Origin of the sequence: Corynebacterium aurimucosum (assembly GCF_046895345.1) — a bacterium.
Taxonomy (GTDB): Bacteria; Actinomycetota; Actinomycetes; order Mycobacteriales; family Mycobacteriaceae; genus Corynebacterium; species Corynebacterium aurimucosum_G.
Genome location: NZ_CP160096.1, coordinates 1,540,734 through 1,596,655, shown reverse-complemented (window position 1 = coordinate 1,596,655; position 55,922 = coordinate 1,540,734). Strand labels below are relative to the sequence as shown.

The 55,922-nt window shown below is 59.7% G+C and carries 53 protein-coding genes and 1 pseudogene (2 of these 54 cut by a window edge); 16 read left to right on the top strand and 38 right to left on the bottom strand.

Annotated elements, in window-relative coordinates; translation table 11 throughout:
* On the bottom strand, window positions 1-804 hold the start of the coding sequence (locus tag ABZS45_RS07640; RefSeq protein WP_412099315.1) for a 3-hydroxyacyl-CoA dehydrogenase/enoyl-CoA hydratase family protein. 1,512 nt of this gene lie to the left of the window's left edge; the window shows 804 of its 2,316 coding nt (coding positions 1-804); it begins with the start codon at window positions 802-804; the stop codon falls past the left edge of the window.
* Window positions 805-1,965: a thiolase family protein gene (locus ABZS45_RS07635; protein WP_412099314.1), complete on the bottom strand. Its 1,161-nt coding sequence runs from the start codon at window positions 1,963-1,965 to the stop codon at window positions 805-807. It abuts the gene before it with no gap.
* A 308-nt stretch (window positions 1,966-2,273) separates the two neighbouring features.
* Here ABZS45_RS07635 and ABZS45_RS07630 point away from each other — a divergent pair, with 308 nt between their 5' ends.
* Window positions 2,274-3,437, top strand: a complete 1,164-nt coding sequence (locus ABZS45_RS07630; RefSeq protein ID WP_412101156.1) for an NRAMP family divalent metal transporter — start codon at window positions 2,274-2,276, stop codon at window positions 3,435-3,437.
* Window positions 3,428-4,207, top strand: coding sequence for a putative hydro-lyase (locus tag ABZS45_RS07625; protein ID WP_412099313.1), 780 nt, complete (start codon window positions 3,428-3,430; stop codon window positions 4,205-4,207). Before ABZS45_RS07630 ends, ABZS45_RS07625 begins: the two co-directional genes overlap by 10 nt.
* A 242-nt stretch (window positions 4,208-4,449) precedes the next feature.
* Here ABZS45_RS07625 and ABZS45_RS07620 read toward each other — a convergent pair whose 3' ends face one another.
* From ABZS45_RS07620 to ABZS45_RS07585, 8 genes are all read right to left on the bottom strand, one after another.
* On the bottom strand, window positions 4,450-5,049 hold the full coding sequence (locus ABZS45_RS07620; protein ID WP_412099312.1) for a GntR family transcriptional regulator: 600 nt from the start codon (window positions 5,047-5,049) through the stop codon (window positions 4,450-4,452).
* 22 nt (window positions 5,050-5,071) lie between these two features.
* Window positions 5,072-6,853 (bottom strand): acetyl/propionyl/methylcrotonyl-CoA carboxylase subunit alpha, encoded by a 1,782-nt coding sequence (locus ABZS45_RS07615; RefSeq protein WP_412099311.1) that lies wholly within the window; start codon window positions 6,851-6,853, stop codon window positions 5,072-5,074.
* A 24-nt stretch (window positions 6,854-6,877) separates the two neighbouring features.
* The gene (locus tag ABZS45_RS07610) at window positions 6,878-8,425 is read right to left on the bottom strand and encodes a 5-oxoprolinase/urea amidolyase family protein (protein WP_412099310.1); all 1,548 of its coding nucleotides are present in this window, start codon (window positions 8,423-8,425) and stop codon (window positions 6,878-6,880) included.
* Window positions 8,425-9,186: a 5-oxoprolinase subunit PxpA gene (locus ABZS45_RS07605; RefSeq protein ID WP_412099309.1), complete on the bottom strand. Its 762-nt coding sequence runs from the start codon at window positions 9,184-9,186 to the stop codon at window positions 8,425-8,427. Before ABZS45_RS07605 ends, ABZS45_RS07610 begins: the two co-directional genes overlap by 1 nt.
* 209 nt (window positions 9,187-9,395) lie before the next feature.
* Window positions 9,396-9,731: a hypothetical protein gene (locus tag ABZS45_RS07600; protein WP_216380986.1), complete on the bottom strand. Its 336-nt coding sequence runs from the start codon at window positions 9,729-9,731 to the stop codon at window positions 9,396-9,398.
* A 311-nt stretch (window positions 9,732-10,042) separates the two neighbouring features.
* The gene (locus ABZS45_RS07595) at window positions 10,043-10,819 is read right to left on the bottom strand and encodes a hypothetical protein (protein ID WP_412099308.1); all 777 of its coding nucleotides are present in this window, start codon (window positions 10,817-10,819) and stop codon (window positions 10,043-10,045) included.
* 296 nt (window positions 10,820-11,115) lie between these two features.
* Window positions 11,116-12,099 carry a hypothetical protein gene (locus ABZS45_RS07590; protein ID WP_412099307.1) on the bottom strand — a complete coding sequence of 328 codons (984 nt, stop codon included), beginning with the start codon at window positions 12,097-12,099 and terminating at the stop codon, window positions 11,116-11,118.
* An 88-nt stretch (window positions 12,100-12,187) separates the two neighbouring features.
* Window positions 12,188-13,303 (bottom strand): DUF2891 family protein, encoded by a 1,116-nt coding sequence (locus ABZS45_RS07585; RefSeq protein ID WP_412101155.1) that lies wholly within the window; start codon window positions 13,301-13,303, stop codon window positions 12,188-12,190.
* Window positions 13,304-13,577: 274 nt separating this feature from the next.
* Here ABZS45_RS07585 and ABZS45_RS07580 point away from each other — a divergent pair, with 274 nt between their 5' ends.
* Both ABZS45_RS07580 and ABZS45_RS07575 read left to right on the top strand, forming a co-directional pair.
* On the top strand, window positions 13,578-14,192 hold the full coding sequence (locus tag ABZS45_RS07580) for a hypothetical protein (RefSeq protein WP_412099306.1): 615 nt from the start codon (window positions 13,578-13,580) through the stop codon (window positions 14,190-14,192).
* Between the two features lie 12 nt (window positions 14,193-14,204).
* Complete coding sequence (locus tag ABZS45_RS07575; RefSeq protein WP_236659317.1) at window positions 14,205-14,486, top strand: hypothetical protein; 282 nt, start codon at window positions 14,205-14,207, stop codon at window positions 14,484-14,486.
* 34 nt (window positions 14,487-14,520) lie between these two features.
* Here ABZS45_RS07575 and ABZS45_RS07570 read toward each other — a convergent pair whose 3' ends face one another.
* From ABZS45_RS07570 to ABZS45_RS07545, 6 genes are all read right to left on the bottom strand, one after another.
* On the bottom strand, window positions 14,521-14,868 hold the full coding sequence (locus tag ABZS45_RS07570; protein ID WP_412099305.1) for a DUF2200 domain-containing protein: 348 nt from the start codon (window positions 14,866-14,868) through the stop codon (window positions 14,521-14,523).
* A 325-nt stretch (window positions 14,869-15,193) separates the two neighbouring features.
* On the bottom strand, window positions 15,194-15,775 hold the full coding sequence (locus tag ABZS45_RS07565; protein WP_284847365.1) for a hypothetical protein: 582 nt from the start codon (window positions 15,773-15,775) through the stop codon (window positions 15,194-15,196).
* 3 nt (window positions 15,776-15,778) lie between these two features.
* Entirely contained in the window at window positions 15,779-16,351 is a 573-nt protein-coding gene (locus ABZS45_RS07560; RefSeq protein ID WP_412099304.1) for a hypothetical protein, read from the bottom strand.
* Between the two features lie 31 nt (window positions 16,352-16,382).
* Complete coding sequence (locus ABZS45_RS07555) at window positions 16,383-17,657, bottom strand: hypothetical protein (RefSeq protein WP_412099303.1); 1,275 nt, start codon at window positions 17,655-17,657, stop codon at window positions 16,383-16,385.
* 218 nt (window positions 17,658-17,875) lie between these two features.
* On the bottom strand, window positions 17,876-19,192 hold the full coding sequence (locus ABZS45_RS07550) for an amino acid permease (protein ID WP_412099302.1): 1,317 nt from the start codon (window positions 19,190-19,192) through the stop codon (window positions 17,876-17,878).
* Window positions 19,193-19,202: 10 nt separating this feature from the next.
* Window positions 19,203-20,450: an arginine deiminase gene (locus ABZS45_RS07545; protein ID WP_412099301.1), complete on the bottom strand. Its 1,248-nt coding sequence runs from the start codon at window positions 20,448-20,450 to the stop codon at window positions 19,203-19,205.
* Window positions 20,451-21,005: 555 nt separating this feature from the next.
* Between ABZS45_RS07545 and ABZS45_RS07540 the strand changes: the two genes are divergently transcribed.
* Window positions 21,006-21,473: an ASCH domain-containing protein gene (locus tag ABZS45_RS07540; RefSeq protein ID WP_412099300.1), complete on the top strand. Its 468-nt coding sequence runs from the start codon at window positions 21,006-21,008 to the stop codon at window positions 21,471-21,473.
* Here the strand turns inward: ABZS45_RS07540 and ABZS45_RS07535 are convergent.
* Both ABZS45_RS07535 and ABZS45_RS07530 read right to left on the bottom strand, forming a co-directional pair.
* Window positions 21,470-21,976, bottom strand: a complete 507-nt coding sequence (locus ABZS45_RS07535; RefSeq protein WP_412099299.1) for a GNAT family N-acetyltransferase — start codon at window positions 21,974-21,976, stop codon at window positions 21,470-21,472. The genes ABZS45_RS07540 and ABZS45_RS07535 overlap by 4 nt on opposite strands.
* A 121-nt stretch (window positions 21,977-22,097) precedes the next feature.
* A complete protein-coding gene (locus tag ABZS45_RS07530; protein WP_412099298.1) occupies window positions 22,098-22,523 on the bottom strand; it encodes a hypothetical protein in 426 nt (141 codons plus the stop codon).
* Between ABZS45_RS07530 and ABZS45_RS07525 the strand changes: the two genes are divergently transcribed.
* The 4 genes from ABZS45_RS07525 (at window position 22,510) to ABZS45_RS07510 (ending at window position 25,636) form a co-directional block, all read left to right on the top strand.
* Window positions 22,510-22,992 carry a 3'-5' exonuclease gene (locus ABZS45_RS07525; RefSeq protein ID WP_412099297.1) on the top strand — a complete coding sequence of 161 codons (483 nt, stop codon included), beginning with the start codon at window positions 22,510-22,512 and terminating at the stop codon, window positions 22,990-22,992. The genes ABZS45_RS07530 and ABZS45_RS07525 overlap by 14 nt on opposite strands.
* The gene (locus ABZS45_RS07520; protein WP_412099296.1) at window positions 22,964-23,101 is read left to right on the top strand and encodes a hypothetical protein; all 138 of its coding nucleotides are present in this window, start codon (window positions 22,964-22,966) and stop codon (window positions 23,099-23,101) included. Before ABZS45_RS07525 ends, ABZS45_RS07520 begins: the two co-directional genes overlap by 29 nt.
* A gap of 308 nt (window positions 23,102-23,409) precedes the next feature.
* Window positions 23,410-24,990 carry an alanine/glycine:cation symporter family protein gene (locus tag ABZS45_RS07515; RefSeq protein WP_412099295.1) on the top strand — a complete coding sequence of 527 codons (1,581 nt, stop codon included), beginning with the start codon at window positions 23,410-23,412 and terminating at the stop codon, window positions 24,988-24,990.
* Between the two features lie 13 nt (window positions 24,991-25,003).
* The gene (locus ABZS45_RS07510; RefSeq protein WP_412099294.1) at window positions 25,004-25,636 is read left to right on the top strand and encodes a type 1 glutamine amidotransferase; all 633 of its coding nucleotides are present in this window, start codon (window positions 25,004-25,006) and stop codon (window positions 25,634-25,636) included.
* A 587-nt stretch (window positions 25,637-26,223) separates the two neighbouring features.
* On the opposite strand, the gene ABZS45_RS07505 is transcribed toward ABZS45_RS07510, so the two are convergent.
* A complete protein-coding gene (locus tag ABZS45_RS07505; protein WP_412099293.1) occupies window positions 26,224-26,367 on the bottom strand; it encodes a CAP domain-containing protein in 144 nt (47 codons plus the stop codon).
* 98 nt (window positions 26,368-26,465) lie between these two features.
* Between ABZS45_RS07505 and mmuM the strand changes: the two genes are divergently transcribed.
* The 3 genes from mmuM (at window position 26,466) to ABZS45_RS07490 (ending at window position 28,350) form a co-directional block, all read left to right on the top strand.
* Window positions 26,466-27,344 carry a homocysteine S-methyltransferase gene (gene mmuM / locus ABZS45_RS07500; RefSeq protein WP_412099292.1) on the top strand — a complete coding sequence of 293 codons (879 nt, stop codon included), beginning with the start codon at window positions 26,466-26,468 and terminating at the stop codon, window positions 27,342-27,344.
* Between the two features lie 53 nt (window positions 27,345-27,397).
* Window positions 27,398-27,784, top strand: a complete 387-nt coding sequence (locus ABZS45_RS07495; RefSeq protein ID WP_412099291.1) for a hypothetical protein — start codon at window positions 27,398-27,400, stop codon at window positions 27,782-27,784.
* 71 nt (window positions 27,785-27,855) lie between these two features.
* The gene (locus ABZS45_RS07490; protein WP_412099290.1) at window positions 27,856-28,350 is read left to right on the top strand and encodes a gluconokinase; all 495 of its coding nucleotides are present in this window, start codon (window positions 27,856-27,858) and stop codon (window positions 28,348-28,350) included.
* 169 nt (window positions 28,351-28,519) lie between these two features.
* Here the strand turns inward: ABZS45_RS07490 and ABZS45_RS07485 are convergent, their stop codons facing one another.
* From ABZS45_RS07485 to ABZS45_RS07460, 6 genes are all read right to left on the bottom strand, one after another.
* Complete coding sequence (locus tag ABZS45_RS07485) at window positions 28,520-29,914, bottom strand: GntP family permease (RefSeq protein WP_412101154.1); 1,395 nt, start codon at window positions 29,912-29,914, stop codon at window positions 28,520-28,522.
* A gap of 99 nt (window positions 29,915-30,013) precedes the next feature.
* A complete protein-coding gene (locus ABZS45_RS07480) occupies window positions 30,014-31,171 on the bottom strand; it encodes an alpha/beta hydrolase (RefSeq protein WP_412099289.1) in 1,158 nt (385 codons plus the stop codon).
* A 198-nt stretch (window positions 31,172-31,369) separates the two neighbouring features.
* A complete protein-coding gene (locus ABZS45_RS07475) occupies window positions 31,370-32,752 on the bottom strand; it encodes a hypothetical protein (RefSeq protein WP_412099288.1) in 1,383 nt (460 codons plus the stop codon).
* Window positions 32,753-33,159: 407 nt separating this feature from the next.
* Window positions 33,160-33,768: a cation transporter gene (locus tag ABZS45_RS07470; RefSeq protein ID WP_412099287.1), complete on the bottom strand. Its 609-nt coding sequence runs from the start codon at window positions 33,766-33,768 to the stop codon at window positions 33,160-33,162.
* A 64-nt stretch (window positions 33,769-33,832) separates the two neighbouring features.
* Complete coding sequence (locus ABZS45_RS07465) at window positions 33,833-35,185, bottom strand: MFS transporter (protein WP_412099285.1); 1,353 nt, start codon at window positions 35,183-35,185, stop codon at window positions 33,833-33,835.
* A gap of 138 nt (window positions 35,186-35,323) precedes the next feature.
* Window positions 35,324-36,448 (bottom strand): PucR family transcriptional regulator, encoded by a 1,125-nt coding sequence (locus ABZS45_RS07460; protein ID WP_412099284.1) that lies wholly within the window; start codon window positions 36,446-36,448, stop codon window positions 35,324-35,326.
* Window positions 36,449-36,630: 182 nt separating this feature from the next.
* On the opposite strand from ABZS45_RS07460, the gene ABZS45_RS07455 reads away from it, so the two are divergent.
* Together ABZS45_RS07455 and ABZS45_RS07450 are read left to right on the top strand one after the other, a co-directional pair.
* Window positions 36,631-38,223 carry an amidohydrolase gene (locus ABZS45_RS07455; RefSeq protein ID WP_412099283.1) on the top strand — a complete coding sequence of 531 codons (1,593 nt, stop codon included), beginning with the start codon at window positions 36,631-36,633 and terminating at the stop codon, window positions 38,221-38,223.
* Between the two features lie 9 nt (window positions 38,224-38,232).
* Window positions 38,233-39,468: a M20 family metallo-hydrolase gene (locus ABZS45_RS07450; RefSeq protein ID WP_412099282.1), complete on the top strand. Its 1,236-nt coding sequence runs from the start codon at window positions 38,233-38,235 to the stop codon at window positions 39,466-39,468.
* Between the two features lie 21 nt (window positions 39,469-39,489).
* Here ABZS45_RS07450 and ABZS45_RS07445 read toward each other — a convergent pair whose 3' ends face one another.
* From ABZS45_RS07445 to ABZS45_RS07425, 5 genes and pseudogenes are all read right to left on the bottom strand, one after another.
* The gene (locus ABZS45_RS07445; RefSeq protein ID WP_412099281.1) at window positions 39,490-39,936 is read right to left on the bottom strand and encodes a MarR family winged helix-turn-helix transcriptional regulator; all 447 of its coding nucleotides are present in this window, start codon (window positions 39,934-39,936) and stop codon (window positions 39,490-39,492) included.
* 55 nt (window positions 39,937-39,991) lie between these two features.
* Window positions 39,992-40,387 carry an MmcQ/YjbR family DNA-binding protein gene (locus ABZS45_RS07440; protein WP_412099280.1) on the bottom strand — a complete coding sequence of 132 codons (396 nt, stop codon included), beginning with the start codon at window positions 40,385-40,387 and terminating at the stop codon, window positions 39,992-39,994.
* 234 nt (window positions 40,388-40,621) lie between these two features.
* Window positions 40,622-41,422 (bottom strand): enoyl-CoA hydratase-related protein, encoded by an 801-nt coding sequence (locus ABZS45_RS07435; protein WP_412099279.1) that lies wholly within the window; start codon window positions 41,420-41,422, stop codon window positions 40,622-40,624.
* A gap of 3 nt (window positions 41,423-41,425) precedes the next feature.
* A pseudogene (locus ABZS45_RS07430) lies at window positions 41,426-42,400 on the bottom strand (NAD(P)H-dependent flavin oxidoreductase); the annotation flags it as partial.
* An 84-nt stretch (window positions 42,401-42,484) separates the two neighbouring features.
* Entirely contained in the window at window positions 42,485-42,895 is a 411-nt protein-coding gene (locus ABZS45_RS07425; protein WP_412099278.1) for an acyl-CoA thioesterase, read from the bottom strand.
* An 87-nt stretch (window positions 42,896-42,982) separates the two neighbouring features.
* Between ABZS45_RS07425 and ABZS45_RS07420 the strand changes: the two genes are divergently transcribed.
* Entirely contained in the window at window positions 42,983-44,164 is a 1,182-nt protein-coding gene (locus ABZS45_RS07420) for an acyl-CoA dehydrogenase family protein (protein ID WP_412099277.1), read from the top strand.
* Between the two features lie 48 nt (window positions 44,165-44,212).
* Here ABZS45_RS07420 and ABZS45_RS07415 read toward each other — a convergent pair whose 3' ends face one another.
* From ABZS45_RS07415 to ABZS45_RS07400, 4 genes are read right to left on the bottom strand one after another with little or no spacing between them, the layout of a single operon-like run.
* Window positions 44,213-45,586: an NAD-dependent succinate-semialdehyde dehydrogenase gene (locus ABZS45_RS07415; protein WP_412099276.1), complete on the bottom strand. Its 1,374-nt coding sequence runs from the start codon at window positions 45,584-45,586 to the stop codon at window positions 44,213-44,215.
* A gap of 8 nt (window positions 45,587-45,594) precedes the next feature.
* Entirely contained in the window at window positions 45,595-47,115 is a 1,521-nt protein-coding gene (locus ABZS45_RS07410) for an APC family permease (protein ID WP_412099274.1), read from the bottom strand.
* The gene (locus tag ABZS45_RS07405) at window positions 47,112-48,002 is read right to left on the bottom strand and encodes a universal stress protein (protein ID WP_412099273.1); all 891 of its coding nucleotides are present in this window, start codon (window positions 48,000-48,002) and stop codon (window positions 47,112-47,114) included. Before ABZS45_RS07405 ends, ABZS45_RS07410 begins: the two co-directional genes overlap by 4 nt.
* Before the next feature lie 13 nt (window positions 48,003-48,015).
* A complete protein-coding gene (locus tag ABZS45_RS07400; protein WP_412099272.1) occupies window positions 48,016-49,524 on the bottom strand; it encodes a flavin monoamine oxidase family protein in 1,509 nt (502 codons plus the stop codon).
* 144 nt (window positions 49,525-49,668) lie between these two features.
* On the opposite strand from ABZS45_RS07400, the gene ABZS45_RS07395 reads away from it, so the two are divergent.
* Entirely contained in the window at window positions 49,669-50,343 is a 675-nt protein-coding gene (locus tag ABZS45_RS07395) for a TetR/AcrR family transcriptional regulator (RefSeq protein ID WP_412099271.1), read from the top strand.
* Between the two features lie 112 nt (window positions 50,344-50,455).
* On the opposite strand, the gene ABZS45_RS07390 is transcribed toward ABZS45_RS07395, so the two are convergent.
* The 4 genes from ABZS45_RS07390 to ABZS45_RS07375 form a co-directional block, all read right to left on the bottom strand.
* The gene (locus tag ABZS45_RS07390) at window positions 50,456-51,982 is read right to left on the bottom strand and encodes a hypothetical protein (protein ID WP_412099270.1); all 1,527 of its coding nucleotides are present in this window, start codon (window positions 51,980-51,982) and stop codon (window positions 50,456-50,458) included.
* 104 nt (window positions 51,983-52,086) lie between these two features.
* Window positions 52,087-53,205, bottom strand: coding sequence for an alcohol dehydrogenase catalytic domain-containing protein (locus ABZS45_RS07385; RefSeq protein WP_412099269.1), 1,119 nt, complete (start codon window positions 53,203-53,205; stop codon window positions 52,087-52,089).
* Between the two features lie 118 nt (window positions 53,206-53,323).
* Window positions 53,324-55,042 (bottom strand): helix-turn-helix domain-containing protein, encoded by a 1,719-nt coding sequence (locus tag ABZS45_RS07380; RefSeq protein WP_412099268.1) that lies wholly within the window; start codon window positions 55,040-55,042, stop codon window positions 53,324-53,326.
* Window positions 55,043-55,054: 12 nt separating this feature from the next.
* Window positions 55,055-55,922: the 3' portion of a hypothetical protein gene (locus ABZS45_RS07375; RefSeq protein WP_412099267.1), read on the bottom strand. The gene runs 443 nt beyond the window's last position; the window shows 868 of its 1,311 coding nt (coding positions 444-1,311); the start codon falls outside the window, past its right edge — the gene reads right to left on this strand; the stop codon is at window positions 55,055-55,057.

Sequence of the window (55,922 nt, the reverse complement as noted above, 5' to 3'; positions counted from 1 at the left end):
GCCGGACAGCCCCCGAGAAACGAGGCCCTCGATGAACGCGTCATCGCCGAGGGGTACGTCCAAAAGCGGATCGCCTGCCGGCAGGGCCGTCTCCAGGGACTTCCAGATCGGCTTGACCAGCTGCAATCCGATGTAATCGAGCAGCCCGAAAATACCGGTGCGCGGGATGCCGAAGGCGCGGCCGAAGGCAGCGTCGGCAAGCTCGTAGTTTATGTCGAACTCGCGGGCGCGGGCGACGCCGGCGGCCATCCAGTAGCAACCCACGCGGTTCGCAATAAAACCGGGCGTATCGCGGCACTCGAGAGCAATCTTGCCCAGGGTTTGCTCGATGGTCGTGCGCAGCGTGTCCTCGGTCTCTCCAGAAGCGATGAGCTCCACCAGCCGCATGACCTTCGGTGGATTGAAGAAGTGCGTGATGGCGAACTTGTCGCGGCGGGATTCCGCAACACCTTCGAGAAGCGAAGCCAGCGGCAGGGTCGAGGTGTTGGAGCTCAACAGAGCATCCGCGGACAGGTGCGGTTCGATGGCCTTATAGAGGGAGTGCTTTGCGTCGAGGTCCTCGAAGATGGCTTCGATGACCCATTCGCGGTCCTCCAACAGCGCGTAATCATCGCTGGCGGTCACGCGCTGTGCAAACTCCGGCAGGTGGAAACCTTTGCGCTTGAGCTGGATATCGACGCCGCGCTGGGCGCCCTCCGCGTCCTGGTCCAGCAGCACGACGTCCATGCCCGCGGATGCACAGAGTGCTGCGATGCCGGAACCCATGGAACCGGCGCCGATAACGGCTACCTTGGTGATGCTCATTTATTTCGCTCCGTTCTCAATAATCATGGCGATTCCCTGACCGCCGCCGATGCACATGGTGACCAGGCCGTAGCGCTTGCCTTGGCGGCGCAGCGCATAAGCCAGCTTGGTCAGCAGGATGACGCCCGTGGCGCCGACCGGGTGGCCGTGCGCGACGGCACCGCCGTAGATATTCGTCTTCGCCGGGTCGAAGCCCAGCTGGTCTTGCACGGCGATGGCCTGGGCTGCGAAGGCCTCGTTGGACTCGATGAGGTCGATATCCTCTAGGCTCAAACCGGCCTTTTTCAGCGCCTTCGGGACTGCAGCGATGGGGCCGATACCCATGCGCGTCGGGTCCACACCCGCGATGGACCAGGACACAATCTTCGCCAGCGGGTCTAGGCCGCGCTTGGTTACTTCCTCCGCGGTGGCCAGCACGGCGGCTGCCGCACCATCGTTGATGCCGGAGGCGTTACCGGCGGTGACGGTTCCATCTTTAACGAAGACCGGCTTGAGCTTCGCCAGCTTCTCGACGCTCGTCTCCCGCACCCCCTCATCAAAGTCAAGCTCGCCGACGGGGACGATTTCTTCCGCGTGCACGCCCTCCGCGCGGGCCTTGGCGGCGCGCTCCTGGGACTCTGCGGCGAACTCGTCCTGGCGCTCGCGGGAGATGTTGTTATCCGCAGCGACGTTTTCTGCGGTGACACCCATGTGGCCGGTGCCGAAGGGGCACGATAGTGCGCCGGTGAGCCAGTCGTACAGCTTGCCGTCGCCCATGCGCTTGCCAAAGCGCGCTCCTTCGACGGAGTAGGGGGCGTTGCTCATTGATTCCACACCGACGGCAAGGGCTAAGGAGCCGTCGCCAGACTGCAGTAGCTGTGCCGCGCTGATGACTGCCTGCACACCGGAGCCGCAGAGGCGGTTGACACCCATGGCGGTGGAGGAGTCCGGCATACCGACGTTCTTGGCAATGGTCCGCGAAAGGTAGAGGTCCTTCGGCACGACGGGCATGACGTTGGAGGCGACGGCGGTGTCTAGATCTTCACCTTTTAGGCCCGAACGGTCAATCGCCGCGTCGGCCGCGAGAGAGCCAAGTTCGATCAGTGAAAATTTAGAAAGGCTTCCACCAAATTTGCCGATGGGCAAGCGTGCTGCACCCGCAATGTAGATGTCCTGCGTCATGGTTCCTCCGTGGAGAATACGAATGATAATTAGTTAAATTAGTATCCTAGGTCACTTTTTGGAGGGGCGCAATGGTGTCGTCTTGCGGGGGTGTGTGGGGGCATTCAGTTTTGATGGGGTGTAACGTGCGCCACCCCCGCGCTGTTTACAGATTGTTCAACAACCCCTATGCTTTCACCAACGTTTAATGCGACCTTCGTCACGAAAGATGCCCAACAATGAGTTCGGACCCCACCAAATCCTCCGCTTCCCAAGAAGCCGCCCAGAACGCGCCGCAAGAAGCCCAGGCCCCTAAGGGCATCGGCGCCATGGCCGGCGCCATGTTCCTCATGGCCACCTCCGCCATCGGCCCCGGCTTTTTGACCCAAACCTCCGTCTTCACCGTGCAGATGGGCGCGGCCTTCGCCTTCGCCATTGCGCTGTCGATCATCGTCGACATCGCCATCCAGCTCAACGTGTGGCGCGTGCTCGCTATCTCCGGCATGCGTGCCAACGAGCTGGGTAATACTGTTCTGCCTGGCCTCGGATGGTTCCTCGCCATTCTCGTCTTCATCGGCGGGATGGTCTTTAACATCGGCAACATCGCTGGCTCGGGCTTGGGTCTTAACGCCCTGCTGGGCATCGATGCCCGCATCGGCGGCCTCATTGCTTCCGCCATCGCCATCTTCATCTTCTTGTCGAAGCGAGCCGGCGTCGCGCTCGACCGCATCGTTGCGGCGCTGGGCGCCATCATGATTCTGCTCATGCTCTACGTGGCGATTGTCTCTCAGCCGCCGGTGGGTGAGGCGTTGAAGAACACCGTCATGCCAGAAAGCGTTGACTTCTTCGTCATCACCACCCTCATTGGTGGCACCGTGGGCGGCTACATCACCTTCGCCGGTGCGCACCGCCTCATTGACTCCGGACTGTCCGGCCCGGAAAACGTCAATGCGATTACCAAGACCTCTGTCCTCGGCATCATCGTCACCGGCATCATGCGTGTGCTGCTTTTCCTCGCGGTCCTGGGCGTCGTCGCCACGGGCGTTGCCCTCTCTGAGGACAACACGGCCGCCGATGCCTTCCGCCAAGCCGCCGGTGAGTTCGGTCTCCGCGCCTTCGGCGTCGTCCTTTTCGCGGCCGGCCTGTCCTCCGTCATCGGCGCGTCCTACACCTCCATCACCTTTGTGACCACCCAGAAGGTCAGCTCGCGGACCCGCAACTTCCTTACTGTCGGCTTCATTGTGGTCTGCGCAATTCTCTTTGGCATTCTTAATTCCGCACCGCAGAAACTCCTCATCTTCGCGGGCGCCTTCAATGGCATCATCCTGCCCATCGCTTTCGCCATGGTCATGTGGGTGGCGTTCAAGCGCCACGACCTCACTCACGGCGTCAAGCAACCGAAGTGGCTGCTCATCGCTGGTGTCCTGGCGCTGCTGTTGGAAATCTTCATCGGCGTTAAGTCCATCTCGGGAATCGTTAACCTATGGGCATGATGCAGACTCCCGCAGAAGTGCGCGCCTTCGCCCGCGCCCACGACATGACCACCACCGCCGGCCATGCCCGCGGCTTCATGCAGGCCAACCTCATCGCTTTGCCGCAGGAGTACGCCTTTGACTTCCTGCTCTTCGCGCAGCGCAACCCCAAGCCGTGCCCCATCGTTGGCGTGCTGGAGGCTGGGCAGTTCACCTCCGACCTCATTCGGGACGGCGATATCCGCACCGACATCCCCGCCTACAACATCTACGAGGACGGCCAGCTCACGCAGACGCTTGGCGACGCTTCCCCCTTCTACTCCGACGACATCGTCTCCTTCCTCATTGGTTGTTCCTTCACCTTTGAGAACGCGCTTGTGGAAAACGGCATTTCCATCGCCCACATCGATCAGGGCCGCAACGTGCCGATGTACCGCACTTCAACTCCCTGCGCGCCGGCTGGAGTCTTCTCTGGGCCGATGGTGGTCTCCATGCGTCCCATTCCCGCGAGCCAGGTGTCCGATGCCGTCCGCATCACCTCCCGCTATCCGGGAGTCCATGGCGCCCCAGTTCACGTGGGCGACCCGGCTGCCATCGGCATCGAAGACCTATCGCAGCCCGATTTCGGCGAAGCCGTCGACATTCCTGAGGGCGCAATCCCGGTCTTCTGGGCGTGCGGCGTGACCCCGCAGGCCATCGTGATGAACTCGCGGCCCAGCCTGGCCATCACGCACGCCCCAGGTAAGATGCTCGTCACCGACATCCCGGACCGCGATTTCCTCATTCCCTGAGCCCCGGTTCGGTGGCGTTTTCCTCAAGCTCTCATGACGCCGATACGTGGTTTCACTCATATGGTTCTGGTCAGAGGGTTTGTTTGGGGGCAAACAAACCCTCTGTGAATGCGTACATGGTTCACTTGGGGGTAAACGAACCTTTTGACCCGAACCGTCTCACTAGAACCATGTGGGCCGAGCAGTTTCGCGCGGGTGGAACCGGCTAACAGGAGCGCAGACGCAGCTAGAGGACTCGGAAACTAAAGGACCCGGAGGATCGATTCCATCGCGCGCATCAAGTCCGCGCGGCAGGCATCGGCGGCGGCATCACGCTCGCCTTGCTTGATGAGGTGGGCCAAGTCGATGTTGGCCTGCACGTGGTTATCGTGAATCTGCGGGTAGCGCTCCAGCGTCAACAAAAAGGTCAAGCGCATTCGCGCCAGCAGGTGCGACATGGAGCGGTCCAGCGTCGGCGAGCCCAAGCCGGCGACCAGCTGTTTGTGGAAGCGCTGGTTGATGAGGGGGCGGGGAGCGTCGTTAAGCACGGCGGATTCAGTCAGCCGCACCAGCTCGCCCGGGTCTTCGAAGGTGGCATAGCGCGCCGCGGCCGGTTCGATGGCGGCGCGCGCCAGATAAAGATCGCGCACGAAATCGGCATCCGGGGTGGCAATGAACACGCCCCTGTGCGGGATGCGCTCCACGATTCGCTCGGAAGCGAGCATAGCGAAAGACTCCCGCAACGTGTTGCGGGAGCACTCGAAGCGCTCGGCCGCGCGGACCTCACTGAGCTGCTGTCCGGGCATGTACTCGCCCTCGGAGATGGCGGCGCGGAGCGCGGAGGCGACGGAATCTGCAAGCATGCGACTTACAGTAGCCCGCCGCTTAAGAAATCGTGGCGATTACCGCGCCCGGTTCCAACCTCGAGCCTTCCTTTGCCACACGGCTTAGCTTGCCCGCGGCCGGAGCCTTGACCGCGGATTCCATCTTCATGGCCTCGATCGTGGCGATGGCCTGGCCTTCCTCGACGGCCTCGCCGTCTTCTACATTCCATGCCACGAGGTTGGCCTCGTAGGGGCAGGTCACTTCGTTGCCGCTGCCGCTGGCCCCAGACGCCGCGCTTGCCGACGCCCCCTTCACCGGCCCCTGCGACAACATCTCCGTGGGGAAGCCCACGCTGACCAGCTTGCCGTCGATTTCCAGCGCCACGCGGGTTCGCTGCGCGTAGATAGCCTCCACCGGAACGGTGGCGCTCGTGGCCTCCGCGGAGGGACGGTAGTTATGGTCGAGCCAGTCGGTGTAGATGCCGGCCGCGGCATCGGCGTCGCCATGGTCCACGAGGACCTGGGAGGAGACCATATCGCGGTGGAAGGGCAGCACGGTGCGAACACCGTCGATATCGAATTCCTGGAGGGCCTGCTGCGCGCGCTTCAGCGCGATCTCGCGGGTCGGCCCCCACACCAGGAGCTTGGCCACGAGCGAGTCATAGTAGGGCGGCACGATGGAACCGGAGCGCACGCCTGAATCAACGCGGATGCCAGGGCCCGTTGGCGGCTCAAAACGCACGACGGTGCCCGGGCAGGGAGCGAAGCCGTTGAGGATGTCCTCGGCGTTGATGCGGAACTCGAAGGCGTGGCCGTTCGACACAGGGTCCGATGCTGACGCATCGTACGAAGACGAGGACGAAGAAGCGGACACGAAGGAGAGGGGTTCGCCGGAGGCAATGCGGAACTGCTCGGCGATGATGTCCACGCCCGTAACCATTTCGGTCACCGGGTGCTCCACCTGCACGCGGGTGTTGACCTCGAGGAAGGAGATCGTGCCATCCTCGGAGACGATGTACTCGACGGTGCCAGCACCGGTGTAGCCGACCTTCGCGCAGATGGCGCGGGCACCTTCGTGGATGCCGGTGCGCTGTTCGTCGCTAAGCGCAGGCGCCGGGGCCTCCTCGATGAGTTTCTGGAAGCGGCGCTGCGTGGAGCAATCGCGGGTGCCCAGCACGGCGACGTTGCCGTGCGTATCGGCCAGAATCTGCGCCTCCACGTGGCGCGGGTGAGTCAGGAATTTCTCCACGTAGCACTCCGCGCGCCCGAAGGCCTCCTTGGCTTCGCGGCCGGCGGAGTTGAAGGCCGCCTCGATGTCCTCGAGGTTCTCCACCACCTTGAGGCCGCGTCCACCGCCGCCGTAGGCAGCCTTAATCGCGATAGGCAGGCCGTGTTCCTCAGCGAAGGCGCGGGCCTCCTGCCAATCATCAATGGGGTCTGAGGTACCCGGTGCCAGCGGGGCACCGACCTCTTCGGCCACGCGGCGCGCGGCAATTTTGTCACCGAGCAGCTCGATGGATTCCGGCGAGGGACCAATCCACGTCAGGCCGGCCTCCGCCACGGTGCGGGCGAAGTCCGCATTCTCCGAGAGGAAACCGTAGCCGGGGTGGATGGCGTCGGCGCCGGCGCGCACGGCGATATCGAGCAGCGCCGGGATGTTCATGTAGGTATCCGCTGCGGAGTTGCCGGGCAGGGCATAGGCTTCATCAGCCACCTGGGTGTGCAGGGCGCCGGCATCGGCTTCGGAGTAAATGGCGATGGAGCGGATGCCCAGGTCACGCGCGGTGCGGGCAATACGGACGGCGATCTCGCCGCGGTTAGCAATAAGGACTGCAGAGATCATGGGTGGGTGTTCCTTTACTAGTGTTTAAGCGAGTTCAAAGCGGACCGTCGCCCCCGGCGGGAGCTGTGCGGCGATATCAATATCTTCTTCAAGGACGGTGGCGATGACCGGGTAGCCGCCGGTCACGGCGTGATCGCGGAGGAAAATCACGGGCTCACCGCTCGGTGGGACCTGGACGGAGCCTGCGACCATGCCCTCCGAGGGCAGCTCGCCCTCGCGGGCGCGGCCCAAAGACACGGATCCCTCCGGGCCGACCAGACGCACGCCCACGCGGTTGGACTGTGCAGTAACGGTCCACTCCGTAGCCAAGAATGCCTCCAGGCTTTCGGGAGTAAACCAGTCATCGCGCGGTCCGAGCACGCAGCGCAGCACACCCTCGGTCTGTCCGTGCGCGCCTTCGCGAACGCGCATCGGGTTGCTCAGCTGCGCATCGGTCATCGCGGTGGAGCGGGGGAGGACACCAATGACATCGCCCAGTCGCACCGGTGCAGGTCCCAGCCCAGAAAGCACGTCAGTGGAGGCCGACCCCAGCTCCGCATCCGCCACGATGCCACCGCGGATAGCAATGTAGCTGCGCAGGCCCACCGTCGCGGGATCCACGGTCACCGTCGAACCAGCGGTGACGAGCACCGGGCGTGCGAGGTGTACCGGCATATCGTCGAGAAGCACGCGGGATTGGGCGCCGGTGACGCACACGACGGCGTCGGTCAGCGCGCGCAGGCGAATGCCACCGATATTCTCCAGCACGGTGGCACCGCGGGGGTTGCCCACCGCGACGTTGGCCGTCGCAGCCGCCGCCAAGTCTGCTGCGCCCGAAGGAGTGACGCCCAAGTTGCCGCGGCCGGGGCGGCCCTGATCCTGAAAGAGGGTGAGCAGGCCGGCATCGAGGACTTCCAAGCGCGGCAAGCGCGCGGGGGTACGGCGACCAAAAGGCGTGGTAGAGACCACGTCGGGCAGTGAACTCACCGCACGGTAGCGCACGCGGTCACCGGGCTGGACCAGTGCCGGCGGGTGGGCGTCAGATTCCCACATCGGGGTCGACGTGGTGCCCAGCAGCTGCCAGCCGCCGGGGGAGACCCTGGGGTAGACCGCGGAGAAACCGCCGGCGATTCCGACGGCACCGGCCGGCACCGCGGTGCGCGGGGTGGCGCGGCGCTCGATGTCGAAGTTCTGTGCCGGGTCAGCCGGGGTGCAGTACGTAAAGCCGGGGGCGAAACCGCCAAAAGCAGCGAGCCACTCGGTGGAGGTATGCCAGTCAATGAGGCCCTCGCGCGACATGCCCATCAATTCGGCGGCCTCCTCGAGGTCCTCGCCGTCATAGAGAACGTCGATCTCCACAAAGCGCGGATCCTCGCCCGCCTGCGCGGTGGGGTGGAAGTCCTGCAGCTTCTCAGCGGCTGCGGCGGCGGAATTCGGCGTGGCAAAGGTCAGCAGCAAGGTGGTGGCGGCGGCGATTGCATCGACTTGGTCCTTGAGCGGATTAGCGTCGAGCGCCGCGTGCCACGCCATGACCTGGGACAAGTCCTCCAGCTCGATGAGCAGCGCGCGTGTTCCTACGGGGTGAATCTGCATCAGATGGCGCTCCGAATCTCAATTCCGCGCGCCTGCAGTTCCTTCACGACGCCGCGCAGCAGTTCTACCGCACCGGGCGAATCACCGTGCGTGCACACCGACTGGGCATCCACGTTGAGCACGGAGCCATCGATGGCGGTAATGGATCCGGTTTCGGCGACTTCGAGGACGCGCTTGACGACGTCCCCCTCATCACCCATCACCGCATTCGCCTCTCGTCGAGAGACAAGCGTGCCATCGGGGTTGTAGTTGCGGTCAGCGAAGGCCTCGCGGATGACGGTGAGTCCCTTCTTCTCGGCGATGTCGACGGCGACGCCGCCGGGCAGCAGCATGACGGGCAGATCTCCGAAGGCCTTGATGCCGTCGATAACCGCGTGGGCCTGGGCCTCGTGGTGGACGATGGTGTTGTACATCGCGCCGTGCGGCTTCACGTAGGCCACCTGTGTCCCGTTGGCCTGGGACAAGGCTTGGAGGGCACCGATTTGGTAGGTGACTTCGTCGGCAAGCTCCGCAGGGGCGTAATCGATGAAGCGACGGCCGAATGCTGCTGGGTCGTTATAACCAACGTGCGCGCCGACGGTAACTCCTGCTTCTGCGGCCGCCTTCAGCGTTCCCGCGATGGAGTGCGGATCGCCGGCGTGGAAGCCGGTGGCGACGTTGGCGGAGGAGACGAGCTGGAGCATCGCGGCGTCATCGGCCACGGGGTTGCCGGCGGTAGTCTCGCCGAGGTCAGCGTTGAGGTCTATGTGCAGCGCGCTCATAGCAGGAGGACACCTCTTCTATAGTTCCCGAATTGTTGAACAATCTATGGGTGACTAGTGTAGCCCGCATCACGTCACTTTGTGAAGTGTGTCCCTCATCTTTGCCGTTGTGGGAAGTGAAAGCACCCCCATCGCGAACGTGATGGGGGTGCTGCTATCTGGCGCCGATAGTGTGGCGCCTTCAAAAGCTTAGGTGTAGAAGCCTTGAATTAGAACGGGAGCTTGATGCCCAGTGCCTGTGCGGCGGCCGGGCCGATTGCTGCCAATGCACCAACAACGCCGAGGACGATGGCGGCGATGCCGAGGTCGGTCGGCTTGCCATCCTCAGAGGACAGCTTGCCCTTGAGGTCAGCGGAGGATCCATCCTTGTCGCTGCTGCCCTGGTCACCCTCGTTGCTGCTGCCTTGGTCGCCCTTGCCTTCGTTGGAGGTGATGGAAGAGCCGGTCTGGGTGTTGGGCTCCTCTGCGTTGGCGGCGGTGAGGCCGGTGAGGGTCAGGGCGCCGGCCAGTGCTGCGGCGGTCAGGTTACGGGAGATGCGCTTCATGTTTCTTCTCCTGGGAATAGATATACGTGTTCTTGGATAGTCGATGTCAGCCGATGTTGCCACCGTTAGCTAGTTTCGACTCACTACATATTAACCATAGGCATGTGAGCTAGGTCAATGGTCTGGATGATTTTTTGACGTGCTCTATGCAAACTCCTACGAATATTCCAGGTTGCGTTGCGGTGGTGAGCAGTGTTGGCGGGGGAGTTATGTGGAGTAAAACGCGCGAAACCGCGCTCCTTCGCCCACTGGATGAGAGGGCTGGGGAACGCGGAGCGAGTTGTTAGTTGGCCTGCGGCCTAGAGGTCTCCTTAGAAGACGAGCTTGCGGCGAGCAACGGCAGCACCAGCAGCGATCATGGCTGCGAACGCCAGTGCAGCGAGGGCGCGGGCAACGGTGTTGGAGCCGGTCTCAGCGGAGATACCGCGGGACTGCGCCGGAGCCTGTGCCGGAGTCTGAGCAGCAGTGCTGTCAGCAAGCTGGCCGCCCTGGGCGATGACCTCGTCCTTGTTCTCCTGCAGCATCTGCTCGGAAGCGGCCTTCTCCTCAGCGGTCGGAGCGTCCTTCTGTGCAGCCTCCTGGGACTTCACGTAGGTCTTGCCATCCTTGGCCAGGTACCAGGTCACACCACCGATGACGAGGGCAGCCGGCAGAGCCAGCCAGGCCAGCTGCTTCTTGTCGAAGTCAGACTCGCTGGAAGAGGGATCCTCGTTGGTGGAGCCTTCACCCTCGTTGGTGGAACCTTCGCCGTCGTTGGCGGAGCCTTCGCCGTCGGTGGAGCCCTCTTCGTTACCTTCTGGGGCTTCACCCTCGGCTGGGTTTTCACCTTCGTTCGACGTTTCCTTTAGGAGCTCTTGGTACTCTGGCGAATTCTCCCAAGCGAACTGCGCCTGCTCGGCGGTCAGGGTGGTGGCACCGCCGAGATCGTTGGTGCTCTTGTAGCTGCCGTCGGCCTGCTTCTGGTAGGTGACGCCATCGACCGTGAGCTCAGCCGGAGCCGGGATCTGGGCAGAGGCGACTGCGGTGCCGCCCAGTGCGAGGGAACCAGCCAGAACGGCTGCGGTCAGGGTGCGGTTGATGCGCTTCATAAGCTTCTCCTTGCGGGGTTTGTGAGGTATGTGAGAGGGATTCAACCCGACGTGAACCACAATAGCCACAACTTTCACATTAGTCACAAGGGTTTCGAAATGTTGCCCCGTAACATGGCGGATGCTTTTCGTGCCAGACGGGTGACATGTTCGGTGGGTTGAGGCCTTCAACCGCGACGCTGCAAGGCGCGTTAACCTGCAAGAATAAGAACTGTGAAGTCTATTGAGCTGCGAAAATGTTCGATATCTGGGTGTTGTGGTGGAAATCCCCCTGAACGGGGGATGCTGCACCGGGCTTAGCGCTGTTCTGCGGCGGGGTCGGGAGATTCGGTTACGCCCTCAAACTGCCATCCCACCACGGCATTGCGCACCGCAGCAGCCAAAGGGTTGGCCGGCTGGATGCAGCTGATGGTGAGAAGGCGACCGGGCTGGGCATCGGTGCCCCAGATGCTTTCATCCTGCTCAAGGCCGTCCTTCGACGGATCGTGCAGATCTGTTGCTGTGTATACCAACCATTGCTCGCCGGAGTTCTGCGTGCGCAGGTACAACTTGTCGCCCACAGAGGCTTTGTGCTCGTTGGCGCTACCGTCATAGAGGTTATTGAACACCGCTGGTACTCCCGCTCCGGTATGTCCGGCGACCACTACGACGTCCTGCGCATCCGTACCGGGGAGTGAATACGGCTTATCCTCCGCGGTGTAGGTACAAGCTTTATTCATCGAGTCCGGATTGATCTTGTTGTCTTTGACTCGGCAGGAGCCTTCTTCAAACTCTGCGCGCACATCAATTGTCGGGATGTATATCTCCACCGCTGGGGAGGGTTCGATGACTGCGGCGGGTTCCGTGACTACGTCGGCGGGTTGCGGCGCGGGTGTTTCTGGCTCCTTATTGAACTTGAGCGCGGCGACAATACCGACGATAACCAACGCCAGAATCAGGAGGACCCCCATCCCGCGACGGCTGACAGGCTGGCGATGGCGCGCTGCGTGGCGCCGTGGTGAAGTTCCTTGCTTTCTCGTCGGCGCTGTTCGTGTTGGCGTTTGTTGGGCAGGTGCCGGTGGGGAAGCGGATCGTCGTGAAGGGGTAGCGGTCGAAGAGGAAGAAGCTAACCGTTCTTGGCTGGGGCGGCGTCGCGGGCGGTAGGAAGGGCGCTCGGGAGTAGTGCCCTTGTGATCCTGGGCGGAGCTGCGGCGGCGTGCGCGCTCAGCTCGTAGATCAATACGGATCCCTTCTTCTGGCAGGCGGTAGCTATCGCGCTGCGCCGAGTGGCGAGAATCCATAGTGAGCTCCTGAGAAGAATGATGATTAGAAAATTACAGTACTACTGGCTCAGTAACCATTCCGTAGGTACTCGTCGGGATTTACTTGCTACCGAAGCTCACTCACGGGCCTTCCCTCAACTGCGAGCTGAAAACGAAGTGCGTAGGTGATGAGCCAGTGGGTGGACATGAAGTGGCCGTCGACAAGCTGCGGGTGCGCACTGACCGCGAGTGTGTGAGCGCGTGACAGGACGGAAGCGTCGAAATGCTCGGCGAGCTCAACCAGCATCCATGCCCTGGTCAGTGCCAAGCCGTAGAGGTGGGATAGGCGGCCATCGGTTGGGTCGAGCACCTCAGGGATTTGTGTAAGAAAGTCCAAAGCTTTGGCGCGGTGGGGAAGAAAGCCGTCGAACCAGTGTGGGAAGTCTGGCAGCACGCGCGACATGAGCAGCGCTTCCGATAGCCCGTTGGACAGGAAATCGTGCCCAGACAGCTCCCATTCGAGCGAGTAGTTGTGGTCGTCGCCAAAAAGGCGGGCAGCAGCCTCGCGCACCGAGCTTGCCAGCGATTCCAGCCCGAGTTTCTCCGCGGCCTCGAGAATGAGGAAAAGATTGAAGGCTGTATTGGAATGCATACCGTGTCGCACCGGTTGGTTGAGTGAGTCGAGCCAGTCGCGGCAGTGCTGTGCGGTGAGCTCTACGAGCTTGTCCATCGCTTCGCTGGGCCGGATGACGGCTAGCTGCAGCAGCCAGGCGCGCCCATAGGGTATTTCATATCCGGGGTGGGCAAGGAGGTAGTTGTATTCCGTGGTGAGGGCTTCTGTGCTGAGGCGATCGTCGAGAAGCGCAGAAAGTTCTTTGGGAGACTCGGGACCGAGAATCTCGTTTAGTAGCGTGCCTGAGTACTGCATGTGGACGCTGGAGTGCCAGTTGAAACAACCGTAGAAACTGGGGTGCAGCTTGCGGGGCGCACGTCGCAGTCTTCTGTGGAAGCGCTTGTGTGGTGCATCGCGGCGGGGAATTCGCGCTCGAGTGCGGCCGCAATTGTTTCCGCCCAGTCGCTGGCACAAGTTTCTAGCGAAGTCATGCGTTAAGTATGGCAAAGCTGAAGGTGGGGTGTGTCTTCTCTTGACTTCTGGGGTGTGCGTTTGAAATTGACCATCGAACGCATGAGCGACATTGTGGTGTTGATGTCCGGTCGCCCTCGTATTCTTTAGAGCAGGCATCCAAGAGGTGGGGGAATGCACGTCCGCACGCACGCGGTCTAGCAAGGGTGTCTGGAGCTACAGGCAACACTTCGTCTTGGGGGTTGCCATTATCGAAGAAGGGGGAACCTTGAGGTTCTTGGAACACAAGCCGACGACGTTTAGTAAGAGACAAGTACATCGAATAGGAAGTGCGTTACGGAATGGAGAAGCGGTTGATGAGGAACGGTTTGGTCTGTTCTTGGACCAGCAATCAGCCCTGTGTGATGCGATAATTCAAAAAGCAGGTCAGACCATGGCACAACTTGATAATCGGTTGACGCTGAGTTCAGACTCGATTGTGGAGCCAGATTCAGATACATACTTCCTGGGTTCTCGTGTAAAAACACGAGACACGTTGAGGGAGAAGTTGAGTCGAATGCCGAGCTTTCCTTTGGAGAATATCCAAGACGTCTCTGGAGTACGGCTGGATCTCGACGTGACTCTAAAGGAACAATCGATACTGGCGGAGCTTCTTTCTCGAGATCTTATGAAGGCTGGGGCGAGGAAGGTAGAGCTCCGGGACATGCGCGAGGAACCGCACTCGGGCTATCGCGCGGTGCACCTACATGTGATGTCTGAGGCCGGGCGTGCAGAAATTCAGTTACGAACGGCGCTTCAGTCGCAGTGGGCAAACCTTTATGAAATGGCAGGAGACTTGTATGGGAGAGAAATCCGATACCTCGAATTCGGCGGAAAAATTCCGGCAGAATTTGAGATTGAGACCCGCGCTTTGCATGAACTGTCCGAAGTCGTAAACAGGGTGGAAAGCTCGTCGATATTCTTACTGAGCCTTTCGAAGGCAACCAACCTGCTGATACAACGCAAAGAGAAGCACGTCAATTGCGACGTAGCATGTATAAGATGCTAGATAAATTAATCCATGAATTCGAAGAACGCCGAGTTCAACGTGACGTGGAGGGAGAATAAATCGATGCCAGCCTATTTGATTAAATACCATCGACCGACAGGTGCACTGGAAGTAACTGAGTACGAATCCCTCATCGAGGGAACCCGCGCTCGTCATAGACTGGATCAAGTAAATAAGGATCCTGATGTCGAGATTGTGGCGATTGGCGCTAAGAATTTAGAATCCGTCCGCCATACGCACGCGCGCTACTTCTTCCGCGAGAAGACCGCGCCACCGTACCCCTTTGTGGCTTAAAGCTTGAAGCTTTGAATAGCGCAGTTGGCGAATACTAGCCGCGAAGGATTTTCTCCATGGCCTTTCCTTTGGCTAGCTCGTCAACGAGCTTGTCCAGGTACCGAATATTCTGCATCAGTGGGTCCTCGATGTCCTGGACACGGTGTCCGCAGATGCTGCCAGTGATGAGGTGGCGAGACGGGTTCAGTTGAGGGGCCTGCTCGAAGAACTCCTCGAGGGTGCTCTTTTGCTCCCGGACCCTCCCCAGTCCTTCAACCGAGTAGCCGGTAAGCCAGGTGATGACTTCGTGGAGCTCGCTGACAGTCCTGCCTTTGCGCTCCACTTTGTTGACGTAGTGCGGATAGATGTCGGCGAAGGGCACGGAAAAGATTCGATGAGGCATGTGGCGCAGTATATTCGTGGTCCTCGAAATGCGTGGAGGCCGTTCGGCGTCGCGGGTTAGCCGTGCCAGAGCGACGAGATTAGCATCGCCCAGTGGTTGTCACCTATTGGTAGGAATCGCCTGCGCTGTTGTGGTTCCGCAATGCTCCCGCTGCCGTTCTGCAAAGACTTTGTTGCCATTCTGCAAGGTTCCCATTGCCGTTCTGCAATGCTCCCGCTGCCGTTTGATCATGCTGTGAAACGCCAAAAAGAGGGCACCCTCGGCCGCTGCGAAGCGGTGTGAAGGTGCCCTCTTTTGTAAAGTCTGGGTGGGTGAGATAGCTGGGTTAGTTCCAGACGGGGGCATCGCCCAGCTGTAGCTCGGAGTAGCGCGCTTCCGGAACGGTGGCGGAGTAGGGCTTGCCCACGGCCTCCCATTCCTGGTCGGCGTTGCAGCGCACGTCCTGGCCGTCGGTGTCGAGCATGGTAAAGCCCCACACCAGCTTGCCCTGGGAGTTGGCCGGCAGCGTGTACGGCCCCACCTTCTGGTTGAGCTTCCAGTGCTGCTCGCTGACGTAGTGGAAACCGTAAGTCTGGGTGAGCACCTTGGCCAGCTCGCCCTCGCCCTTGATGGAGCCCGAGACCTCGATGGTCTGGGTGCGGGCCTGCGTCACAGTGTGGCTGACCGGCACCGGCTCAGCGTTGCGGTTGGCCACGCTGGTGGCGTCCGTCTGCTTGAACCAGCGGCGCTTGGCAGTGACGTAGGTGCCGTTCTCACCGGGCGTCGAGCAGTGCGTGCCCGGCTGGAAATCATCATTCCAGCGCTGAGGTAACTCGAAGTCCCCGCCGAAGTCGGCAGCGTGGGCTACAGGAGCAGCCACCAGCAGGCTGAGTGCGGCACAGGTGCTCGCGATGGACTTCTTTAGCACGCCTTAGCCCCAATCGTTGTTGTCGCGCGTGGAGACCTCAATGTGGCGCTCCTTCGGCAGGGTAGCGGTGAAGGTGCCGCCGTTGGCCTGCCAGGTGTGGTCGGAACCGCAGATGGTCTTCTGACCCTCAAAGTCGGAGACGACCCAGCCGGCGCGCAGCACAGCGGTCTTACCCGGAGCAATCTTGTACGGGCCAACCTGCTCGCCCACCTCGTAGGATTGGGAGTCGGTGTAGCTGGAGGAGAAGGTGAAGTTGATCAGATCCAGCAGCTTGAAGTCAACGCCGGCAGAGACGTTCCAGGTCTTGGTCTTGGTCTCCGTAATGGAGCGGGTTACCGGCAGCGGCTCGTCGTTGTAGTTGGAGATGGTCCAGGAACCGGCGGAGCCATCGAAGTAGGTGCGCTTGATGTTGACGGTCTGGCCGGTATCACCCGGGTTAGAGCACTGCTCGCCGATGGTAGTCGGGTTAGCCGGGCCCAGGTCACGTGCCGGGAGAGCGTTGGCGGCTGGGGCAGTGATCAGGCCGCAGGCGATGGCAACGGCAGCGGTGGTGGAAGCAATCTTGGTCTTGAACATGGTGATTTCTCCTTGGGAAGCAAATGGGGGATTAGTAGATGGTCTGGGTCGGAACAGGAAGGTTGCGGTACTCGTCCGGGGTCACGTCCTCGGTGCGGGTGGAACCGTCCTTGCCCGTGATGGTGGCCTCCGCCCAAAATCCACTCGGCGCGGTGGTCTGCTTGTAATTGGAGGTCAAGCTGTACTTTCCGTCCTTGCCACAGTGCAACTCGCGGTAGTCGATGCGAGTCATAGTGGTGCCGTACTCCACGCGCACGCGCTCACCGGGAGCCAAGTCGATGTGCTCGAGTTCGGTTCCCACCGGCATGTAGGCGCGCTTGACCGCACCGACAGACTCCAGCCAGCCCTTCGGGATATCGCCGCGGTTGCCGCGCCAGTTGGTGTACGGCGCGTGCTCCGCGCCAACGACGAAGTCGGTCACCGGCGCGTACTCATAGTCACCCTTGGACCAGTTAAGGAAGTCCGTGGAGTAACCCGGTTTGCGGAAGGTTGGTTTCACAGCGGTGATGTCCAGCGGGTACCAGGACTTATCGCCGCTCTTGCAGGTTTCACCTTCCTTGGGCCAGGACGGATCGCGCTGCAGCTCTTCAGAGGGCTGCATGATTTCGTCCTTCTTCGGGTCCGCAATCTTTTCCAAGCTCGGGCCGGACACGGAGGTGTAGTTGCCCTCAACGGGCTTGGAGTTCGCGCCCGGGGAGCGGGAAGGAATCTCCATGGCCAAGTCCGAAATCGAACCATCGGCCTTGATGATGTAGGCAAAGGCATAGCGCTCAGCCGGGCCCTTGCCGCGGATGACGTTGGCGCCGGGGAGGTTTTCCAGGCGGTCGTCGTTGCAGCCGACGAACATGGAGATGAAGTCCTTCTCCACCACGCCGTACTCCACGCGGAAGGACTCGCCCGGCTTCAAGGTGATGGGGCCGAAGGTTTCCTTGTCATGCCAGCCGTTGGACAGCTTCAGCCCGATATCGGACTTAGCGGTGGTATCCCAGCCAGAAGGCATTGCGGCCTTGGAGTTGGCCTCGATCTTGTGGTTGGTGCCGGTCTCAATGGAGGCGGTATAGGGCACGTCCTGATCGGTGGTGTTCTTGAACTGCAGGGTGCCATCGCTTAAGTAGCGGCGGCCAGTCTCTGCGAAGTGCCACTCCGGGGTGGTGATGCTTTCGCCGGACGCACTGCAGCTTTTGTAGAGGTTGGTAATGGGATAGGCCTGTGGCATGGGCGGGATGTCGGCCGCCTGTGCAGCAGGGGTAATGAAGGCCGCGGCTGCCGCCAGCGGTGCAAGCGCACGCAGTCCCTTAATGAGCACCTGTGTACCGTCCTTATATTTTGTTAAAGAGTAAAGAAAGATTCATAAAATCTGGGTACATCTTAGGAGGCGCTGGGTAGTCCGGCAATGGGGTTGCGCAGGCCTTCAAGGAAAAGTTAGGGGTGTAAAGTAACTTTCTTCCAGCCTTTTGACCTTTCGTTCACAACCTTTTGATTACCTCAATGCAGGGGTGGGACATGTGGGGGCGTCTTTTCTCCTTAGAACAGGTCCCAGATGGTAATGGCCAAAATGATTGAGCCCAGCGCAAAGACGAAGTAATTCCATGGGTCATGTCGGAACTTTTTGTATTCCTTGACCTTGTGGAACATGTACACCGGCAGCAAGAAGATGAGAATTGCATCAAATACGCCGCCCACCAGGTAGATGAGGTTGAGAATCGGTGGATTAAACACGGAGACCGCAGTGCCGGTGATGAAAATGAAGACGTAGACGATGGTTAGTAATGTACGTCGGTTGACCCGGTTTGCTGTACGCGGAGCCAGCAGGCCAACCATGTAGGCGGTACCTTCTTCTGCGCCGAGCATTGTTCCAAAATAGGAGGTCACGATGGCGAAGATGACAATTAACGGGGCCAACACGGCCAGCGCGTGAACTCCGGTGACATTGGCAAAGTAGGACAACACCGGAATGTTTTGCTCGGAAGCCTCCCGCATACCGTCAGCCCCCAGCGCCAAGACGCATGACCAGACAAAGAACATGGTGAAGATGACCAGCAGCGCGGCCGTGTAGAGCTCAATGCGCGAGACTCGTTTTTCGGTGTTCTTGCCGTAAGTGGATTGCATGTCCACTGACATTTGCGATAGCGCCGCCATGTGGGAGAAGGAGAAAGCCAGCACGGGGAGAATAAGAACGGCGCCGAGCAAGATATTTGGCCAGCTTCCGTCTTTGTAGTCCACGTCCAGGAAGGAATGAAAATCCCACTGGGGGATGAGGTAGATCGACGTTGCTGCAAGCGAAATGATGAGCGGATAAACCAGAATTTGTGCCAACCAGAGCATGGGTTTGCGCCCGATGGCGAAAATGCCGGTGAGGGTGCCCACGCACAGCACCGAAAGCGCCCAGCGGTTGATGGAAGGTCCATGGAGCTGGTTAACAATGAAGCTGTCGATGGCATTTGTTACGGAGATGGCATAGATGAACACCGTGGGGACGTTGGCCAGGGAGTACATCAATGCCACGAACAAACCTGTGTTGCGTCCAAGGTACTTGCGCACCAGTTCCAAGATGTCCAGCCCGTAGTCCTGGGTGGGTGCACCGGCGACAATGCGGGCATAAGTGCGGTGGGAGAAATACACCAAAGGGAAAATGATCACCGTGGCGAAGGCGAGCGGCCAGAAGCCAAAGGCTCCTGCCTGTAGCGGCAGGAAGAGGATTCCGGCACCCATCGCGGTGCCAAAAAGCGCAAGAACCCAACTCAGCGCCGTGCCTTCGGACTTCGGTGGTGTGCTCGCAGACTGTGTGGAATCCCCCGAGTCGGTGGTCTGTGCAGTGGTGTCGGCTTTGGACGAAGTCATAAAATTCTTTCTAGTAATCGACGGCCTCGCGGACAATTGGGCAGGTCATACAGTGCCCGCCTCCTCGGCCGCGCCCCAGCTCTGCCGATCCGATCTCCACTACCTCAATGCCGGCGGCACGCAACTTGGCGTTGGTGTGTTTGTTGCGGTCATAGGCCACCACCACGCCGGGTTCGATAGCCACGACGTTGTTGGCATCGTCCCACTGCTCACGGGCGGCAGCATAGGTATCGCCGCCTGTTTCGATGACCTCGAAGGCGTCAATGCCCAGCGCCTTGGCGACGACCTCGAGGAAGGACTCGGTGGGCAGTTCGACGTCGAAAGGCGCCGTGCTTGTCGAAGGATGCAGGACTATCGGCCGGATGGTGTCTACCACCTTGGGGTAGGCGGTGACCTTGTCGGCGTCAAGGAACGTAAGCACGGTGTCGAGGTGCATGGAGGCGCGCTCCTTGGCCATGGCCGCAATGATGACCTTGGTGGCGGCACCCTCCTCAAATAGGCGCATGGCCAGCTGACTCACGCCCTGCCAGGTGGTGCGCTCACCCATGCCTACCAGTACGATGCCCTTGCCAATCGGCATGATGTCACCGCCTTCCAGTGCCGCAAGCCCCGGTTCCTCATCGGTGTTGCCGTACCAGAACTTGAAGTCTGCCTGCGCAAACCGCGGGTGATAGTTATAAATAGCGCGGGTGAGCAGCGTTTCCTGGTGGCGCGCTGGCATACGCATGGGATTGAGGGACACGCCGCCATAGATCCACGCCGAATTGTCCCGCGCATACTGCGTATTGGGCAGCGGGCGCAGCGCGAAAGCGGACGGGCCGTAGACCTCACGCATGGCATCGATGGTGCCGTGACCCAGGCCCTTCGGGATTTCGGCGAAGGGTAGTCCGCCAATGAGGAGTTCGGCCAGGCGTGCAGTGGGCATCTCATTGAACCAGTGGCGCAGCTCGCCGCCAATGCCCGCACCCACATTCTTATCGAGGAGCTTGTAGTCGAGGATGAAATCCCGCCCACCCGGGGTGTCCAGAGTTTCCTCTAAAAGCGTGTGCATATCTAACACTTCGACGCCGTAGTCGCGCAGCTCGGCGACGAACTCCGCATGGTGTTTCTTGGCTTCGTCGACCCAGAGGACGTCGTCGAAAAGCAGCTCAGCGCAGTTACTGGGGGTGAGCCGCTCGTGCGCGAGCCCGGGTGCGCACACCATGACTTGGTGGAGTTTGCCGACCTCGGACCAGACTCCTAACGGGGAAGCTGCCATGTTTCTGAAACCTTTCTTGACGCCTGCACGGCGCCATCCTGCAACGTGGTGAACTGGTTCACCGGAACTATTGGTCTGTGAACTACACGACAAGTTTATGAAGGAGGCGTATTTTTTCAAGCCTGAGTGGGTGATGGAAAGTCCACGTAGATGCAGGTTTTACGGCGCGATGCATAATATCATTCACTTTTATTCATGTATCACCGGTGAATAAGTGGTCGCATTCCTGTCGCGCTTGCCGACGCCCCCGTCCCTCCATCACTGCGACGACCCTAGCGGTGGCGGACACCGCAGACCGACAGTAAGCCGGATGTATAACTTTGGGTGGGGTGGAAACTCTGCGCGAATATTAGGGATCGGGGTGCGGGGGTAGGCGTGGCGTGCAGCGCACGGGGGAGTGGGGGGTTGTTGCGGGGCTTCAAAGTCTTCGACATTAGGGCTGGGGTGGGCATCGCTGAAAATAACTCGAACGCGCGGGTTGAACAGCCGGCGGACGAAATAGCAAGCGAGCACGTGCTTGCTCAACAACATTGATGAGCCACGTAGTGTGAACATATGGCACAGGACTCCGTAGAACCCATATCAACATTGCCCCGCGGCGAGTTCGCCTTTCCGGGGCCGCTCCGTGACGCTCTCGTTACCGCCATTCTGACCGGCACGAAAACCACTACGACATCCTTACTGGTTGAACACCCGCGCGGCCACGACCCGCGCGAGGATGTGGGCACTCTTGAGGCCGTACTCGATTCGCGCGATAACGTGGTCTGCGTCATCCGCACCACCGAGGTCCAGGTCTGCCGGCTTGTGGATGTCATCGACGAGCACGCCATCGCCGAGGGCGAGGGTTACGCCGACGCCAGTGAATGGCGCGCCGGGCATGAGCAGTTCTGGCGCTCACCCGAATTCGTTGAGTACATCGGAGAGATAGACATCAATGACGACACCCAGGTGGTGTGTCAGCGTTTCACCGTTGACGGGCGGTACCCGGTTAAGGGGCTGGAGGCGTGGGACGCCGAAACCTAGGAGAGTCGGTAGACCTCGTAGTCATCCGGCACGCCTGCGTCGGGGACGCGGTGAAGCCCGAGTTTCAAGGCTAGGGCAATCGATGCCTCGTTGGTGGGATCGATGATGGCGACGACCGGAAGCTGCGGGAATCGCTCGCGCGCACTGGCAATCGCAGCGGCCGCAGCCTCCTTGGCAAAGCCCTGTCCCTGCGATTCGGGTGCGAAGCGGTAGTAGAGGTTGAGCACTTCTTCACCTGCTTCCTCGCTATGGCGCACACCGGTAAAGCCTATGGTCGTGCCATCAAGCGTGGATACCACGTAGTAGCCCAGCTTCTTTTCCCGCCAGTTCTCTTGCCATGCGCGTGTTAGCTCCACGGCTTCTTCTCTAGTTTTCATCGCCAGTTCAGGGCGGTGCTCGTACGTACGGGCATCCGAGTGGATAGCAAAAACGGCGTCAATATCGGCATCTGTAGGTACCGACATTGAAAGCCGCGGGGTGTGGAGGACGTGAGCATCGTTCATTGCGACTCCTAAGATTGAAAGCTACGGTCTGCCAAGGTTACCCAATCTGGACATGTGTGGCGCAGTCGTTCTTGATCGAAGGCTGCACTGCTGCGCTGGTCGGTGAGAAAACGATGTTGCTTCAGACCTCTGATACGGGTTCCTCTACCAACTGGCCTGGTTCTTCAAGGGCTTCTTTCTCGAAGAATGAGGAATCCTCGGCAGCGTTTCCTTCGCTGACATCGCGTTGAACCGTCTTCTTCAGAGCACCCTCAATGAGCGTGCAAAGCGATTCCCTTCGACGTTCAAAAAAGGTATCAAAGTTGTCACTGTGCAGTACTTCAGGCGAAATGAGGTGTCCGCGGAGAACGTCGTCCACGCCGTCAGCATCGAAGCCAGATTCGCTCTCAATCTTGGACAAGTATGCCGAAGGTGCCACGCCGCCGATAACACGGTTCGTGCGTGCACTCAGTGTCGTTTTGTTGACAATAGACTCGCGGCGCTCGTTATCGATTTCGTTTTTCTTGCACCAGTCCCGGGGGAAAATATGGTGAATGTCGACAGCCATGTCCCTGTACTGGAATGCGCTGCGGGTGAACTACCGGACGACCCGACAGAACCTGGGCTATGCCACGGCCATTCTGGAGGGTGCCGAGTGGGTGGATTCGGAAGAGAATATCGACGATCTGCATGGCTACCGTTCGGTGCGCCAGGGGCCGGCACCGGTTGTCGTGAATTCTGCCAGCAAGGCCGAGGAAGCTGAAACCTTGGCCGCGCATATTCGGGACTGGACCGCCGGCGAGGACGACGTTTCCATTGGCGTGCTGACCCGCACCAACTCCCGTAAGGATGAGATTGCCACGCAGCTAGGTGAACTAGGCGTGGCGGTGAGCACCGGGCGGCGCACCTCCCGGGAGCGCCCGGTGGCGGTGATGACGATGCACAACGCCAAGGGCTTGGAGTTCACGCACGTGATCTTGCTCGACGTGAGCAGGGAGGCGCTGCCTGATGAAGGGGCTTGCGCCGGCGGAGGCTGACGAGGCCCTGCAGCGCGAGCGGGCGTTGCTCTACGTGGCGGCCTCGCGCGCCCGCGATGTGCTCGTGGTGAGCGTGGTGGGGGAGGCTTCGGAGTTGTTGCCTTCGTAAAGCTAGGGAGCGAAGCGTAGGGGCCACTCTAAAATGAGGGAAGTGGTCTCCACCTGATTGGATAGATCATAATTATTTCTACCCCATGTAGGGGTAACAGCATTCTTTTTTGGAGGCTAGTCGTGGGTTAGCAAATGTGGAGCTTTAGGGACAAGATGCTAATGACCAACGGCTTTTGCTTACGCTGACGATTAACATTTTTAACATCGTGTATCGTTTGTGATGTTTCGCACGTTTGACGGTTGAAGTGGCGATAATCTTAGTACCGGTTCGTACCGACGAAGATTTGGGAAAGGGGCGACTTCAAAATGGAAGCTCTAGGTGTGATTAGTGGAGTACTTTGGTCTCCGGCCCTAGTTGCATTGCTGCTTGGTGCGGGTTTGTATTTTACGATTGTGACCAAGGGTGTCCAGATTCGATGTATTCCAGACATGCTTAGGCAGATTCGGAGCTCTGAGAAATCATCTTCTGGCATTTCGTCACTTGAATCTCTGATGGTGTCCCTTGCGGGCAGCGTAGGTATCGGAAATATGGCCGGCGTAGCGACGGCGATTGCTTTTGGTGGCCCGGGTGCCGTTTTCTGGATGTGGACCGTTGCGATTATGGGTGCTGCTTCATCATTTATAGAATGTACGCTTGGACAAATCTATAAAGAGAAGGATCGGGATACCGGGGAATATCGCGGCGGTCCAGCGTATTACATCGAAAAGGCATATAGGGGGACTCGGATAGCGCCCTTTATGAAAGTTCTGGCAGCCGTTTTTGCACTGGTTGTTACCCTTTCTACAGGCTTTTTCTTGCCGGGCATTCAGTCGAATAGTGTGGCTGCAGCGCTGGCCAACGCTTGGGGAATTGATATTAAGGTCTCAGCAGCAGTACTTACTGTTGCAATTGCAGTCATCATTTTGGGTGGAATTAAGAGGATAGCGAACTTCGCTTCCCTGGTTGTTCCACCGATGGCAGGCCTTTATATCGTGTTCGCAATAGTTATCCTGTGTGTCAATTTTGAACAAATTCCAGAGGTCTTTGGGCTCATATTTAGATCTGCTTTTGGCCAGGAGCAATTGTTCGCTGGGTTATTGGGATCAGCGGTGATGTGGGGTGTCAAGCGCGGTGCATATTCTAATGAGGCAGGACAAGGAACTACCCCTCAGTCAGCGGCAGCAGCAGAAGTTTCTCATCCAGCTAAACAGGGGCTAGTGCAGTCTTTTGCGGTGTACGTTGATACCTTGTTCGTTTGTTCCGCGACAGCGTTCATTATTATTTCGACGGGAATGTACAAGGTTTACGAAGAGCCCACAGAAGAGGGGCCAATTCGCTATAGCGGAAACCTTCCTGACGGAGTAGCCGTAGGTCCGGGATTCGTTCAAAATGGGCTTGACACCGTATTTCCCGGCTTTGGATCGTCGTTTGTAGCGGTTGCAATCGGATTCTTTGCCTTTACAACTGTCCTTGGCTCCTACTACTCCGCCGAAGTGAATCTAAGCTACTTCAATCGGTGGGTAGACAGCCTACGGGTCCGTCGAGGATTGATTTGGGCATTGAGGATACTCTTACTTTCATCCGTATTTGTAGGGGCAATATCTACTCCGACGGTCGCATGGGCGCTTGGTGATATTGGTATGGGTGCAACCGCCTGGCTGAATATTCTTGTTATTCTTGCGCTCCAGACTCCGGCCGTAGCATGTCTGAAAGACTACATGATGCAAAAGAAGCGTGGTCTCGATCCGGAATTTGAGCCTCAACGATTGGGAATCAAAAATGCTGATTTTTGGGAGGAGAGCAGTCAAAACTATGAGAGCGCGGAGCGTTGTCATTCTGAAACTGAATTATGGGAAAACTCGAGGGACGATGATCCAGGAATAGCTGTTTCGTCGCAGGTCAAGTAGATAAGGATTAAATATGATTACTGTGATTCAACCAGATCCAATCGTAGGTTTGGATCGGTTCGAAAAATGGCTCGACGATGAATATGAAATTGTTCCTCCGACTCCTTCTCTTAATGATTGCGGTGACCGCATCATCGTGCTCGGCGGAAGGATGAATGCCAACGATGGTGATTGGTTGGTCGATCTGCGCGAACTGTTGAATGAAGCTGTATCTCGAGAAATTCCGGTCCTAGGGATATGCCTAGGACATCAAGTTCTTGCGTCGGCGTTTGGCGGAACAGTGAGCTTGGATACTGGCGTGGAGGATGGTCCGTTCAGAATCGAATTGACCGAAGAAGGCCTTGCTGACCCGTTGTTTTCTGGAACTAATTGTGAGTTTTTCGCAGCAGAATCTCACTATGACTCAGTCACCGATCTTCCCGAAGGTGCAGTATTGCTCGCATCGAGCGAAAACGCGATTCAAGCCTTCCGAATCGGGTCAGCAGTTGGAGTTCAATTCCACCCAGAAGCTTCACCGGAGACGATGGCCTTTTGGGCTACGCTTTCCGATCACAGTGAAGAAGAGATGCGCAAAAAGATGACTGCTGTAGACAATCAAATTGTCGAGGTCGGACAAAGCATTGCTTACAACTTCAGTGCACTTTAGAATCTTTACTGACTTTTCGGCCGGAGCTACTACGAAGTCTCGAAGGTGCTTCTGTAGTACCGTTGGCGAGGGCATCCTCTGCATACCACTCTAAGCGTCGTTCACAGGCATAGATTGTCTGCTCAAGCGCAGGGCTGCATCCGGACAACGGAGTGCTCCCGTGAGTCCTAAAATCAGGAAGATGAGGGGTGCGTTTGATGGGCTTTTCGCCAAAAGGGATCCCAGCAAGCATGGCCAGCTTCTGTGTTTGCCTGAATGTTGGGGTACTTTCACCTATTAGCCAAGAGCGCAAGGAGTGGAAGTCAGGCTTTTTCCAATTCATTGATGGGGAGCTGCGTTCTCTCAACAGCCCATTCAAGGACAAACGGGGACATAGGGACGAGTACGGTCATAGCCCCTCCTATCGATGCATGCTTCCCTGGTATTTGAGTGTTGGAAGCAAGTTTAGAGGATAAAAAGAGCGTACGTACAGCACGGCTCCGGAATCTCACAACGGCTAACGCGCCCGTGAAGAGTGACAACCTCATCTTCACAGGCGCGCATCAGCAGTGGAAGGCGCGAGCCTACCGCCCAAAGTTCTGCACAGCTTACAGCTTTCCATCGGCGCTAACGGCCATGCCGATGCCCACGGACTTTGTGCGCAGGTCGAGCAGGTTCTTGCGGTGGCCGGGGGAGTCCATCCACAGGTGAACGAGCCGAGCGTCGGAGTAATAGCTCCATGCTTGGAGCACGTTCTCACCACCAGCGGGAAGGTCGGCGGGGTAGTGGGTCCAGTAGTTCGGGCATTAGTTTGATCAATGCGGCGCATCCCTTGCTAGGCTCGTGCGTCATGGCCCTCCTTGGTGAACCGCTGCTGTTGGATGGCGGCCTCGGAACCCACCTCGAATCGCAGGGGTGCGATATCTCGGGCCCGCTGTGGTCGGCGCGGGTGTTGCGGGAGAACCCCGCGCTCATTGAGTCTGCACACGTGGACTTCTTCGCCGCTGGCGCGCAGGTTTCTACCGCGGCCTCCTACCAAGTCACCTTCGATGTGCTTGGTGAAGAAGCGGAGGAGCTTCTGCGCCGTAGCGTCGCAGTGGCGGGTGGGGCGGCGCGCCAGGCCGTCGACAAGCGCACTGCCCATGGTGATCTGCTGGTCGCCGCATCCATCGGCCCCTATGGCGCGGGTCCGGGGAAGGGGACGGACTATGACGGCGCTTATGACCTGCGCCGTGGTGATTTACAGCGCTGGCATGCCCGCAGGGTAGCGGTACTCGCGGATACAGACGCCGACTTCCTCCTTGCGGAGACCATTCCCAACGTCGATGAGGCCGCTGCACTGCTCGAGCTTCTTGAAGCACAGCCCAAGCCATTCGCACTGAGTATTACCGGCGCTATCGCGGCGGACCCCGAGAAGCTCTCACGGGCTATTGAGCTTGCCAACCAGTCGCCGCGGCTGGGTGCAGTGGGAGTAAACTGTGTCAGCCCATCACAGGCTTGCGCGGTGGTGGAGCACATGCGAAAAGCAACTGATAAGCCGCTTCTGGCTTGCCCCAACAGCGGCGAGTACTGGGATCACGGTGCCCACGATTGGCAGCCTGCTCCTGCTGGCGCAATGAGTCTGACCGAGGCAGCGGTGGAGTTTCACGACGCAGGCGTGAGCCTGCTAGGCGGTTGCTGCCGCGTAGGGCCTGCCGAGATTCGACAGTTGCGCAGCGCCATCAGTTAAGCCGGGGTCGGCAATGCCGAGAAAAACTGTGGCGCGGGGGATAGAGTGTTCCTATGAAAAAATTTCCTCTCCTTGCAGCAACTACTGCGCTAATCATCACGACATTGTCCGTGCCCGCCGCCAACGCCGAGCTGACCCAAACTGAGCGGGACCAGTTCCGCACCGATCCCGTCGGGGCGATTGCCTGGCAGGCCATCAAAGGCTCCTCGGAATACGTGCGCGCTGATGGTAACACCATGATGGCCGCGTCCTTCTTCTCCATGACGAAGCCGGGGCAGAGCATCGGCCTGCCTGCGCTGGAGAACTGCGCCGAGCGCGTCGGCTCCTCTTCACCGGCAGGCGGTGTGCGCTACGTGGCGGCAGCCCTGTGCGCAACCTTTGACCCGAATGCCCGTGGTCAGGTGCAGCGCGGTGACTTTGGCTACGGGCCGCTGGGCTAAGTCGCGCCGTATTGAACCGCGCTACGTCAGGTAGCGCGTGGCACGTAAAATCGGGTGGCGTGTGAAGGAGGATGATGCACAAGCACGTTGTGATCATGGGAGTCTCAAGCTGCGGCAAGTCTACGGTCGGGGAGTTGCTGGCGCAGCACACCGGCCTTCCCTTTCGGGATGGGGACGATATGCACCCGGCGGCGAACATCGAGAAGATGGCCTCGGGACAGGCGCTTGACGACGATGACCGGAAACCCTGGCTCGAATCCATCGGCCGCTTCCTCGCAGACCAAGAAGGTGGCGCCATCGTCGGTTGTTCCGCGCTCAAGCATTCCTACCGCGAACTCATTCGCGCCGCAGCGTCGGATACGGTTTTTGTGCACCTGCACGGCACCTATGAGCTGCTCAAAGAGCGCATGATTAAGCGCTCCGGACACTTCATGCCCGTATCCCTGCTGGATTCGCAGTTCGAGACTTTGGAGGAACTGCGCCCAGAGGAAGCAGGAGTGGTGTTGGATGTTAGCGCTACTCCGGAGGAGCTCGCCGCCGCGGCGGCCGAGTACTTGCGGGCTTAGCTGGTGCTTCCTGACTTAAGTCATGGGTGGATGAGCAACGCCACTCTTAACACTGCTACCTGGTGTTGTTCGGCGGTGGGGTGGGATTGTTCCCCGCACTAAAATGGCCAAATCAGGTTTCAGGGTTAGCTGGTGCTTTCGAGATCCTGCAGCTGCTCCAGCTGCGGCGCTAGAGCACTGCGGCGGCACCGTAGAAGATAAGGACAATGCCGAAGCCAATAGAGGAAATGAGCGCTTGGTTCACGGTCCACGTCCGCAGCGTGGTTGACACGTCCATGCCCATGAGCCGGCCGACGAGCCAGAATCCCGAGTCATTAACGTGGCTGCCAAAGACGGAGCCAGCCGCGGTGGCAAGCGTGATGAGGACCAACTGAATCTCGCTGAAGCCGCCAGCTTCCACAGCGGGAACCATGAGTGCGGCCGCCGTGGTGAGGGCAACGGTGGCTGAGCCTTGCGCCAGGCGCAGGGCCACCGCGATGAGGTAGCAGGCCAGGATAACGGGGATGCCGAGGCCAGCCATAGAATCCGCCAGCGCATCACCGATGCCGCTGGTGCGCAGCACCCCACCAAACATGCCGCCGGCACCAGTAATGAGGATGACAGAACAAATGGGTCCGAGCGAGGACTCCATGGTTTTCTCAATAGCACTCTTTCCTTCCCCGCGGCGCAGGCCCAGCACGGCCATTGCTGCGAGGGTGGTAATGAGCAGCGCGATTGGGGTCTGGCCTAGGAAGACGAAGAAGCGCACCCAGGTGGCGGAAGGATCGACAACGCCAGCTGTGCCTAAGGTGGTCAACCCGGTATTGCCAAAGATGAGGACCATGGGGATGAGCAGGATGCTGAGTACCGAAGCCGGGGAGGCCGGGCGATCCGGCAATTCGGCATCGCTGACCAGCGCGCCGGTTATGGCCTCCTCGAGGCGAAAAGGGTACTTCTTGCCCAAGTGGAGGCCGAAACGGTAGCCGGAAAGATACCACGTGGGCAGCGCAACGAGGAGGCCGAAAATGAGGATCAGGCCGATATCCGCGCTGAAGAATTCACCGGCTGCGACGGGGCCCGGGTGGGGTGGCACAAAGACGTGCATGACGGAGAAGGCTCCGGCGGCGGGGATGCCGTAGGCCAGGACCGGGCCGTTAAGGCGCTTGGCGACGGCAAAGATGACAGGCAGCATCACCATGAGGCCTGCATCGAAGAAGATGGGGAAGCCCATGATGAGGGAAGCCACGCCCAGCGCTAGGGGTGCTTTGTTTTCGCCGAAGAGTTTCACGAGGGCGTCGGCAAGCGTTTTGGCTCCGCCGGAGGTCTCAGCCAAGCGCCCGATCATGGCGCCCAAGCCCACCAGCAAGGCCACGGAACCCAACGTGGAGCCGAAGCCACTCGTCATGGTAGGAACCACGCCGTCCAGCGGTATGCCGGCGGCCAGCGCAGTCAGTGCGGATACCGTGACGAGGGTGACGAAGGCGTGCACCTTGAAGTGGATGACGAGGACGAGGATGACGGCGATGGCCGCCGCCGCAATTCCCAACAGAGGTCCGGTGCCCAGCGTGGGCTCCCAAGTATCCATGACATTCATGAATGTTGATTTTACTTAAGGCGGTGAGCGGTGATCTAGAGATCACGAACTAGAGATCGCGCGGTGCAGTTGTGTACGTGAGCGTTGGTGCTATTCCACGCCGAGTGCCGGGCCCACCGTGGCCCAACTGATGGCTAGCTCCCGGCGGAAGAGCCCCCACGTGTGGCGCCCGGCCGGAAGCTCGTAGTAGTCAAGATCAACGCCAGCAGCGGTGGCACGCTTGGCGTAAAAGGAACTGCACCAGTAATCCAAGCGTTCGTTGAGGCCTAAAGCTGGCAGCGGTGAGTCCTCAATGTCGACGTCAAAATCTGCCGGGCCACCTCGGGAAACGATGACAAAGGACTTTCGACCCTTTTGTTGATCGAGGTTGAGAACCGGCGAGTGTTGCGCCCATGCCGGATCCCAGGGTGCGCCGAAGGAGCGAGCTGGGTCAGTGCCGTAGAAGGCCGCGCTTACCCACGCGAAGGACTGCGCCAGAATGCCTGTGGTGGACGGGCAACCGGAGAAGGAACCTGCCACCTTGAAACGCGGATCGTAGGTGGCGAGCTCGAGTGCCGGGCCGCCAGAGTTGCTCAGGCCCGCGATGGCGTCGCGGCCGGAGCCGTGGAACTTGGCGTCGATAAGCTGTGGAAGCTCCTTGGTCAAGTACGTTGCCCACTTGTATTTTCCGTGGGTGTCGTGCGGCTGTGACCAGTCGGACATCATGGAGCCATAGGCACCGCGCGGTGAGACGACGTTGATGCGTTTATCGCGGAAGAATTCGGAAGCACCGCCGCCGTCCCACCACAGTGCGTCTTCGCCGCCGCCTGCACCACCCAGCAGGTAATAGGTGGGGCGGGGTTGAGTAATCTCCACTCCTCCGGGCGGGAGAATGATGTCATTAGTAATGACACGGTCCATGGCCGGTGAGTAGGCCTTCAGCTCCCACACATTGTCCTGAACGTGCCGCAGTTCACGCAGTTGTGCTGGTGCGGTGGTAGCCGCTGGGCGCGTGGCCTCTGGCGCTAAGACAGGGATTCTCAATTGCTGCAGCACCTGCGCCCAGGCGGCGAAGATATTGTCGGCAAAGAGTACGGGCGCCAGCGGGCCCAGCGCGATGGGATCGAGGGCGCTGGAGTGCTGATCGATGTTAGCGATATCGCTGCTCATCGCATCGAGCGCTTGTGCCTGTGCCGGCAGCGCGTGGGTGGGGGAGAGTATCAACCCCACCGAAAGGGTGCCCGCGAGTGCGGTGCGAGAGAAAATCATTCGTAAACAATAACCAACTAACCGTGAACAGCGAAAACATCGTCTGCGTTGGTGGGGGTGCGCGTGGGAGCTTCCAAGCACAGTGAAACCCCGACCGCTTAGGGGCGGTCGGGGTTTCTTTCACTCTCTCATAGCCGAACTAAGCGTCGGCGGGCTCTACACACTCTGCACACTCAATACCGTGGCGAGGGGGTGTCCTTAGAACAGGCCCTCAGCCTTCTTGCCGGTGTCCTTCACGGTGATCTCGCGGGAGTCAACGTTCTGGTCGTTGTCGGTGGAGTTGTCACCCTTCAGGCGGGAAATCTGGGTGACCTCGATGTAGTTCTTCAGGCGGCCTTCCTTGGTGTTGCCGTCGCCGAAGTCCAGGTTGGCAACGCGGGCGGAATCACCAGCGTTAATCGGGTTGGCCAGGGTGACCTCGAAGGAACGGGTGGAGGTCTTCTCGTCGAAGCCCAGGTCACGGATGTGTGCGCCGTTGGAGGAACGCGGGGTGATGAGGCGGTCAACGCCCTTCGGGCCCTCAGCGGTCTTGACGTCAACGCGGTACTGAACAGCCGGGAAGTCGCCGTAGTAGCGCTCGGTACCGACGTTCTCCAGGCGGAGAGCAACGGTGCCGGCGAAACCAGCGTGCTTAGCGCCGGAGGTAGTCAGAACCGGCTTGAGGTCCAGCTTCTGCTTGGCCTCATCGGTCTTGCCGTTGTCGACGTCCTCCTGGACCTTCTTATCGGCCTCTTCTTCCTTCTTGCCCTCAGCCTCGGACACGGCCTTCTCCTCCGGAGCGACCTCGTTGTCCTTGATGACCTCGGCGTCTGCCTCCGGGGACTTCTCCTCCTCAACAACCTTCGGGTCGTTGACGTCGGTGGTGTTCTGAGCGTCCTTGTTCGGAGCGTAGGAATCAGCGATGTCGTCGTAGAGCTTGACGCGAACCTCGTTCTTCATCGGCTGCATTGCGGACCAGAAGGTCGGGGTGGACCAGGTGCCGTTCGGCTTGCAGTACTGCTGGGTACCGGTCATGTTCAGGACGCGGAAGCCGTAGGTAGCCTCACCGGTGTGGTTCGGCGGAACATCGTACGGGCCGATGGACTGGCCAGCCTCCCAGGACAGGGAGTAGGAAGCGGAAGCGCCGAGCTTGGTGGCGATCTCGTGGGAGATGCCGAAGGAGCCCTCAGAGTTCTTGCCGGAGCCCTTACCACCTGCGTTCATGGAGGTGGTCTCAGTGCGGTCACCATTGACGGACAGGGTGATGGACTGGGACTTGGACAGGTCCTGCTGCAGCGGGATGTCCTTCTTGGTCTGGTTCGTGGTGGAGATGGTGCCAGCCGGCATGAAGTTATCGGTCACCTTGTACACCACGGTGCGGTGATCTTCCCACGGGTTGCACACCGGGCGCGGGTTGAGCACGTTGGCCTTCATGTGGTCGGAGCCGTGGGACGTGTGAACGATGGGTAGCTTGGCGTTCACGGCCGGGGTCTCCGGGTAGGACTCGGTGTGGGTGGCTGCGGAGGCAGCCGGTGCGATGAGGGCGGAGCCTGCAATCGCGAGGCCGGCGATGAGGCCGGCGGAACGGCGACGCTTGGTCATTGTTGATCTCCTGGATGAAAATTGTGGGGCAATATGGCGACGCACTGTGGTGGCGCTGAGCGTGCGCTGTAATGCCCAGTGCGTGACGTTGTGCAACGATAAGACGCTTTTTAGGATCCCGCACCCTTAGAAATGTTTATATTTTTGCCAAGGAAAGCAGGTTTCGGTCGGGTGTCCCCCAGGTGAACATTTTGCTAAGAAATTTGCCCCGACCTTGGTTTTGTCCAATTAGACTGTATTCTGCGAAAACGTCTCTTTGACCGTTTGTTCACAAACTAAAGAATGACCCCATCAAGGGGTGGTAAAAGTTGCGATGGCGAGGTGTGCGGAGCGGTTTTAGCGCTAGGTCTATAGCGGTGGGCGTGACGGTGCGTCACCAGATTCAGGGGTTTCTTATAAAGCTCGCGTCAGTCTTCTTCGATCTCTGGGTCTTCCGAACGGGCTTGTTCGAAGACTTCTGCCGCAGCGCGCAGGTTGATAGTGCCGATGAGGAGGCCGACGACGATATCGGGCCAGGGGCTTGCCCATACCAGCATGAGAAGGCCGGCGCCGACGATGAGAATGTTGGCGGCGACATCGTTGCGCGCGGCCAGCCATGCGCCGCGCGTGAGCGCACCGCCGTGGCGCAGTTGTAGCAGTAGCACCGCGCAGAGCAGATTGATGAGCATGGCAGCTACGGCCGTGCCCGATAGTGCGAGCGGTTCAGGAACGGCGCCGGTGACAATCTTCCAGATGGCCATGGCATAGGACGCCACGGCAGGAATCAGGATGAGACCGGCTAGGCCATAGCTTGCTTTGCGACGCCCTTCCACCGACCAGCGCAGTGCCAAGAGCACGAGCGCGTTGATGAGGAAGTCCTCGAGGAAGTCGGCGGCATCAGCGAAGAGTGAGGCTGAGCCAATGATGCAGGCGATGATGAATTCGCCGAAGAAGCCGAGGAGGTTGAGCGCGGCCACCCAGGCGACGATCCGTCGGGCGCGAGCATTCAGCGTGGAGGAGGAGAGATCGTGAGACACGGCACCTGAGCTTAGTGGGCCAAGGAGCCGTGTCTCAATTTAGTTTCTTCTTAGCGGTTGGGTGTTAGTCGACGATGGTGACGTCGTCCTCGCGGCGGTGCCTCTCGCCGGCGAATCCGCCAAAGGCTGTGATGAGTGCGGTGGCGGCCAGGATGATGATTCCCGGCGTGGAGCTGGGAGTCTCATTGGAAGCGTTCAATGCGGTGGCGAGGAAAGGTAGCAGTCCCGATACTGCCGAGGCGATATTGGCAGAAATGGCGACGCCGGAATAGCGGACGTTGGCGGGGAAGATCTCTGAGAGCAGGACGCCCGACACGGAATAGGTGATCGTGACCAGGGATAGTCCAATGCAGACAGCAAGCGTGAGTAGTACAGCATTGCCAGTATCGATCATCGCCCACAGTGGCCACGCCATGATGGCGGTGGCAAGCGCGCCGTATCCGATAACGCGACCGGGGCCAATCTTTTCGCCGAGGCGGCCGAAGATGATGTTGATGAAGATTTGGCACACAGCGCCGAGGAGGGTGGCGTTCACGACGGTCTGGCGCTCGAAGTCCAGGGTGGTTGTGGCATAGGAGAGGACATAGGTGCTCATCACGAAGAAGCCGCCAATGCCTAGGAAGGCCGCCGCAGAGGCGAGGCATAGTTGTGGGAAGTGTTGCGTGAAAAGCTCCTTCAGGGAGCCCTGGTGTGCGGCCTCGTCTGCCTCAGCTTCCTCTTCGAGTGCTTTGTAGACCGGGGATTCCTCGGCCTTCGAGCGAATCCACAGTGCTACTGCCAGGAAGGGGAAGGCGATGAGGAAGGGAACTCGCCAGCCCCAGGAGCTCACCGCGTCATCACCGAGCATGAGTACAAGCGCGAAGACTCCAGACGATAGCAGCGTGCCGGCGGGGGAGCCGATTTGCACGAAGGCTGCGTAACGGCCGCGCTTTTCCGCCGGTGCGTGTTCGATGGCCATGGTCGTGGCGCCGCCCCATTCGCCGCCGACGGCGACTCCCTGAAGCAGGCGCAGGATGACCAGAGCGATAGGTGCCCAGATGCCGATGCTTTCAAAAGTAGGTAGGAGGCCAATGACTCCGGTGGCTACACCGATCACGACGATGGAGATGATAAGCGCTGGTCGGCGGCCCATCTTATCACCGATTTGGCCGAAAATGACCGCGCCCAGTGGGCGGGCGAGGAAGCCTACGCCGAAAGTAGCGAAGGAGGCGAGGGTGGCGCCGGTGCCCGACATTCCAGAGAAGAAGAGTTCGTTGAAGACGAGCGCGGCGGCGGTGCCGAAGAGGAAGAAGTCATACCATTCGAGGGCTGTGCCGACGAATGCGGAACTGGCGATGCGGAAGACGTCCTTTGAGTCGACCTTGATTTCCTCGGCGCCGGATTGGGCCGAAGCGGCCGACGCTGCATGGGTAGTCATATCGAGGTGCTCCTTATGTGAAATGCATTACCTGTCTATGGAACATTAGGTGCACGTCACCTTGGGGTGAATGAGGTGGAGGGTTTTCTATGCATTGCCCCACTGGCTGGTCGCAGTGGTTGTGTCAGTGCACAAGTGCTATCGGGCGGTGCGATGGAGTGCTAGCAAAATTCGCGCGGCATCCTTTGGGCGAGTGATGTCAAGACCGGTGAGCTCGTTGACGTGTCGTAGGCGGTTGAGCACGGTATTGCGGTGGCAGTGCAGCGCTTCGGCGGAATCCTTGATGGACCCGCAGTCCAGGTAGGTGGTGATGGTCAGGTAGAGCGGCGCGTGGTGAAGCCGCAACTCGGCGATTGTCTGCGTGAGCTCTGTCATGCCGCTGGCGGTGAAGTCTGTGAGGGCATCCCCGGCGACGGCCCAGAGTGCATCGGACGCTTCGGTGAGTTGGCTCAGCGGCCCGGTGGCGTCGAAGATGCGTGGTGCCTGATGTGTAGCTGAACGCACTCCGGCTAGTCCGGTGACGTTGCGAAAAAGCACCCCGGAAATGTCTGCCAATTCCGTGGTGATGTGTTCGGTGAGATCTGCACAGGGCCAAAAAGCCACAAACATCCCGCGCAGACCGTGGCCGAAGGCCTTGCCGGAGGAGATGGGTTCGTCGAGAAGCGCGCGCAACTCCACCGCCGCGGTGGGGTGGGCCACCACGACGTCGAAGCGGCAATCAGCATCCAGGTTGAGTGCACGGGTGATTTCCGCGATACCGAGCGTGCCCAAGGACTCAGCTGCAAAAAGTCTTTCCAAATGTCGGGCGTGGGCGCGGTGCACGTCGTGTTGCCCGCGCGCTTCTTCTAGGCGGTAGGCGTCGCGTACCACCAGGTTGTACATCGTCACAGCGGAATGCACCTGTGCTACGTGGTCGATGAGTGCCTCCTGGTCCGCGCCGGCGGCCCGGCGCAGGTGCTCCCAGAGGACCGTGAAGTCGAGCTGGATGGCGTCGATCAGCGTTGCTAGTTCCACGCCTTGGTGTGCGCGCCGGCGGCCCAAACTCTGCGCGTGGGTGCGCAGCTCCTCCTCATCCATCGCGCCGACCAACACGTCGGTGATGCGCGCGAAGACTTCGAAGGCCGTGAGGCGTAACTCGTCTTCGCTCACCAACGAGTCGCCATAGCGCCCTGAACGAGTAAAAGCAGCGAGGAAATCCTCCACCAGGCGGGGGATGGTGCCGTGGACCTCCGCGACGATGTCGTGCCAGCGTTTTTCGTGCATATGCACAACGCTACACGGTGCCCGCTGGTGAATTGCCCTCGATATGGAGAGTTGTATCACTGCTGCGTCTAATCTGTGGGGACAACCACAGTGCGCGTCTGTGTGGCTCGGCTTGGTACACGGTACGAGTCGAGTCACCGTGCGCTATTTGTCGAAGAACACAGAAGACCCCAGGAGGACGGATGATTACGCGCATCGACAACGCCCACATCCTGACCCAAGACCCCGCGCGGCCAGTCACGGATGCGGTGGCCTTTGTTAACGGCCGCATCCTGGCAGTGGGGGATGACGCCCGCGCGCTGCCCGCTGAACAAACATGGGATGCCGGTGGGCGCACCCTGACCCCAGGCTTCAACGATGTCCACTCCCACACCGTGTGGTTCGGCCAGACGCTGCTGGAGGTGGATCTATCCCAGGCAGCAACACCGAATGACGTGTATTCCGCCTTGCGTGACGCCGAGCCGAACCCCGACGGCTGGGTAGTAGCAGCAGGGTTTCGTCCCTCCGGGCTGGATGCGTCGGTGGAGATAGAGCAGCTCGACCATGCCACCGGTGGAGCTCCGCTGCTCATCAAACACAACTCGGGTCACGCCTATACGGTCAACACCGCGGCCCTGCGCGCGGCGGGCGTCGATCCCGCCAACCCGCCGGAGGTGGAAGGCGGTGAGTTTGTTCGCGATGCCAACGGGCACTGCACTGGGCTGCTCGATGAAAACGCTATGCGCGCCATTCAAGAGGTGACACTGCCGGAATCAGGCGAGGAGATTGCCCGCGCCCTGGAACTGGCCACACGCCGCTACCTCGAACGTGGACTGACCTCTGTCACGGATGCCGGTGTGGCTGGCGGCTGGATCGGGCACAGCCCGCGTGAGATTGCGGCCTACCAGAACGCCACCCTGCACACCCGCATGCAGGTGATGGTGACCATGGATGTGCTTCACGAGATTTCCGGACACGCCTCCGACGGGCCCGGCTGGGGCCTGGATGGTGGCCTGCGCACCGGCTTCGGCGATGAGTGGCTGCAGATCGGACCAGTGAAGATTTTCAGTGATGGCTCCCTGCTGGGAACCACCGCCGCGCTGAGCGAAAACTATGCCTGCTGCTCCCACCACGGCTACTTCCAGGGGGATCCTGAGCAGATGCGCACCCGCGCGCTTGAGGCGGCGAATTCTGGCTGGTCACTAGCCATCCACGCCATCGGGGATGCGGCGGTGGACTTCGCGATAGAGACGCTAGAGGAGGCCGTCGCCAAGCATGGCGTGCCCGCCATGCCGCACCGCATCGAGCACGGCGGCGTGGTGCGCCCCGACCAGATCGCGCGCCTGCGCGGCAAGCCCATCGTGGTCGTTCCGCAGCCGCTGTTCATCCAGGCTTTCGGTGATGCGATGGCGGACGCCCTCGGCCCGGAGCGCACGGCGTGGAGCTACCCGGGCAAGCGGCTTCTCGACGCCTCCCTCATCCTCCCCGGCAGCTCCGATCAACCCGTGGCACCCGGCGTGCCCCTGGAGGTCATGCAGGCCTTCGTGGAACGGCGCACCGCCTCAGGTCGGGACTATGGGCCTAAGGATCGTCTGACCCCAGCCGAGGCGCTCTACGCCTATACCGCAGGTTCGGCCGCCGCGACGGGCTGGGCCGGGCGCAAGGGACAGGTGATGCCGGGGCAGCTAGCGGATTTCGTGCTGCTTTCCCAGGACCCACTGCAGACTGATGACCTTTCCACCATCGACGTGGCCGCCACCATCGTGGGCGGCGAGCTGCGCTACGGAAGCTTTTAAGGAGTAGAAATGCGAGCAACCACTAACGAACAATTCCTGGCCGATTTCCAGGCCATGTCCGCTAACGGTGCCACTCCGGGTGGCGGCGTGGAGCGACAGGCGGCCAGTGGTGGCGATAACCTCAACCGCGCCTGGTTCCACGAGGTCCTCGAATCCCTCGGCGCGCGGGTTATCTACGACGAGATTGGCAACCAGTACGGCCTCTTTGAGCTCGTCCCTGGCGCCGAGTACGTGGGACTGGGTTCCCACTTGGATTCGCAGCCGCTGGCCGGCCGTTTCGACGGTGCTTATGGCGTGCTGGCCGCAGCCCATGCGGCCGGGCGCGTGGCGCAGTCGGGGGTAAAGGCTCGCTATAACCTGGCGGTCATCAACTGGTTCAACGAGGAAGGCTCGCGCTTTGCGCCCTCCATGATGGGCAGCTCGGTGTTCGTGGGAACGCTCACGCTTGACCGCGCCCACTCCGCCACCGACCTTGCCGGCGTCACCGTTGCGCAGGCCCAGGAGGAAGCCGGTTGGGCCCCGCGCGGTGAAGCCCCGAAGCTCGCGGCCTATGCGGAGATCCACGTCGAACAAGGTAAGGAACTTGAAGCTGCCGGCAACACGATTGGCTTGGTTACCGCCACGTGGGGTGCGAAGAAATTCCAGGCGGTGGTCTCCGGTGAGCAGGGCCATACCGGTTCCACTCTGATGGCCGATAGGAAGGATGCGCTCTTCGGCGCCTCCCTCATTATTGCTTCAGTAGAGCGCCTCACCCACGAATTTGCCGAAGGCCAGCTGCAGGCTTCGGTCTCGCAGCTAACACTGGAGCCGAACTCCCCCGTGACCATCGCCCGCGAGGTGCGCTTCAACGTGGATGTGCGCTCACCCTCCACGGAGGTGTTGGAGAAAGCGCAAGTGCGTCTGCAGGAGATCATCGCCGAAGCAGAGGAGGAATCACGCACCTCGGTCGAGCTATCCCCAACGCACGAGTGGGCTCTCAACCCTTACCCGGAGGCCGGCGTGGCGCTGGCCCGTGAGGTCGTGGAAAAGCTGGGCTATCCGCACCAGGAGATCTATACGGTGGCCGGCCATGACTCGACCAACCTTAAGGAGGTGGTGCCGACGGTCATGCTCTTCATCCCGTCCGTCGACGGCATCTCACACAACGAAAAGGAATTTACCACGGAGGAAGACTGCGTGGCCGGCCTGGACGTGTTGACGCACGTGGCGCAGCGCCTCGTGGAAACCGGTTGCGGGGAGGACTAGGTACCTAGCGCGGCCAACGCGCTAGTCCTCATCGCTCCACGGCACATACCCGAAGGCTTTCAGCGCGGTCTCGAACCCACGCTTCATGGTGGTTAACTCTTCCTCGCTGAACTCATAGGTGCGCAGGCGCGCCGGGCCGGTGAGGGGGACGTGGAGCAGGAAGCGCCGGCCCTCCTCTGTGATGCTGCACAGGCGGCGGCGCAGGTCCTCTGGATCGTCATCGATGGAAATGAGTTCGTCACGCACCAGGCGCTTGACCGCCTGCCCGATGGTGGCGGGCTGCCAACCCAGCTCCTTGCGCAGTTGCAAGATGGGAATGGGGCTCTTCTTATCAATGAGTCGGAGGAGCGAAAGATGCGAACCGGTGACGCCGTACTCGCGGCGTGCTTCGGTATCGAAGCGCGCGCGGGCGCGCTCGAAGCGGCGGTATTCCGCGATGGTCTCATCGATGAGGTCAAAATCCGTCACGTGCTCAAGCCTAAGAGCTCGGGGTTGGTGGCCGCAAATGTTTATAGCGGCAACTCTATCCAAAAGTGGAGGGATCGATGGGGCGTTGCGAACGGGGAAGTTTTTCTACTACGAGGCGGTAGGAGTCCGTCACGAGTTCGGCCAGAAGTTCCGGGGTCAACTGGGGATCTGGGTGCACCGACACCCAATGTTGCTTATTCATGTGGTAGCCGGGTGTGATGAAGGAATGCTCGCTGCGCAGTGCTTCGGCATCCAGGGGATCGGCCTTGAGGATGGCCTGCTGTCGGCCAGTGACCGCAGTGAGAAGAAGGAAGACCTTGCCGCGCACCTTAAACACGTCCCAGTCTGGTCCAAAAGGATGCGTAAGCGTGGCGCCGGGGAGCTCCATGGCGCGGTTGGTGGCGCTGGAGTGAAGGCCCAGGGAACCGGGGCCTTTTAGCCTGGAATTCATATAACCCAGACTAGGCGAAAACACCGTTGGGCCCCTTTTCCGATTCCTCGGAGTAAGGGGCCCAACGGCGTCTCTATCAAGTCCCTCCAATTATCAGCCAGTGGCCGCCCTCTGGAGGGTGAGGGGTTCTCTCTCTCGCATGCGCTCTCTCAAACGCACAAGACAAAGTATGGCGCGCGACGCTGGAATCACCATGTGCTCTTCCTGGCAGTTTTCTACTAGTCAAAGCTGGCCCTAATCAAAGCGTGCGGGACGTTTCTCCAGAAAAGCCATGACGCCTTTCTTGTGGCCGGCCGAATCCATCTGTGCGTACTGCGTGGGCTCCTCCCACGCGAGCTGCTCATCGAGCTGCCCTAGGGCTGTGCGGTTGATGGCCTCCTTGGCCTTGGCCAGGGCGTCACGCGGCGCGATGTGCAGGCGCTGCGCTAGCTGCAGCGCGGCCTCGAGGGCGTGGCCCCGGGGCGCGCGCTGGGCCACAAGCCCTGCGGCCTCCGCTTCGGCGACACCGAGTTTGTCCTGCAACAGCGCCAATGCAAGAGCGCGGTGGCGCCCCACGGAGGCGAGTGCGCTAAGGCTTACGCCGCCGTCCGGGATGAGGCCAATCTTGCCAAAGGGCAGCGTGAAATAGGATTCCGCACCGGCCACGATGAGATCGCAGGCAAAGGCTAGCGAGGCACCTGCGCCCGCGGCAGCACCTTCGACCGCAGCGATGACCGGAATTTCCGCGGCTTGGATTTCGGTGACGAGCGCATTGAGCTGGGGCAGCATGGTTGACTCGGCGGGGTTCGGCGCTTCACCCGCAGCCTGCGCGTCGGCAGCTGCCTGCGCTGCGGCCACGAGGTCCGCACCGGCACAGAAGGCGGTCTCATCGCCGGTGATGATGAGGGCGCGTAAGGAAGGGTCTGTGGAAGCGGTGGCGAGCGCTGCAGAGAGTGCGAGGCAATGTTCCTTGGCAATGGCATTGCGCCGCGCGGAGTTGTTGATCTGGGCTATGAGCGCTGAGCCTTCGCGGCGGGTGAGGATTGCGTCGTTCATGGATTAGTCCTTAACAAGCTCGGTGAGGGAGGAGATGATGCGCGCGGCATCGGCGGAAATGCGGGAGACGATTTCGGAGCAGGGTGCCACGTCGTGGATAAGACCCTGCGACGTGCCGCAGGTCCACACTCCTGCATCCAAATCACCGGTTTCGTAGACGGCACGGCCGCGCTTGCCGGCAACGAGATGGCGGATATCCCCAAACTCTGCGCCCTGGGCGAGGCGCTCGACCACTTCATCGCTCACGGCATTCTTGGCCACGCGGGTGGAATTTCGCAGCTCGCGGAGGATGAGTTGGGTATCCAGCTCGCTGCGCTCCACGATGGCCTGCTTGACGTTCTCGTGCACCGGGGCCTCCATGGAAGCCACGAAGCGGGTACCCATGTTGATGCCCTCGGCGCCCAGTGCCAGGGCGGCGGCTAGACCGCGGCCATCCGCGAAGCCGCCGGAGGCGATGATGGGGATGTCGAGTTGATCCGCGGCGGCGGGAATCAAGACGAGACCTGGGATATCATCCTCGCCGGGGTGGCCAGCGCATTCGAAGCCATCGATGCTGACGATGTCCACGCCGACCTTCTGCGCGCTGAGCGCGTGCCGCACGGAGGTGCACTTGTGGATGACAGTGATGCCAGCATCCTTGAAAGCCGGCATGTGGTCCTTGGGGTTGTTACCGGCGGTTTCTGCGATCTTCACGCCTTCCTCAATGATGACGTCGCGGTACTCCTCATAGGGCGGTGGGGTAATTGCCGGGAGCATGGTGAGGTTGACGCCGAAAGGCTTGTCCGTGAGCTCGCGGGTGCGGCGGATCTCGTGGCGCAGATCCTCCGGGGTGGGCTGGGTGAGCGCGGTGACGACGCCGAGGCCACCGGCGTTAGATACGGCTGCGGCGAGTTCGGCACGGCCGACCCACTGCATGCCGCCTTGGATGATGGGGTGCTTAATGCCGAGCATCTCGGTAACGCGGGTGGAAATCATGACGTCTGTGCTCCTTCGTGAGTGATTAACGGTTGGGGAGAAGTGAGGGGAAGTGAATAGAAGTTCTGGGCTACAAGTGGTGAATGACTATTCGGAGAAATGAGCGCGCAGGCGCTCGATGAGGTCATCGGGCAAGGCGATGGGGCGGCGTGCGGAGACGTCGATAAGCACCAGCGTCGCCGTGGCAAACACGCACGGGATGCCATCCTGAATGAGTTCGTGGGCGACTTGATAGGAGGTGTTTCCGATGCGGGAGATCCACACGCGAGCCTCGATGGAATCGGCGTAAGTGAGCTCGGCGTCATACTGGACTTCGAGGGATCGTACCACGTGAGCATAGGATTCGGTGGCGACGGGGCCGGTGAGCGTGGCGGCTGCACGGACGCGCGCTTCCTCCAGGAGGGTGACTACTGTGGCGTTGTTGACGTGGGCGTTGGCGTCTTGGTCGGACCACCGCAAGGCGAGGGCTATGGGGATGGCGTTGGCGGGCGCGCGCATTGTTCCTCCTGGGGCGAGCGGGTAGAGTGATGCACATTACTATACATACGAATTGTGGTTCGTTGCTCGAATCGTGAGGAGAATGCCATGACAGATCTTCTAGGAATCGATGCTCTGCTGAGCGAAAAAGAAAAAGCGACCCGCGACCGCGTTGCCGCACTGGTGGATGAACACATCCGGCCGCATGTGGGGCAGTGGTACGAGGATGCGGTGCTGCCGGAGAATATCTTTCCGGTGCTGGCGGAGGCTGGACTGTTCGGAATGCACCTGGAAGGCTATGGCTGCGCTGGGCGTTCCGCGGTTGAATACGGACTAGCCATGCAGGAGCTGGAAGCAGGGGACTCCGGTATCCGCACGGTGGTATCGGTGCAAGGATCGCTGGCAATGTCGGCGATTTATAAGCACGGCTCGGAGGAGCAAAAGCAACAGTGGCTTCCCAAGATGGCCACCGGCGAGGTCATTGGTTGTTTCGGCCTGACGGAGCCGACCGCCGGCTCGGACCCGGCGGGCATGGCGACGGTGGCCCGCTACCGCTCCGGTGAATGGGTACTGGATGGTGCGAAGCGCTGGATTGGCCTGGCAAGCGTGGCCGGGGTGGCCATCATCTGGGCCAAGGTGTCCGAGGAGGATGCCTCCGTCGCCAGGGTGGAGGCGGGTGTGCGCGGGTTCATCGTGCCGACGTCCACGCCGGGTTTTAAAGCGACGCCAATCACCCGCAAGCTGTCCATGCGTGCGTCCATCCAGTGCGATATTTCGCTGGATGGTGTGGCCGTGCCTGGCGACGCCCTGCTGCCCAAGCACCCTGGCCTCAAGGGACCGTTCATGTGCCTCAACGAGGCACGCTTCGGCATCAGCTTCGGTGCCTTGGGTGCTGCTCGTGATTCTTTGGAGGTGGCGCTGCGGTATGCCAAGGAACGCAAGCAATTCGACCGCTCGTTGGCATCCTTCCAGCTCACCCAGCAGAAGCTGGTGGATATGGCGGTGGAGCTGAATAAGGGACAACTGCTGGCGCTGAACCTGGGCCGTGCCAAGGATGCCGGGACGCTGGAGCCCTACCAAATTTCGGTGGGCAAGCTGGCCAACTGCCGTACCGCCATCGACATTTGCCGCCAGGCTCGCACCATCCTGGGCGGCAACGGTATCACCGCGGACTACTCGCCGCTGCGCCACGCCGCCAACCTGGAATCAGTGCGCACCTACGAGGGCACCGATGAGATCCACACGTTGATTCTGGGGCGCGTGCTGACGGGGGAGCAGGCGTTTAGTTAGAAATAAGCCCGAAACCTTTCCTCCAAGTGGTTTCGGGCTTAACTATTTCTAGTTGGCGATGAAGTACATCTGCTTATTGATGAATTCTTCGATACCGAGTGAGCCAAGCTCGCGGCCGAAACCTGAACGTTTGACACCACCAAACGGCAGTTCAGGACCTTCACCAGTCGGGGTGTTGACATTGCTCATTCCAGAATCGATGCGTTCAGCAATAGCTTGGGCCCGCTTGGAGTCTTGAGAGAACACCGCTGCTCCGAGTCCGAAAACATTGTCGTTCGCTATCTCGAGTGCTTCTTCATCGGTCTTAAACTTGTAGACAGTGGCTACAGGACCAAAGAACTCCTCGTAGTAGGAATCGCTGCCACGGGGAATATCTGTGATTACTGCCGGGGAGATGTAGGCTCCCTCATCGGAAAGCTCTCCGCCAACCAACAATTGACCGCCGGCTGAAACAGCGCGGTCGAGCTGGTCTTTGAGATTCTCTGCGGCGCTACGGGAAGAAAGCGGAGCATACACAGTTCCGCCGGCAGCATCTGGCAGACCCGGCTCCATGTGCTGCGCAAGATTGACTAGTTCTTGAACAAACTCGTCATAAATGTCTTCTGCGACAATGAGTCGCTTGTTTGAATTGCAGGCTTGGCCAGTGTTGTACATGCGTGTTCCCCAAGCGAGCTCAGCTGCAGCTTTGACATTGTCCGTGTCGAGGATGATGTACGGGTCTGAACCACCAAGCTCGAGTACGGCTTTCTTGAGGTGCTCGCCAGCTTGAGCGCCAACGATTGCCCCAGCACGTTCGGAACCGGTAAGGGAAACTCCCTGAACGCGGGGGTCGGCGATAAAGGTGGAGATTTGCTCGTGGGTTGCAAAGACATTGGTATAAACCCCTGCGGGAACGCCAGCATCGAGAAAGATCTTTTCGATTGCCAGAGCAGAACGCGGGCAAATCTCCGCGTGTTTAAGGATAATGGTGTTTCCAGCGACAAGGTTGGGACCTGCAAATCGCGCTACCTGGTAGTATGGGAAGTTCCATGGCATGATGCCGAGCAGCGGTCCGAAGGGGCGGCGACGAATATACGCTTTACCGTCAGCCTCCGTGGGGATTTCCTGATCCGCGAGGAACTTTTCCGCGTTATCCGCATAGTACTGGATAATGGCAGAGGAAAACTCGGCTTCTTCGACGCCTTCAGGCAGAGGCTTGCCCATCTCTTCAGCAATGATGGCGGCGAGCTCATCCTTGCGTTCTTCGAATAGTGACGCTGCCTTGGCTACAATCTCTGCTCGCTTTGCGACGGGAGTCGTAGACCACTCTGTGAACGCCTCAGACGAGGCTTCGAGGATTGGCTCGATGGCAGCATTATCTAGCGCATCGAAGGTTTCAACGATTTCGTTGTTGGTTGGGTTCTGGACACGGTACTGAGACATTTTTCCTCCTAGGATAAGGTTGGGGTGTTATCTGAACTGGAATCACTACGGCTAATGACTGAGCCGGTGAAGAAATCGGGATTGCGTAAACGGGTAATCATCATGAGGATCAGGCCAAGCACTAGGATGCTGGCCCCTAAGATGAATACGATTCCGACGCCTCCGAGGGAAGAACCAGAGCCAAAGCTCGGGTCCATGGAGTCATAGGCGGTGATGAAAAACATGATGAGCAAGAAGCCACCGCCCAGCAGTGGGAATAGGAACTTGAAGAAGAAGTTTCGCACTGAAGTGAAGAGCTCTTTTCGGAAATACCACAGACAGGCTACTGCCGTGATTCCGTAATAGAAGCAAATCATGAGACCAAGAGCAGCAATTGTGTCCCACAGTGCATTCTCCGAGAGCACCCTTGTGATGGCGTAGAAAGTCCCCGAAACGACGGTTGCGACAATCGTTGCGACGGTTGGAGTCTGAAACCTTGGGCTGATTCGCGCCAATTGCGGGGGAAGAGCTTTGTAGTAGCTCATTGCAAGAATCGTACGGGCGGGACTAACAAGCGTGGACTGTAGGGAGGCAAACGAGCTAGCTAGAACCGAAATATAAATAAGGATGGCGAACGGGCCCATAATTGGGTAGGAAAGTACGGCAAAAATGGATTCCTGATTATCGGGGTTACCAGCGCCTAGTCCATTTTCACCGATTCCTGCCCACGCCATGACAGCTACCGCTGTAAGAACATACAAGATGATCGTGATGATGATAACGACAGTAGCCGCTCGTCCAGGAGTCTTTTCTGGGTTCTTGGTTTCTTCATTCATGGTTAGGGTGACATCCCAGCCCCAGAACATGAAGATGGATAGCGAGATGCCGGCTGCAACCACCGAGAAATCCTTCATCTCGAATGGGTTGAACCAACTGAATTGAATGGGAGTGAAGTCAAAGCCATCTCCGTTGTATGCCCGCCATAAAGCTGCAATGTCGAAGGAGAGAATCGCGATGATTTGAATTGCGACGAGGATGTATTGCATTTTCTGCGTTGTATCCATACCCCGATATGCAACCCAAGCTGCAGCAATCAAGAACACAAGGGTTGTTGGAATATTCACCCAGAGGTTCCGCGTGAGTTCAGCAAGCTCGGGCTTACCTGCAAGCTGTGCGATGAGCAGGTAAAAGAAGTCGACGGCTACGGCGGCAAGATTAGACAGAACCAGAATCGTAGCGGCGATAAGGCCCCAGCCACCCATCCAACCGACCCAGGGACCGAAAGCTTTTGTTGCCCATGTGAAGGTGGTACCGGAATCAGGAGCACGGTTGTTAAGCTCGCGGTAGGCAAAAGCAACAAGCAGCATTGGAATAAAGCCCAGAATGAGGACGGCTGGAACGAAGACACCCACCGCCGAAATAGCAGGTCCAATTCCCGAAGTTAGGGTATAGGTTGGTGCTAAGCAGCTGATGCCAATGACAACTGCGCCGAGCAAACCGACTTTACCGACTGCCAGGCCTTTGTCTGAAACTGCTGGTTGTTCGCTCATGAGCGTTCACCTCCTTTCAGCGTCATGTAGCCCGAAGGGACAACAATGGTTGGAACCGGCACATGCTTGAGGATTCGATTTGCGGTAGCGCCCAAGAAGAGCCGACCTTCACTGGCAATACGTGCTGAACCAAGCACAGCTACTTCGCCTTCTTTCCAGCTAAGGTTTTGTAGCGCTGACTGGACACTTGCTCCCGATGTGGTGATGCGCGACGCCCGGCCTTTGGAAACCGCGTCTTGGATCGCTTCGGAAAGCTGCTGCTCGAAAGTGACCCCGGAATCTTCTCCGGAAATCTTCAAAGTAATGATGCGCAAAGGGACTTCTCGACGGAATGCGCGGTCGAGCCCGATAGCAGCGACATCTGATCGTCCTTGTCGCGGGCCGACAAGCGCAGAAACGCCCGTTATCGGTCCGGGATATGAATAGCCTTGGGGAGCTAGCGCGACTGGGACTTGCGCTGTGTAAAGCAAAGAACTGGCTACTGTACCGATGCGGAATCGGTTCAAGAGTCCGCCTGAGCGTGCTCCGACGATAATAAGATCGCACTCAAGTTTTTGCGCAGCGTCATTCAAGGCGAGCGCGGGATCGGTTCCCTCCACAACGTGCCACGTCGCAGAGATATCAGAAGGAAGACTCTCTAGCGCGGCGGTGAGACGCTGTTGAGTTTGCTTTCGCACGATTGCGTTGTAGCCAGAGTCCTGAGTCTGCACGCCAAACCCTTGGGGGGTAATTGGTGGAACGACAGAGACTAGTTTTAGGGTGACTTGGCGCTCGCGTGCGAGAGCGATTCCCAAGTTGAGCGCATCGTGGCCATCACTGGTATCGATATAGGCGACGAGCAAGGAGCCGCTAGTTTTGCGGCGTGGAAAATCGGTGAGTGGATTCATTGACAGTCACCGCTTATCCCTGCCCAATGATCTGCTGCGCAACGGTTTCGCCGATACGTACCGCGCCGTCGACGTGCTGGTAACCTGCACCAGCGATGTCAGAGGAAGAGTAATAGATCGGCCCGGTTGGTTGGTTTTGGAGATGACCCCACCGCGATAATCCACCCAAATCGTAAGATGTTGCGTAAGCTCCGCGAGTCCATTCTTCAGCCGCCATATCGGAGAGGAAGAATGCGATGGGATTCTTTACCTTGTCACCAAGGTAAATGGACATTGCATCGAGGATTCGCTCCTTGCGTTCTTCAGCGGTGAGCGCCCACATCTCCTCGGCGTAAACATCAGAGACGAAGCCGACTAATGTGCCGAAGGTATCTTCCTTTCCTTCCTCCCCGCCTGCGAAGTTCTTTCCGTAATTTGTGTTGTCGTAGATTTCGGCAACAAGTCGATCTCCGCCGAATGCAGTACCGGACAATCCGTCCTCGCGCCAGAAGGGGGTTTCATAGACAGCATGAACTTTAATCACTAAGCCCATGGAAATGTGCTGGTGGGCAACATGTTGCTCGCGTGGTAGCGGTGGCACATAGGAAATGCGATTGTAGAGGTTGGGCGGAACCGCAAGGATTGCGTATTGAGCATGGACAGTTGCTCGGTCTGAGTAGGCGGTTACGGTGCCGGGGCCGCCGTTGTTGGTTACACCGTTGCGGACATCCGCTTCAACATTATTTGGGGCGTCTGCCGTCGAGGGATCTGGCGTAGCCCACTCGAGAGTACGTACAGGTGAGCTCAAGATGACGTCGTCACCGAGCTCCTCAGCCATCGCTATGGAGACGGACTGCATGCCGCCAACGACGCGCTTGTCAAGCAAGAAGTTTTCATCAACAAGGTTGTCGAATGAGCCGGCCGATGAAGCCATGAGGGCTGCTTGGAGCACGGAAAAAGTCCGAGAAGGCTTGGTGAGCATCCCTGAGGAAATATAGAGGGAGATGTTGTCGATTGCCTCGGAATCGTCGGAAAGGCTCTCCAGCCAGTCGCGGAACGATAGGCTGTCTAATTCCTTTGCGCGTGGGTGCTCCCAAGGGGAATCCGCGTCGACTTCTTCGGCTAGCTGATTAAGCTTACTAATGAGCCGCTCCATTTCGGCAGCAGTTTCCTTTGAGGTCGGGAACGTATCTCCTTCGAACTCGTGTCGCGTGCCATCCGGGGAAACATAAACCGACTTTCCTTCGCGGTAGCGGTCGAAGGTTTCGAGACCAAGCTCTTCTACGAGCTCAGTCAGTCGTGTTTGATCGGGCGAGATCCACTGACCGCCGATTTCGATGAAATGCTCGGTGCCCTGGGCATCAAGCACCTTGCCGCTCCATGTTCGGCCACCGACACGATTGCGCGCTTCGAGAACGCAGACTGACTTACCTGCCTTCTTTAGGGTGCGGGCAGCCATAAGCCCCGAAGCGCCGGCGCCGACGATTACAACATCAACTGTGCGCTCTTCGGCGCTGGTATTACCATTTGGTTGCGTGACCATTGGAGTTTTTCTCCTTCGCGTGCAGTAGGTATGCGGGGGAGGGAACCTTCGTATGAACGACGGTGCCCCGGCGTTAAATTAAACCCTTTAATTTAACGCTGTGACTACAGTAACAAACTTGCGGAGAGAATTGTAGGGATCACAGTGAAGAAAGTTTCGCGTCCCAAAGGGCGTCCGGTTAAAGCGCTGGTAAACCGGCAGAAAATTGCCTCAGCCGCATTGCACATTGTTGAGCGCAAAGGGCTTGAGGCTCTATCTATGTCAGCGGTGGCGAGATCTATGAAAGTGAGCACCGCAGCGCTCTACAATCACATTTCAAATAAGGAAGAGTTATTGGCGTTGGTGCAGGATGACATCATTGCCAAAGTTGATATCTCAGTGCTCCAAGGTGCGCTCGCAGGCGAGATTTCGGCAGTGGATGCGCTTCGACAATGGGCATGGTCTTATCGTGACATTCTGGCTGCCAACATCCCTCTAATTCGCGTTATTACCCAGCTTCCTCTTTATGGATCGCCACAAACGATTGCGATGTATGAAGCACTAGTTCAAGTGATTTCACTTGTTGGTGTACCTGAACGGGATGTCATTACGAGATTGGTTGCAATTGAGGCATTGGTTTTTGGCTCTGCCTATGACGTACATGCCCCCTTGAATATTTTTGCTTCACCGGGGCCCGAGGATAGTGCTTTAAATAAGATGAATTCGATTTACCTGGCGCAGTTTAGAGAACAATCATCTAACGAAAAAGAACAAGCTAGACTTCGTGCGGACAGGTCCTTTGAGGCGGGGCTGGAAGCGCTTATACAAACGCTCCTATAGACGCCGTGGCGTCTTGTTCAATGCAATCGTGCCAACGATCGCGTAGCCCTCCCCAGTGTGTCGTATGACCGGGGAGGGCAAATATAGGTACTCGAATCTGCCTGGTTTAGTTCTACCTGGGCTTTTTAAGGTCCGTGTCCTTCGACTTCGGGGCGTTCGGATCGATTGGGCGGCCGTCAGCGTCCAGATCGTTGAGCTCGGCCAGTTCGGTGAAGTCGGCCTGCGCGTCGGCGAAGCCTTCCTCTGGATCAATTTCATCGAAGTTGCGGATGGTGCCGTCGCGCTCGTCTTTGAACATGTCCTTGCCGTAGACGACGAGCACCATGATGATGCCGGCAGCGAAGCCCCAGGCGGCTCCCTGGGTAGCGAGAACGCCGGCGGTGACACCTGCGATGCCAAGATCCTTTTGGTTCTTGGATTCCATGATGCCGACGCGCACGGACACGAAGCCCTGGATGATGAGAGTCAGCGCCAGACCCACCGGCAGGATGGGCTCGACGAAAGAGGTAATAGGCAGCAGCAGAAGACCCACGTTGGTGCCCCAACGGAAGGAGCCCGCACCGCCGAAGATGGTGCGCATGGCGCGCTTGCCCTGCTTGTAGCGCTCGACGATGACCACGTGCATTGCCGCCCACAGCGGGCCACACATGGCGACGTCCGGTCCGATGATGGACATCAGCATGTTGCGGCCACCAAAAAGCAGGTGTGCGCGCGACGGGCTGTAGACCACGGCCTCGTCCGTGCGGACGTGGTCGGCTTCCTTGAGCACTGCGTTGGCCTGCAGGACGTCACCGAAGACGACGATGTAGGCAGCCAGCACCGTGGGGATGGCGGTAAGGAACATGTGCGCCGGCGGCAAACCAACGCCGAAGACGGTGTACTCAGACCACAGAGTGATGAAGTCCGGCTTGGAGAAACCCCACTCCACATCCGGCCACGGGGCCTCGCCCGCCAGCGGCGCGACAAAGACCGCGACGAAGATAGCGGGCAGGATGCCTAGCGAAGCCAGGAAGCGCCAGCCGGCGGCTTTCTGTCGCAGAGCTTGGAAGCCACGGGAGTACATGAGGAAGAAGGCCACGGCCACCGCGATGGTGATGGTAATGGGGAAGGAGTGGAAACGTCCGCCTTCCTGGAACACCGAGATGATGGCAGCGATACCAGCGCCAAGGACGATGCCGGAGCGCAAGCCAGAGGGAATGAGGCGGACGACCTTCGATGCCCATCCCGTTATGCCTAGCGTTAAGGAGAATATGCCCAGCATGAGCTGGAAGCTGATCAGCGCCCAGATGCGCTGCTCACCCTCCGGGAAGGTTTGGATGTAGACCGTCAGCAACGGAATCGCCGGGGTAATCCAGCCCGGAACAACCGGGTCGCCCAAGAGGTGGTGGGTGAGATAGAGAAGGCCGTTGAGCATAACGACGGCCAGTGCCGCTTCGTAGGGCATGCCGAGGGCCTCGGTCATCAAGGGGATAGCGCCCAGGTCGACCACGCACATGAACAGGCCTTGGGCGAAGTCCGGCCACTCCATGCGGTAATGCACGAAGGGGAGGCGGACATCGAAAGGCCCCATCTTCCAGTGGGGCGAAGCTTGACCGATGCCCTGGTCTTCAGGTTCGGTGGCTTCGGTGGTTTCGGCCATGACGGCCTCCTTTCAAAGAAAAGGGACCAAGCCCAGCGGGCGTGAAGCGCGCGGGGCTTGGTGAGGAAAGGCGAGAGATTCGTTGAGGTTTAGCCGAGCTCTGCCTAGTCGAACTCGATGATCTGGCGCAGGGCTACACCGTCGGAGAGGCGGTCCATGGCGGTGTTGATGTCCTCGAGCTTGATGTGGTCGGAGATGAGGGCCTCGGCGTTGAGCTTGCCCTCACGCCACAGCTGCTCGTACTTCGGGATGTCCTTCGACGGGACGGAGGAGCCCAGGTAGCAGCCGTGCACGCGGCGTGCCTCGGCGGTCATCACCAGTGGGTCGATGGTGATGGTGGAGCCCGGTGCCGGCAGGCCGACAGTAACGGTCAGGCCGCCCGGTGCGGTGACCTTGTAGGCGGTCTCCAGTGCCTTCGGGTGGCCAGCGGCCTCCACGACAGCGGTGAACTTCTTGCCAGACTCTTCGGCTTCCTGCGGGGTCATGGCGGAAGTAGCACCGATTTCGAGGGCCTTCTCGCACTTGTCCTTCTGCATGTCGATGCCCACGATCTCCTTCACGCCGAGTGCAGCGGCGGTGATGATCGCGGCCATGCCCACGCCGCCGAGACCAACGACAGCGATGCTGTCCTCCGGCTTTGGATCAATCTCGTTGAGCACGGCGCCGCCGCCGGTGAGGATGGCGCAGCCGAGGATGGCGGCGATGTCCGCCGGGACATCGGAGCCTACCGGTACGACGGAGAGCTCGGAGACCACGGCGTGGGTGGCGAAGCCGGAGACACCGAGGTGGTGCTGAACCGTCTCACCGTTGCGGGTGAGGTGGCGGGTGCCGCGGATGAGGCTGCCTTCATTGTTGGTCTTGGAGCCAACCTCACACGGCATCTTGCCGTCGGTTTTGCAGCCGGCACACTCGCCGCAGCGCGGCAGGAAGGTCATGACCACGTGGTCGCCGACCTTGACGTTGCTAACTCCCGGGCCGATCTCTTCGACGATGCCAGCGGACTCGTGGCCCAGCAGCATCGGCAGCGGGCGGGGGCGGTTGTTGTTGACCACGGAGAGGTCGGAGTGGCAGAGGCCAGCGGCGGTGATCTTGACCAGAATCTCGCCCTCGCCGGGAGCGCTGAGCTCGAGCTCGCTCACGGTGATGGGCTGAGAGTCGGCGTAGGGGCGCTCATCGCCGGAGCGCTCCAGGACAGCGCCGCGAATGGTAATCGTGTCAGACATTGATACCTCCAGACGTCGGATGGGGTTAATGCATCGCAATGTACGCCATGTCACGTGGGGGAGGGCGGGATCTGTATGGGAAAAACTACACCGGGCCGTTATATGGATGGGGAATTCTCTACCTGCTGAGTGTGTGGGCTCGCAGGGCCACAAAGACATCGAGCCCGCGCTGGCCGACGGCCCACTCATCACCCATGAGCTCAGCGATCCGGTCGAGGCGCTGGCGCACCGTATTGGGGTGGATAAACATGGCGCGAGCTGTTTGCGGGATGCTGTGGCCGGAGAGCAAGTAGTGGTGCGCGGTATCGGTCAGCTCCGTGGAATGCTCCGCGTCATAACGCACCAACGGGCCGATCGTGTGCGTGGACAGCGCGCTCAATGCCTGCGGGTCCGCGCCCAAGATGAGGCCGACAGTGCCCAAGGTATCTTCGGTGACTAAGCGGCCTTGTACGCCGAGCGCCAAAGCTGACTCCAAGTAGGCCATAGCGGAATCGTGGGCGCTGCGTGCCGAATCCAACCCATCGAAGCCGATGGCAGAAACCGTCAAGTCAGGAAACTCAGACAGCAGCGGGGCAAGTGCCTTATCAATTGCTCGATCCGGCTGGTACAGCACGCACACGTGTTGGTCATGGTGTGTGATAGCGGCATTTCCCGGCACGAGGTGCTCGAGCTGCGGGCGGGTCGGCAGGCTCTTAGCCGAGTGCAAGCCAAGGAAATACAGCTGCGCTGAAGAGTTCAAACTAATCCCTGTGAGGTGGCGCAGGCGGGCAATCTCTTCGCGCCCAGCATTACCCAGAGCCACGGCGTAGACGAGGTCATCGACTTTGCGCGCGGTGGCGTCGACAAGCGCTTCGGCAAAAAGAGCAATCGCAGTAAAGGCAGCGGAGGCGTGGCTGATGACGCGCAGTTCGGCATCGCTGAGCTCTTTGTCCACGCCAATCGTGCCCAGCGCCCGCCCGTTGAACTCCACGGGGAAGGTACTGGTTGGGGGAGTGGCTGGGGCACCTTCCGTGGTCCATAGTGCCACCGGTGCATCGAGGCTTTCAGCCAATACGCGTTCGAGTTCCTCAAAACTCGCGTTGTTCATGAGTACGTGGAGCAGCTGCGTGTTGACCTCATTGAGCCACTGCAGTTCTTCGACATGGCGGCTGAGCGCAATCTGGGAGCGGGTCAGCTCCGCGACGGACTCGCCTTGGCTCTCAATGACTTGCGCGTTCTCCAGCGCCACGGAGGTGATAGAGCCAAGCACCTCGAGGGCCGCGATTTCTTCGTGCGTGTAGTGGCGGGGGTGGCGGTCGCCCACCAGCAGCGCGCCAATCGTGCGACCGGCGATGCGGATCGGGGCGCCGAGGATTCCGCGGATTCCTTCGGCTTCTACCGCGCGGTCCACGTAATCCACGTGCGTGACGTTGGGATCTGCGGAATGGTCATAGGTCCACGCTGGGCGGTTGGTGGCGGCCACGATGCCGAGGACTCCGGAGCCCATCGGCATGTTGATGGTGCGGAATTCCTCCGTCACGACACCGCTGGTGGCCAACACCTTGGTAAAGCCGGTGTCCTCATCGTTGAGGCTGAGATAGCCCACGTCGGTGCCGATGGTGGAGCGCGCGTGGCGCACGATGGCCCGGAAAATATCAGTGGATTCGCGGCCCGAGTTGAGCATGTGGGACACATCGAGCAGTTTGGTCGACATCACCCGCCACGTGTGGTTGGCGCGCATGGTTTCCTCGATGGCCCGAAGAGCGCTGAGCTCCTCGGCAGCCAGTTTCTCTCGCAGCTCGTCGGGGACGCGGGTGCCGCTGGCGAGGTGGGAGAGGACGGGTCCGAGGAGAGACATGGCCTTAGCTTATTAGACCTTCTTCTTGGTGCGCGGGATGGGCTTGCCGGTAATGAGCGCGTGGAGCTTGCCATCACCGATCTGCATATCCTCGGGTAGGTCGTCGGAATCGACTTCGGTCATGATCTCCTCGATGAAGTCAGACTCCGGGATGGAGGAGTTGCGGGCGATGGCCACGAGTTCACGCATCTCCTCATCGGAGAGGTGGTTGTCATTCTCAAAGCGCTTCTTGAGGAGCTCGCGTGCGCGGCGGCGCAGGTCCGCCTCGGACTGCAGTTCCCCGCGGTTCTTCAACCAGGCGAAGCCGATGATGAACATGATGGCGATGCCCATGTAGCCCAGAATCGGGTAGACCCAACCGATGAGGTTGGAGAAGCCGACGAAGGAGAGGACAAAGCCGATGAGCACGGAAATGACATAAACCTTGTAGAAGTGCTGCGGCTTGCCGCGGGTCAGGCGCTTGGCAAAGGCATAGAACATACCAATCGCGGTGTTATAAATCATGCCGTAGATGGCAACGGACATGGCGATACCAAGCCATGGGTGGATCTGCTCAATCATGGCCAGCGTTGGCATTTCAGCCTCGGTGATCGGTCCCACGGAGACGTAGAGGCCGCCGACCAGGACCGCCAGCAGGAAGAGGAAGCATACGCCTCCGAGAATGCCGCCGTAGCCCACCTCCTTGGCATCGAGGAAGTTACCGCCGATGACGATCATCATGGAGACCACCACGATGACGTTCAGCCCCAGGTTATTGATGGCGGAGACCCACCAGTTGGGCAGCGTCGTCGGCAGCTGCTGTGCTTGCTCGTTGAGGTGCGACCAATCGGGGTTGGCCGTGAGCACGGTGTAGACGGTGCCGATGGTCAGCAGAATGATG

What these genes read in the sequence shown, in the direction of transcription:
- ABZS45_RS07600 (WP_216380986.1), bottom strand. Translation starts at nt 9,731, where the DNA reads ATGAAGCGCATCTCCCGTAACCTGACCGCCGCAGCACTGGCCGGCGCC.
- ABZS45_RS07410 (WP_412099274.1), bottom strand. Translation starts at nt 47,115, where the DNA reads ATGAGCGAACAACCAGCAGTTTCAGACAAAGGCCTGGCAGTCGGTAAA.
- ABZS45_RS07485 (WP_412101154.1), bottom strand. Translation starts at nt 29,914, where the DNA reads ATGGATACTTGGGAGCCCACGCTGGGCACCGGACCTCTGTTGGGAATT.
- ABZS45_RS07605 (WP_412099309.1), bottom strand. Translation starts at nt 9,186, where the DNA reads ATGAGCGCGCTGCACATAGACCTCAACGCTGACCTCGGCGAGACTACC.
- ABZS45_RS07390 (WP_412099270.1), bottom strand. Translation starts at nt 51,982, where the DNA reads ATGGCCGAAACCACCGAAGCCACCGAACCTGAAGACCAGGGCATCGGT.
- ABZS45_RS07385 (WP_412099269.1), bottom strand. Translation starts at nt 53,205, where the DNA reads ATGTCTGACACGATTACCATTCGCGGCGCTGTCCTGGAGCGCTCCGGC.
- ABZS45_RS07570 (WP_412099305.1), bottom strand. Translation starts at nt 14,868, where the DNA reads ATGCCTCATCGAATCTTTTCCGTGCCCTTCGCCGACATCTATCCGCAC.
- ABZS45_RS07545 (WP_412099301.1), bottom strand. Translation starts at nt 20,450, where the DNA reads ATGGCAGCTTCCCCGTTAGGAGTCTGGTCCGAGGTCGGCAAACTCCAC.
- ABZS45_RS07550 (WP_412099302.1), bottom strand. Translation starts at nt 19,192, where the DNA reads ATGACTTCGTCCAAAGCCGACACCACTGCACAGACCACCGACTCGGGG.
- ABZS45_RS07515 (WP_412099295.1), top strand. Translation starts at nt 23,410, where the DNA reads ATGGAAGCTCTAGGTGTGATTAGTGGAGTACTTTGGTCTCCGGCCCTA.
- ABZS45_RS07380 (WP_412099268.1), bottom strand. Translation starts at nt 55,042, where the DNA reads ATGTCTCTCCTCGGACCCGTCCTCTCCCACCTCGCCAGCGGCACCCGC.
- ABZS45_RS07475 (WP_412099288.1), bottom strand. Translation starts at nt 32,752, where the DNA reads ATGACCAAGCGTCGCCGTTCCGCCGGCCTCATCGCCGGCCTCGCGATT.
- ABZS45_RS07575 (WP_236659317.1), top strand. Translation starts at nt 14,205, where the DNA reads ATGAATTCGAAGAACGCCGAGTTCAACGTGACGTGGAGGGAGAATAAA.
- ABZS45_RS07435 (WP_412099279.1), bottom strand. Translation starts at nt 41,422, where the DNA reads ATGAACGACGCAATCCTCACCCGCCGCGAAGGCTCAGCGCTCATAGCC.
- ABZS45_RS07450 (WP_412099282.1), top strand. Translation starts at nt 38,233, where the DNA reads ATGCGAGCAACCACTAACGAACAATTCCTGGCCGATTTCCAGGCCATG.
- ABZS45_RS07540 (WP_412099300.1), top strand. Translation starts at nt 21,006, where the DNA reads ATGGCACAGGACTCCGTAGAACCCATATCAACATTGCCCCGCGGCGAG.
- ABZS45_RS07585 (WP_412101155.1), bottom strand. Translation starts at nt 13,303, where the DNA reads ATGCCTGCTCTAAAGAATACGAGGGCGACCGGACATCAACACCACAAT.
- ABZS45_RS07560 (WP_412099304.1), bottom strand. Translation starts at nt 16,351, where the DNA reads ATGTTCAAGACCAAGATTGCTTCCACCACCGCTGCCGTTGCCATCGCC.
- ABZS45_RS07590 (WP_412099307.1), bottom strand. Translation starts at nt 12,099, where the DNA reads ATGGATTCTCGCCACTCGGCGCAGCGCGATAGCTACCGCCTGCCAGAA.
- ABZS45_RS07400 (WP_412099272.1), bottom strand. Translation starts at nt 49,524, where the DNA reads ATGGTCACGCAACCAAATGGTAATACCAGCGCCGAAGAGCGCACAGTT.
- ABZS45_RS07465 (WP_412099285.1), bottom strand. Translation starts at nt 35,185, where the DNA reads ATGACTACCCATGCAGCGTCGGCCGCTTCGGCCCAATCCGGCGCCGAG.
- ABZS45_RS07535 (WP_412099299.1), bottom strand. Translation starts at nt 21,976, where the DNA reads ATGAACGATGCTCACGTCCTCCACACCCCGCGGCTTTCAATGTCGGTA.
- ABZS45_RS07525 (WP_412099297.1), top strand. Translation starts at nt 22,510, where the DNA reads ATGTCGACAGCCATGTCCCTGTACTGGAATGCGCTGCGGGTGAACTAC.
- ABZS45_RS07630 (WP_412101156.1), top strand. Translation starts at nt 2,274, where the DNA reads ATGGCCGGCGCCATGTTCCTCATGGCCACCTCCGCCATCGGCCCCGGC.
- ABZS45_RS07620 (WP_412099312.1), bottom strand. Translation starts at nt 5,049, where the DNA reads ATGCTTGCAGATTCCGTCGCCTCCGCGCTCCGCGCCGCCATCTCCGAG.
- ABZS45_RS07610 (WP_412099310.1), bottom strand. Translation starts at nt 8,425, where the DNA reads ATGCAGATTCACCCCGTAGGAACACGCGCGCTGCTCATCGAGCTGGAG.
- ABZS45_RS07480 (WP_412099289.1), bottom strand. Translation starts at nt 31,171, where the DNA reads ATGATTTTCTCTCGCACCGCACTCGCGGGCACCCTTTCGGTGGGGTTG.
- ABZS45_RS07580 (WP_412099306.1), top strand. Translation starts at nt 13,578, where the DNA reads ATGGCACAACTTGATAATCGGTTGACGCTGAGTTCAGACTCGATTGTG.
- ABZS45_RS07415 (WP_412099276.1), bottom strand. Translation starts at nt 45,586, where the DNA reads ATGTCTCAGTACCGTGTCCAGAACCCAACCAACAACGAAATCGTTGAA.
- ABZS45_RS07595 (WP_412099308.1), bottom strand. Translation starts at nt 10,819, where the DNA reads ATGAAGCGCATCAACCGCACCCTGACCGCAGCCGTTCTGGCTGGTTCC.
- ABZS45_RS07460 (WP_412099284.1), bottom strand. Translation starts at nt 36,448, where the DNA reads ATGCACGAAAAACGCTGGCACGACATCGTCGCGGAGGTCCACGGCACC.
- ABZS45_RS07490 (WP_412099290.1), top strand. Translation starts at nt 27,856, where the DNA reads ATGATGCACAAGCACGTTGTGATCATGGGAGTCTCAAGCTGCGGCAAG.
- ABZS45_RS07455 (WP_412099283.1), top strand. Translation starts at nt 36,631, where the DNA reads ATGATTACGCGCATCGACAACGCCCACATCCTGACCCAAGACCCCGCG.
- ABZS45_RS07635 (WP_412099314.1), bottom strand. Translation starts at nt 1,965, where the DNA reads ATGACGCAGGACATCTACATTGCGGGTGCAGCACGCTTGCCCATCGGC.
- ABZS45_RS07520 (WP_412099296.1), top strand. Translation starts at nt 22,964, where the DNA reads ATGAAGGGGCTTGCGCCGGCGGAGGCTGACGAGGCCCTGCAGCGCGAG.
- ABZS45_RS07625 (WP_412099313.1), top strand. Translation starts at nt 3,428, where the DNA reads ATGGGCATGATGCAGACTCCCGCAGAAGTGCGCGCCTTCGCCCGCGCC.
- mmuM (WP_412099292.1), top strand. Translation starts at nt 26,466, where the DNA reads ATGGCCCTCCTTGGTGAACCGCTGCTGTTGGATGGCGGCCTCGGAACC.
- ABZS45_RS07510 (WP_412099294.1), top strand. Translation starts at nt 25,004, where the DNA reads ATGATTACTGTGATTCAACCAGATCCAATCGTAGGTTTGGATCGGTTC.
- ABZS45_RS07530 (WP_412099298.1), bottom strand. Translation starts at nt 22,523, where the DNA reads ATGGCTGTCGACATTCACCATATTTTCCCCCGGGACTGGTGCAAGAAA.
- ABZS45_RS07405 (WP_412099273.1), bottom strand. Translation starts at nt 48,002, where the DNA reads ATGAATCCACTCACCGATTTTCCACGCCGCAAAACTAGCGGCTCCTTG.
- ABZS45_RS07440 (WP_412099280.1), bottom strand. Translation starts at nt 40,387, where the DNA reads ATGAATTCCAGGCTAAAAGGCCCCGGTTCCCTGGGCCTTCACTCCAGC.
- ABZS45_RS07615 (WP_412099311.1), bottom strand. Translation starts at nt 6,853, where the DNA reads ATGATCTCTGCAGTCCTTATTGCTAACCGCGGCGAGATCGCCGTCCGT.
- ABZS45_RS07420 (WP_412099277.1), top strand. Translation starts at nt 42,983, where the DNA reads ATGACAGATCTTCTAGGAATCGATGCTCTGCTGAGCGAAAAAGAAAAA.
- ABZS45_RS07495 (WP_412099291.1), top strand. Translation starts at nt 27,398, where the DNA reads ATGAAAAAATTTCCTCTCCTTGCAGCAACTACTGCGCTAATCATCACG.
- ABZS45_RS07425 (WP_412099278.1), bottom strand. Translation starts at nt 42,895, where the DNA reads ATGCGCGCGCCCGCCAACGCCATCCCCATAGCCCTCGCCTTGCGGTGG.